The sequence below is a fragment of the Mongoliimonas terrestris genome (genome assembly GCF_001927285.1).
In the GTDB taxonomy this organism is placed as follows: domain Bacteria; phylum Pseudomonadota; class Alphaproteobacteria; order Rhizobiales; family Pleomorphomonadaceae; genus Chthonobacter; species Chthonobacter terrestris.
The window spans coordinates 1-47,108 of sequence record NZ_MSIG01000022.1 but is presented as its reverse complement, the minus strand read 5'-3'; the positions used below and the strand labels follow the sequence as shown (position 1 = coordinate 47,108).

Genomic DNA, 47,108 nt, shown 5'->3' with positions numbered 1-47,108 from the left:
CCCGCGCAAGACGTTCCGGTGAGGAGGGATGAGGCGATGAACAAGGTGGTGGTTCGACACAATGTTCCGGCCGCGAGCCTGCCGGTGGAGATCCTGGGCGACATTTCGCGAGACGCGATCGTCACGGTCACTGTCAAGGAGGCCGATCCGACCCCGCGCGCAGCCGACCTGATCGAGGCGCTGGCGCGCTACCGGCGGGTCCGCACGGGAGACGGTCGAACCGCCGAGGCTGCCGTCGAGGACGTTCGGGCGCTGCGGGATGAGTGGGACGATTGATGCCGGCCGGCCGGATATACCTGGATACCAACGTGCTGATCCACGCCCTGGAACGGGAGGACGACCTTGCATTCGCGCTCGTCGACCTGATGGTGGCGGTCGATTTCGACGGACAGCCGCTTTGCGTCACCAGCGCGCTCGCCTTCAGCGAAGCCCTCGTCCGACCTGCCGCCGAGGGCAACAGGCCGGCAATCGACCTCTACACCGGGTGCTTGCGTAACGGGACGACGACACTGGACATCCGCCCAATTACGGCCGATGTCCTGGTGACGGCGGCCTTCCTGCGCGGCGACCGCAAAGGCCTGAAGCTGCCGGACGCCATCCATCTGGCGACGGGTCTTGCCACCGGCTGCGGATCCTTTCTGACGTCCGACCGTGGCCTCACAGGATCCTTCACCTGGAACGCCTCGTATGGCGGGACGGGTATGAACGACGCGGTCATGATCATCGCCCGACCGTCCCTGGACGAGATTGCTCAGCTTCGGAAGGCTGCCGCCGAATGACCGCCCCCCTCCTCTCCGTCCGCGACCTCTCCGTGGCGTTCACCCAGGCCGGGCGCACCACGCTCGCGGTGGACCGGGTGTCGTTCGATCTGAAAAAGGGCGAGACGCTCGCCATCGTGGGGGAGTCCGGCTCCGGCAAGTCGGTGACGGCGCTCTCGGTCGTGCGGCTCCTCGCCTATCCGGCCGCCTCCCATCCGTCGGGGCAGATCCTCTTCGACGGCGCGGACATGCTGACGGCCTCCGACGAGGCGCTCCGCAAGGTGCGCGGCAACCGGATCACCATGGTGTTCCAGGAGCCGATGTCGTCGCTCAACCCGCTCCATACCATCGAGCGGCAGGTCGGCGAGATCCTCGCCATCCACAAGGGCCTCAGGGAACAGGCCGCGCGCGCCCGCACGATCGAGCTTCTCACCGAGGTCGGCATCCAGGACCCGGAGAGCCGCCTCTCGGCCTATCCGCACCAGCTCTCCGGCGGCCAGCGCCAGCGGGTGATGATCGCCATGGCGCTCGCCAACGAGCCGGACCTCCTGATCGCCGACGAGCCCACCACGGCGCTCGACGTCACCGTCCAGGCGCAGATCCTGAAGCTCCTGAAGGAGCTTCAAGGCCGGCTCGGCATGGCCATCCTCTTCATCACCCACGACCTCGGCATCGTGGAGCGCTTCGCCGACACGGTCTGCGTGATGACCAAGGGGCGGATCGTGGAGCAGGGCCCGACGCGCGCCGTGTTCGCCGACCCGCAGCACGCCTACACCCGCCACCTGCTCGCCGCCGCCCCGCGCGGCGAGCCGCCGGCGGCGGACGCCTCGGCGCCGGTGGTCATGGAGGCGGAGGACCTGAAGGTGTGGTTCCCGATCCGCCGCGGCTTCCTGAAGCGCACGGTCGGCCACATCAAGGCGGTGGACGGCGTCTCGGTCACCGTGCGGGCCGGCCAGACCCTCGGCATCGTGGGCGAATCCGGCTCCGGCAAGACCACCCTCGGGCTGGCGCTTCTCCGCCTCATCGGCAGCGAGGGGCGGATCGCCTTCACGGGCCGCGTCATCCAGGGTCTGAAGTCCAACGCCATGCGGCCGCTCCGGCGCGACATCCAGGTGGTGTTCCAGGACCCGTTCGGCTCGCTCAGCCCGCGCATGTCGGTGTCCGACATCATCGGCGAGGGCCTCCTCGTCCATGCCCGCGACCTGACGGCGGGCGAGCGCGAGCGGCGGGTGATCCATGCGCTGGAAGAGGTCGGCCTCGATCCCGAGACCCGCCACCGCTATCCGCACGAATTCTCCGGCGGCCAGCGCCAGCGTATCGCCATCGCCCGGGCGATGGCGCTCAACCCGAAGTTCGTGATGCTGGACGAGCCCACCTCCGCCCTCGACATGAGCGTCCAGGCCCAGGTGGTGGACCTCCTCCGCGACCTGCAGCGCCGGCACGGGCTCGCCTACCTGTTCATCTCGCACGACCTGAAGGTGGTGAAGGCCCTCGCCAACGACCTCGTGGTCATGCGCCACGGCAAGGTGGTGGAGGCCGGCCCGGCCGCGACGGTGTTCGCCAACCCGCAGGCCCCCTACACCCAAGCCCTTCTCGCCGCCGCCTTCAACCTGGAGGCCGCGCCGGTGGGGGTGGTGCGGGATTGATGCCCCCTCGACAGCCGGAACGCGCCATGGCACCAAGCCCGCCATGACACGTCCGCTCATCACTCCGCCTCGCGCCAAGATCTGCGGCCTTTCCACGCCGGAGAGCATCGACTGGTCCGTCGGTGCCGGCGCGGATGCGGTCGGGTTCGTGCATTTCCCGAAGAGCCCGCGCCATGTGGCGCTGGAGGCGCTGCCGGCGCTGGCCGGGCACGCGCGGGGGCGGGCGGCGATCGTGGTGCTGACGGTGGACGCGGACGACGCGCTGCTTGACGCTCTCGTGGGGGCGGCGGATCCGGAGGTGATCCAGCTGCACGGGCGCGAGACGCCGGAGCGCGTCGCCGCGGTGCGGGCTCGGTTCGGCCGGCCGGTGATGAAGGCGGTCGGCATCGGGTCGGCGGCGGACCTCGTCGCGGCCGGCCGGTTCGACGGGGTGGCGGACCTTCTTCTCCTCGACGCCAAGCCGCCGAAGGACGCCACCCGGCCCGGCGGGCTCGGCACCCCGTTCGACTGGTCTCTGCTGGCCGACCATCGGCCGGCGACGCCCTTCTTGCTTTCCGGCGGCCTGACGCCTACCAACGTCGCCGACGCGATCGCGGCCGTCCGGCCGGCGGGCGTCGACCTCTCGTCCGGGGTGGAGAGCGCGCCGGGCGTCAAGGACCAAGCGCTGATCCGCGCCTTCATGGCCGCCGTAGAGGCGGGCCGGCGCGCGGCCGGCGGCGAAGGAGAGACCCGATGACCGTGAAGCCCAATTCCTTCCGCACCGGACCGGACGAGCGCGGTCATTTCGGCATCTTCGGCGGCCGCTACGTGGCCGAGACCCTGATGCCGCTGATCCTGGAGCTCGACGCCGCCTACGAGACCGCCAAGAAGGACCCGAGCTTCCAGGCGGAGCTCGACGGCCTTCACGCCACCTATACCGGCCGGCCGAGCCCGCTCTATTTCGCCGAGCGGCTGACCGCCCATCTGGGCGGCGCCAAGATCTACTTCAAGCGCGACGAGCTGAACCACACCGGCAGCCACAAGATCAACAACTGCCTGGGCCAGATCCTGCTCGCCCGGCGCATGGGCAAGACGCGCATCATCGCCGAGACGGGCGCCGGCCAGCACGGCGTGGCGTCGGCCACCGTGTGCGCCCGCTTCGGTTTTCCGTGCGAGGTGTACATGGGGGCGACCGACGTGCAGCGTCAGGCGCCGAACGTGTTCCGCATGAAGCTCCTGGGCGCCACGGTGCACCCGGTGACCGCCGGCCACGGCACCTTGAAGGACGCCATGAACGAGGCGCTCCGCGACTGGGTGACCAACGTGGAGACCACCTACTACCTGATCGGCACCGCCGCCGGGCCGCACCCCTATCCGGCCATGGTGCGCGACTTCCAGTCGGTGATCGGCAAGGAGACCCGCGAGCAGATCTTGGCGGCGGAAGGCCGGCTGCCGGACATGCTGGTCGCGGCCGTCGGCGGCGGTTCCAACGCCATCGGGCTCTTCCACCCCTTCCTCGACGACGAGGACGTGGCGATCGTCGGCGTGGAGGCGGGCGGGCACGGGATCGACGTCCACAACGGTCATGCGGCCTCGCTGACCGGCGGCCGGCCGGGCGTGCTGCACGGCAACCGCACCTATCTCCTGCAGGACGACGACGGCCAGATCCTGGAGGGGCATTCCATCTCGGCCGGCCTCGACTATCCGGGCATCGGGCCGGAGCATTCCTTCCTGAAGGACACCGGCCGGGTCTCCTACGTGCCGATCACGGACGAGGAGACCATGGAGGCCTTCCAGCTCCTCACCCGGGTGGAGGGCATCATCCCGGCGCTCGAACCCGCCCACGCGCTCGCCGAGGTGATGAAGCGCGCACCCGCCATGGACAAGGACCAGATCATCGTCATGAACCTCTGCGGGCGCGGCGACAAGGACGTGTTCACCGTCGGCAAGATGCTCGGCTACGCTCTGTGAGGTCCGCGATGTCCCCTTCCGAAACACGCCCCGTCACCCGGATCGACACGCGCCTTGCCGCCGTCCGGGCCGAGGGCCGGCCGGCGCTCGTCACCTTCGTCACCGCCGGCGATCCCGACCCGGAGACCTCTCTCGCCATCCTGAAGGCGCTGCCCAAGGCCGGGGCGGACATCGTGGAGTTCGGCATGCCGTTCTCCGACCCGATGGCCGAGGGTCCGCCGATCCAGGCGGCGACGCTCCGGGCGCTGAAGGCCGGCCAGACCATGGCGAAGACGCTCCAGATGGTGCGGGCCTTCCGGGCGGAGGACGACGGCACGCCGATCGTCCTCATGGGCTACTACAACCCGATCTACTCCTATGGGGTGGAGCGCTTCCTCGCCGACGCCAAGGCGGCCGGGGTGGACGGGCTCATCATCGTCGACCTGCCGCCGGAGGAGGACGACGAGCTCTGCGTGCCGGCGCTGGCCGCCGGCATCTCCTTCATCCGCCTCGCCACGCCGACCACCGACGACCGGCGCCTGCCGGCGGTGCTCGCCAACACCTCGGGCTTCGTCTACTACGTGTCCATCACCGGCATCACCGGCGCCGGCTCGGCCGATCCGACCCGGGTGGCGGCGGCCGTGGCGCGGATCAAGGGCCACACGGACCTGCCCGTGATGGTGGGCTTCGGCGTGCGCACCCCCGCCCAGGCGGCCGCCATCGGGGCGAACGCGGACGGCGTGGTGGTGGGCTCGGCCCTCGTCGACGCGGTGCGCGACAGCCTGGACGGGGAAGGCCGGGCGACGGTGAAGACCGTCGCCGCCGTCGCCGACCTCGTCGGCGCGCTCTCGGCGGGCGTGCGCGCCGTCCGCCTGCAGCCGACGGGTTAGGCGGGCCGGACAGGCGGCGGGAGCCGACCGGGTCGACGGCGCGGGGGCTGATGCCGGGACCTGCCGGCCCCGAGCCTTGATTTCGCCGTGCCCTTGTGGAATTCCGATCGAAGACGCATCTGCGCGGAAGCGCGGCGGCCCGAAAGCGTGGCGCGCCGGCGCGCCGAGACCGAAGACGCGACGCTTGTCGGCGCGTCGAAACCGAAGGGCGCTGACGCGGCGCACCGGACCAGGGACCCGCCCCCCATGAACTGGATCAACAACGTCGTCCGCCCGAAGATCCGCTCCCTCATCTATCCGAAGAAGGAGGTGCCGGAGAACCTTTGGGTGAAATGCCCCGAGACCGGCGAGATGGTGTTCCACCGGGACCTGGAGGCGAACCAGTGGGTGGTGCCGAATTCCGGCTACCACATGCGGATCGCGCCGGACAAGCGGCTGGAACTCCTGTTCGACGACGGGGCCGTGGAGACCATCGCGCTGCCCGGCGTGCCGCAGGATCCGCTGAAGTTCCGCGACGAGAAGCGCTACACCGACCGGCTGAAGGACGCCAAGGCCAAGACGGCCCGCGAGGACGCGGTGCTGGTAGGCGCCGGGCGGATCGAGACGACGCCGGTGGTCGCCGCCGTGCAGGACTTCGACTTCATGGGCGGCTCGCTCGGCATGGCGGCCGGCGAGGCCATCATCACCGGCGTGGAGGCGGCGGTGGCCCGCGCGACGCCCTTCATCCTCTTCACCGCCTCCGGCGGCGCCCGCATGCAGGAGGGCATCCTGTCGCTGATGCAGATGCCGCGCACTACGGTGGCGGTGGAGATGCTGCGCGAGGCGGGCCTTCCCTACATCGTGGTGCTGACCAACCCGACCATGGGCGGCGTCACCGCCTCCTACGCCATGCTGGGCGACATCCAGATCGCCGAGCCGGGCGCCCTCATCGGCTTCGCCGGGCCGCGGGTTATCGAGCAGACCATCCGCGAGAAGCTGCCGGAAGGCTTCCAGCGGGCCGAATACCTGCTCGACCACGGCATGGTGGACATGGTGGTGCACCGGCACCAGTTGCGGTCGACCCTCGGCCGGCTGGTGCGCCTGCTCGGCCCGAAGACGGCCGCGATCCCGCGCGAGGCGGCCGATCCGGCCCCGGCGGCGCCCGCCTTCGCGGCGGAGTGACGCGCCCCGGTGCGAAAGCGGGGCCGACGCGGCCCCGATCGGGCCGGCCGCGCGTATGAAACCGGACTGGACGCCGTTCCCGCACCCCCCGCGGGAGCGGCGTTTTCTCCGGTGGCGTCTGCCGGTGAACCGCTGTATCGGTCCGCCGGCGCCACGGACCAAACCGGGTGCGCCTCCTCTGTCGTCGGAAACCGCCTGATGTCCAGAAGCCTTGCCATCATCGACCGGCTCGCGGCCCTGCACCCCAAGGGCTACGACCTGACGCTGACGCGCATCCTCCGGCTGCTCGACGCCCTCGGCAACCCGCAGCGGCGGCTGCCGCCCGTGTTCCACGTGGCCGGCACCAACGGCAAGGGCTCCACCGTGGCCTTCCTGCGCGCCATCCTGGAGGCGGCTGGTCTTCGGGTGCACACGGATACCTCCCCGCATCTCGTCTCCTACAACGAGCGCTACCGGCTCGCCACCGGGCCCGGCGCCAGCGCCTTCGTGGACGACGCGCGCTTCGCCGACGCTCTCGCCCGGGCCGAGGTGGCGAACGGCGCCGAACCCATCACCCTCTTCGAGCTTCTGACGGCGGCGGGCTTCCTCCTCTTCGCCGAGACGCCGGCGGACGTGGTGCTGCTGGAGGTGGGCCTCGGTGGGCGGTTCGACAGCACCAACGTGATCGACGATCCGCTCGTCTCGGTGATCACCTCCATCTCGCTCGACCACCAGGCCTTCCTGGGCGACACGGTGGAGAAGATCGCGTTCGAGAAGGCCGGCATCGTCAAGGCCGGCCGGCCGGTGGTGCTCAGCCCCAACCTCGACAGCGTGCGCGCGGTGTTCGAGGCGGTGGCGCGGGACGTGAAGGCGGGGCCGCTCAAGGTCGGGGGCCAGGACTTCACCGCCTACGAGGAACAGGGCCGCCTGGTGTTCCAGGACGAGGACGGGCTCCTGGACCTGCCGCTGCCGCGGCTGCCGGGCCGGCACCAGATCCAGAACGCCGGCACCGCCATCGCGGCGGTGCGGGCAAGCGGCCTCGACGTTTCGACGGCCGCCATCGAGACGGGGCTGGAGACGGTGGACTGGCCGGCCCGGCTGCAGCGGCTGACCCACGGGGCCGTGGTGGCCGCCGCCCCGCAGGGCGCCGAGGTCTGGCTCGACGGCGGCCACAATCCGGGTGCCGGCGAGGTGGTGGCGAGCGCCATGGCGGACCTCGAAGAGCGGCTCGCCCGGCCCCTCTTCCTCGTCACCGGCATGCTCTCCACCAAGGATCCGGCCGGCTTCTTCACGCCCTTCAAGGGCCTCGTCCGCCACGTCTTCACCGTGCCCATTCCGCAGTCGGAAGCCGCCTGGGCGCCGGAGGCGCTGGCCGAGGCGGCCCGGGCCGCCGGCCTCTCGGCGCAGGCGGTCGACGGCCCGATGGAGGCCATGCGGCTCCTCGGCGAGGGCTGGCAGTACGAGCGGGCGCCGCGGGTGCTGATCTGCGGCTCGCTCTATCTTGCCGGCGACGTGCTTGCCCTCAACGGCACCCCGCCGCGCTGAGCCGGTCGCGCCGGACTGACGCCCGGCGCCGGAAAGTCGGACACGGCGGGACTTCCAGAGCCCGATATCAGGAGCCTGGATCAGCCGGCGCGCCGCACGGTCGCGACCGTCTCCTCGATCACCGCGTGCAGCCGGTCGCGGGCCGCCCGCGGCGTCAGGTTGTGGTCGGCGTCCGGCACGAGTGTGATGGTCGCCAGGGGATGGCGCTTCAGGCCGCGCCCGCCCTTGCGGAAATGGATGGCGAGTTCGTCGAGGCCGCCGTCGTCGGCGCTGTAGACGAGGCGCACCGGGATGCGGCGCGCCGATAGGGTGTCGAACAGCGCCCGGGCGCGGCGGAACCGGCTCTCCTTCGGGGCGAGCGGCCCGGCGAGACGCTCCAGGCTGCTGCCGGCGCGCTCCAGCACACGGCGCGACAGGTCGCGGGCAAGCCGCGCCCAGGGCACCGGCTGGCGGCGGCGGCCGAGGATCAGGTCGAGGAGCTGGCGCGGGTAGGTGGACGCGGACCGGAAGGAGTGACGGATCGCGTCCTCCACCCGCTCCTTCGGATCCCAGACGAGGCGCAGCGGATTGACCGCCACCACGGCCCCGACACGGGCGGCTTCGCCTTCGAAAGCGCCGGCGTGGAGCGCAGCAAAGGCACCGCTGCACCGTCCGACGAGCACGGCCGGTCCGTGGCCGGCGGCGGCGAGGTGGGCGAGCGCGGCGGACACGTCGCCCTGGTGGGCGTCGGAGTAGAGCGGCTCGGCCGGCGCCGCCGGGTCCGACGACGCCTCGCCGATGCCGGAGAGATCGAGCCGGAAGGACGGGGTGCCGGCGCGGGCGAGCCGGCGGGCGTGCTCGACCGCCGAACGGCCCCAGCCCACGTGCGGGTCGCGGCCGGAGTTGAGGAAGACCACCACCGGGTCCGCCCGCCCGGCGGACGGGTCCGCGCGCCCGGCGGACGGGTCCGCCGGCAGGCAACGCACGCCGTAGAGCCGGCCGTCGGGTCCGAAGCGCTCGGCCACTTCCACGAAGCCGTCGCCGGCAAGTCGGGCGTCCGGCGCCCCGTCGTTGCGCCCGCCCCGGACGGGACCGGGCGGCACGACGGCCATGAGGCGGAGCGCGAGCGCGGCCAGCGCCGCCTCCGGCACGAGGGCGGAGGTCGGGTCGCTGACCCAGCCGTCGAAGCCTTGAAGCGGCATCGTCTCCACCGGAACGCCGAGCGCCCGGTAGCGCTCCACCAGCGGCTTCTCGCGCGCGCCGTCGCCGCGCTCGGCAATGATCACGTGCGGCACCGGCGTGGCGGCGGCCACGGTGGACAGGCTCTTCAGGTCGGCCAGGAGGTCGGGGGCCATGCGGTGCCCGCCGACGACGAGGCCCTCGTCCGCGGGCGCGGCCCTGCCGGAGGCCTGCATCATGCCGGCCCAGGCGGCGAGTTCGCGCGCATAGACCCGCCCGGCCATCACGGGCGCGGCCAATACGAGGCCGGCGATGCCCGGCAGCGGCCCGGCGCCCGGCGCGGCCGTGAGGGTGGCGGCCTCCACCGCTAGGTCGGCGCCGAGGCCGAGGCCGAGCACCAGGGCCTGATCGACCAGGCCGAGCACGCCGAGCGTGCCGAGGCCGTCGCGGAGCGCGCGCCGCCAGGCGGCGAGGGTGCGGGCGTCGGCCGGCGGGTCCAGGCTGTCGCCCGTGCCCGGCAGATCGAAGCGAAGAACCGGGTAGCCGCGCGCCGCCAGGGTTTCGGCGAGACGGCGCCAGCCGATCCGGGTGCAGGCGTCCTCGAACCCCCACGGCCCCAGCATCAGCACGCCGGTGCGTCCGCCCGCCGGATGGAACAGGCCGGCGCAGCCGCCGAAGGCCACCGGCAGGCCGGGCGCGCCGTCCGCCAGCGGAGAAGTCTTCGACGCTTCGGGCAACTCAAGGGTGAGAGACATGCACGATTCCAAGATCACGTTTGCTCGATCGGACGTCGACGTCCCGTGTTTCGCCCGTCCTATCAACCAACTTTTCGTATATATGCAGGCTATATCTTACCAAACCGGCAGCGTCACTTGCCGGCGCCGGGGGGCTCGACCAGGATGGATCGTCGGCAAGGCTGCCGATCCATCCTGGTCGACGCGCCCGCGGGCCGCGGTCTCCGTCCGACGGAAAGCGGTGCCGAACTAAAAATCCGTGCATCACGGTCGGACTCGTCCGGCCGTGATGCACGCCACGGCCGGACCGGCCGGCGCCCGTTCGGGCTTGCCTGCGCACGACAAGCCCCGACCTGTCGGGACGTGTCGTGCTTGGTGTCTTTTACCCCGCCCGATCGCCCGGGACTGAACCCCGGCGCGTCGGCCATGGTTGTGCGGAGCGGAACGCGTGGTCGCCAGCATACTTGCCGCCGCCGAGCGCGTCGGCCTTCATCCGGCCATGCTCGGAGCCCTGTTCTCCCTCTCCATCAAGGTGCTCGGCTCCGTCCTGGCGCTCTTCGTGTTCGCCGTGGCGGCGCGCTCCATGTCCATGGAGGCGTTCGGCTATCTGGCGGTGACCTTCAACATCGTGGCCTTCCTGGCGGTCATCGGCGTCCTTGGCCAGGACACGCTGATCATCCGCAACTGGGCCGAGACGCAGGGCAACGACGATCCGGCGGGAAGCTGGGGCGCCTATCTGTTCGGCTGGCGGGTCGCGGCGGTGTCGGGGCTCGTCACGGCGCTCGCCTTCGCGCTCTTCTGCGTGGTGCACGCCCCGTTCGACGAGACGCACCTCTTGCCGGTGCCCACCACGGCGGGGCCGATCGCGGCCGCCTCCGCCTTCCTGTTCGCCCAGGTTCTCCTGCACTACGCCTCCCATTCGGCGCGCGCCATCTCGGGCGTGGCGGTGGCCGAGCCGAACCGGGAGCTGACCTGGCGCATCATCCTGGTGGTGGTGTTCGTGGTGGTGATCGCGGTCGACCCGGAGGACGCCGTCACGGCCTTCTTCGCCAGCGCCACCCTCGGCGCCTTCATCGCCGCCGCGGTGCAGACCACCCTGGTGCTGCGCGGCATGGCGCCGGAGGTCCGCCGCGCCCGCCCGGTGATGCAGGCGCGGGCCTGGGGCCGGCGCACCATCGGCATGGTGTCGTCGGCGGCCGGCGAGGCGGCGAGCCAGTACGCGGAGGTGATCATCATCGGCGCGGTGACGTCGCCGGCGGTGTCGGCGGCCTATTTCGTGGTGGCGCGGCTCGCCAACGTGTTCCCGATGATCGCCACGGGCCTTCACGGCTATTCGTCGTCGCGCTTCGCCAACCTCTACTATGCGGGCCGGATGCGCGAGGTGCAGAACCTCCTCGCCAAGGTCATGCTGGTGGCGCTCGCCCTCGTGGGCGCGCTCGCCTTCGTGGTGGTGGTGGCCGGCGAGCCGCTGCTCGGCCTCTTCGGCGAGAGCTACCGCTCCGCCTATCCGACGCTGCTGATCCTTTCCATCGGCACCGCCTTCGCGGCCCTGATGGGCCCCGGCGGCGGCATCATGCTGATGACCGGCTACGAGAACGTCTATTCGCGGGTGCTGATCTTCTCCGTGCTCGCCCGCGCCGCCGCGCTGGTGCTGCTCGCCCCCGCCTACGGCACGGTCGGGGCGGCGGTCGCCGTGGTGGCGGTCTCGGTGCCGCTGTCGGTGGGCTTCTGGCTGTTCTGCCGGGTGAAGGTCGGCATCGACCCGTCGGTCATCGGCATCTTCCTGCCGCCGCGCGACCCGGTGCCGGCGCCGGGGCCGGCCGCCTGACGTCGGGTTCGTGACATCGGGCAGCCTGATCGGGCAGCGCCATCAAGACCCGCGCCCGGGTCGGCCGCGCGTCACTTCATCCCGAGCGCGTCCATGACGGCGGGTTCGGGCGCGCCGGTGCGCGGGTCGACGAGGCCGAAGCCGTCGCGGAACTCCCAGTGCGTCCAGCCGATGCAGGCGGCCTCGGCCGCCTCGCGCACGGCGCGGATCCAGGCGGCCCGGTCGGCGGGCGGCGCGGCGAAGCGCAGGACGCCGAACTCGCCCACCACCACCGGCAGGCCCGTCCGGGCGCTCCAGACGGACACGTCCCGGAACACGGCGGCGATGCGGGCGGCGTCCCACGGGGCCTCGTAGGAGCGGGCGAGGAGGTCGGCGGCGTCCGGCCGGCCGATCAGGCGCATGCCGGCGAGGGCCTGGCGGAGGGCGGGATCGCCGGGGGCCGCCGGGAAGGGCACCTCGGCAAGGGCGGCGTGCGGATCGTCGCCCATCCAGGTGGCGCCCTGGTGGGTGAAGGCCATCGGGTCGTAGAAGTGGATCGCCTGGACGGTGTTGGCGTCCTCCACCGGCGGCCGCCCCATGAGGGGCTCCACCCGCTGGGGTCCGGCGGGACCGATCACCAGCGTGTGGTCCGGCAAGGCGGCGCGCAGGTGCGCGGCGATCCGCCGGGCGTCGCCGTCCCAGCGCTCCGGCGTGGTCGGCGGCTCGTTGAGGAGTTCGGGGAAGACGAGGCCGGCGGGCCGGGCGGCCACGAGCGGGATCAGCCGGTCCCAGGCGGCAAGGATCTCGCCGAGCGCGGCGTCCGGCGCCTCGGCGTAGAGCCGCGCCAGATCGCCCCCCGGGTGGAGGTCGAGCACCACCGCGGTGTCGAGGGCGATCATGCGGTCGAGAACGGCCGCGATCGCGCGGAGGCGCGCGGCGGTGCGTTCGGCCGTCGCGAAGGCCGGCATCAGGTCCTCCGCCGGCACCGGCAGGCGCACGTGGGTCATGCCGGCGCGGCGCAGCGCCTGAAGGAGTTCGGCGTCCGGCTCGCGCTCGTCGCGCACGTCGATCCAGCCGGTGAGGTTGTAGCCGCGGGCGAGGCGGGCGAGCCGGTCGGCCGGCACCTGGAACCGGGCCGCGCAGGCGGCGCCGGGTGTCGTGGCGGGCGCCGTCTCGCCGGCCGGTTGGGCAGCCGCGCCGATCGGGTGGGCCGCCGCCATCAGGGCGGCGAGGAGCGGTGCGGCAAGCCCCCGGCGCACCTGTCAGCGGTTCCTGGTGATGATGAGGAGAAGGGCGGCCGGGTTGGTGTCCAGATAGCGCCAGCCGAGCCGGCGCGGCTCCAGGAGCGCGCGCCACAGCCATTCCAGCCCGAGGGTCTGCATCCAGCCGGGCGCCCGCGGCTTGCGGCCGGACAGGAAGTCGAACAGGCCGCCGGCGGTCTTGATGACGCCGACGCCGGCCAGGCGCGAAAGGTTGCGGCTGATGAAGTCCTGCTCGCGCGGGACCCCCATGCCGATCCACAGGAAGTCGGGCTTGAGGGCGGCCACCTCGGCGCAGACCTCGGCCTCGGCCTCCGGGCTGATGTAGCCGTGCCGGGCGCCGACGATCTCCACGTCCGGGTAGAGCGCGCGGAGGTTGGCGGCGGCGGCCGCGATCACGTCGGCGGTGGCGCCGAGCAGATAGTGCCGGACCGCGTGGGGTCCGGACCGGCTGAACACGTCGTGGACGAAGTCCGTGGTGGCGACCCGCTCCGGCAGGGCGCGGCGGCAGAAGAGGCGCGACAGGAGGACCATGGGCATGCCGTCCGCGTGGATGGCGTCGGCCATCAGAAGCCGGCTCCGGAACTGCGCGTCGCGGTCGGCGAGCACCACCACCTGTCCGTTGGCGGAGGTGACGTAGAGCGGCAGACGGCCGCTGTCCCGACGGTCCACCGCCAAGGCGATCAGATCGTCGGCGGACCGGGCCCGGTCCACCGCGGCGATCGGCAGTCCGCCGACCACGGACACGGGCCAAACGCCGGCGAGATCGCCGGAGCCGTGAGGCCGGTCGAGGGCGAAGTCCGTTCCCGTGGGGGCGATCTGCCCGCGTTCCGCAATACTCATGAACGCATCCATCCTGCTACGGCACGACTTATGGGCGCCATGCATATAATAAACGTTATATTTCGGCCATGACTTTCGTGTCAGGTAAAGAGCGGGATAAGGGGATTCGACCAAATGCCGCCTTGCCCTCAAACTTTGTAATACACACGCCAGATCATAGGCTTTCCTTCTGTTGTCCTGCGGCGCAGCAAAACCGGAGGTTTACCGGCGGCGCGAAGTCGAACCTCAGGCGGCAGACGCCGGCCGGCGTCAACCCGGTCATGGCAGGCCGTGCAGCACCGCCATGATGGGCTGTCCGCCAGAGGGCCTGAGGTGACCGGCGGCGGTCTGCAGGTCCGCCGGCTTGGTCCGGTCGAAGGCGACGACCAGCACCACGGCGTCGAACAGGTCGCCGTCGAGATCGTCCTCCACGTCCGGCGCCACCACGAAGACGAGGTCGTAGCGGCGGCGCCCGACGCCGGAGAGGCGGGAGAAGTCCGGGTGCCGCACCAGCTCGGCAAGGCGCACCCCCGCCGGGCAGCCGGCGTTCATCACCTGCACGAGGCCGGTGCCGGTGCCGGTGTCGTCGCGCACGGCGCGGTCGAGCGGCGCGTCGCCGGAAAGGACGTCGAAGAGCGTCGGGTCGATGGAGGTCTTGCGGCCCCGGATACGTTTCTTCGGCGGATCCGGCAGCACCACCAGGGCGGAGAGGCGCGCCTGCTCGGCCTGGCGGGCGAGCGAGGTCGCCACCGCGGTCGCCGCGCCGGTGTCGCCGAGGCCGCAGACGAGCACGTGGGCGCCCGGCCGCAGCCCCGCCATCTTGCGGAAGATCTCGGCCATCTTGCGCAGCTGCCGCCGGAGGTCGGTGCCGGCGTTGACGGCGATCGGCTTGCCGCCGACACCCCGGGCGGGCACCTCGGCCACCACGGGCACGCCCGTCAGCGCCTCCACCTCCTCGGGGCTGCGCACGCCGCGGGTGACCGTGTCGATGAGGATGGCGCCCATCAGGCCGGCGAGCAGCGCGGCGAACAGGCCGACCGGCGCGGCGAGCACGGGGCTCGGCCGGCTGGACCGGGTCGGCGGCGTGGCGTTGGAGACGATGCGGGTGTCGCTCGGCAAGAGGCTGCGCTGGGCGCTCGTCTCCTTGTAGCGGGTCAGCACCTGCTCGTAGAGGGCGCGGTTGGCGGCCGCCTCGCGCTCCAGGTCGCGCAGGCGCACGCCCGCCTCCGCGGTGGTGGTGGCGCGGGTCTCGGCGCGGGCGAGTTCGGCCTCGAGCGCCTGGTACTGGGCCTCGGCGGCGTCGAAGCTGGCCTTGCTATCGGCCACCAGCCGGCGGATCTCCTGGCCGATCTGCTCCTCCAGGGTGGCGAGCCGCGAATTGGCCTGGGCGAAGCGGGGATGCCGATCGCCGTAGATGCGGGCGATCTGCGCCGCCTGCTGCCGCTCGGCGGCATACTGGCCGCGCAGGCTGGCGAGGAGGCCGGTCTCCGCCGGGTTGGCGTTCATGTCGGTGGGCCGCTCGGTGCGCAGCTGTTCGTAGCGCGCGCGGGCCTGCTCGGCGTTGGACTTGGCAAGGGCGATCTGCTGGCTGAGGTCGGTCAGCCGGCGGCCGTCCACGGTGGTGTCCTGGCCGGTGTCGACGATCCGGTTGGCGGTGCGATACTCGGCGACCGCCTGCTCGGACGCCACCACGGCCGCCCGCAAGGTCTCCAGCCGCCGCTCCAGCCAGCCGGCGGCGTCGTCGGTCGCCTCCTGGCGCGGCTCGGCGAGGCGCGTGACGAAGGCCTCCGCGGCGGTGTTGGCCACCTTCGCGGCCTTGTCCGGATCCGCGGAGGTGAAGTTGACGGAGACGAGGTAGGTGAGCCCGCGCCGCTCCACCCAGAGCCGCTTGCGGAAAGCGCCGAGCACGTCGCGCTCGGTCGGCACCCGGCCGAGGAGGCCGGGCTTGTTGAACTCGGGGTCGTCGAGGATGCCGAGCCCGCGGGCGACCGGGGCGAGGAAGTCCTCCGTGGCGGCCACCGCCACATAGCTCTCCAGCGCGGCGGTGTCGCTGCCGATGCCCGGGATCACCTCTTCGGAAAGGAGCACCCGCTGGCTGCGCGGATCGACGAGGACGAGCGCGGTCGCCGTGTAGGTGGCGGGCAGCGCCATGTAGGCGGCGGCCAGAAGGCCGAAGGTCAGCGTGGCGATCCCGAGCATCCGCAGGAGGTTGCGACGCAGAAACGCCATCGCGGCCGCGGGATCGATGAGTCCCGGCAGCCCCGCGCCAAGCGGCGCGTCCGCCCCTTGCGAGATGAGCGGGCTTTCCCAGTCGGCTTTCGTACTCGCCGTCATCTGATGAAAGGCCTCCCTGACGCGACTGACTTCCAGAAGCCGCTTTTCTATGTATCATATCTTTTATATTTATTTGTCGGCGCCTGCGAAACTCGGAGAGTTGCCGAGGTCGGCATAGAAAACGTGGACGCATGGTAAAAAAGGTCTTCTGGCGAAACCCATGAGCGTCACCGCCTCCACCACCACTGAACGGACCGGACCGCCGCGCCTCCTGCGTGTCTCGCGGGGCGCCGCCGACGCCCGCACGGCCTCGCTGATCGCCGAGACCGCCGGGATGCTGGCGGTCGCCGCGCTCGTCACCGTGGTGCCGCTTTCGCTGCACCTCGTCTCCAAGCCCCTCGCCATCCTGATGGCCTTCGTGCTCGCCGTGGGGCTGGCCGTCGCCTGGCCGCGGGTGCTGCCGTCGGCCATCCTGTTCAACGCCTTCTTCCAGACGCTGATCGTCTCCATCCTGTCGCCGGGGCTGACCTCGCCGGACGACCTCTCCTTCATCCGCGGCTACGGCTTCATGCTGACGGTCGGCTTCTGGCTGGTGGTGTTCTGCCGCTTCGTGCTGGAGGCAAACCACTACACCCCGTCGATCCGCCGGCTGGTGTTCGGCTCCGTGGCGGTGCTGGTGGTGATCGGGCTCTACATGGTGGCCGGGGTGGCGGCGAACGGGCAGGCGGCCATCATCTACACCCGCAACTTCGCCCTGCCGATCCTCCTCTTCCAGATCTGCCTCCTGACGGCCGCCCGCGAGCGGGTGGACTTCGGCCGCACCCTGATGCTGCTCGCCATCCCCTATGTGGCGCTCGGCTACCTGGAGTTCCTGTCGCGCGACGCCTGGCTGGCGCTCACCAACGGTCGCTCGTTCTGGACTCTCTCGGTGGAGCCGCTCCGCCAGACCGGCGCCTTCATCCACACGCTGGAGACCACCGGCAAGGTCTACAAGGACATCACCGACAGCTTCTCGGTGGACCTCTTCAACACCGCCTACCTTTCCGAGTTCGGCATCACCATCGACCGGCTGTTCGGGCCGAACATCCACGCCATCAGCTACGGCTACTGCCTGGCCTTCCTGTTCCTCTATCTGCTGGCGGCACGCCGCTTCGTGGTGGCGCTGCTGCTCCTGCCGCTCCTCGTGTTCGCCAGCGCCAAGGGCGCCATCGTGGTCATCCTGATGGTGTTGGGCGGCTGGACCGCGACGCGGCTCTTCGGCGCCGTCGCGGGCCTCGGCGCGGTCCTCGGGGTGCTCGTGCTCTATGCGTCGCTGAACACGCTCACCGGCCTTTCAAGCGGCGACTTCCACGTGCTCGGCCTGATGGGCGGCCTCAACGGCTTCCTGGAGCAGCCGATCGGCTGGGGCATCGGCAGCGGCGGCAATCTCGATGCCCAGATGACCCCCGAACAATGGCAGGATGCCCAGCGAAACGGCTATACACCCTATGCGATTGAAAGCTCTATCGGCGTGTTGATCTATCAGATGGGTGTCGCCAGCGTCTTCGTGCTCGTATTCTACGCGGCGCTGTCATTTATGACATGGCGACTTTACATCAAAACTATGAACGGACACTTCGGGTTGGCGGCGTTTGGTCTGTTAACCGTGCTCGTCAATGGATTATTTCAAGAAGAGGCATTATTTTCCGTCCTCGCGATGGGGCTGATGGCGTCGTTCGCCGGAGTTGCGCTGGGGTCCGCCTGGAGAGGCGATCCCCGCGCCCGGTGACGCGCGACACCCCTCGGCCGATCGGGATCAGCCCAGGGACAAGCGATGACCTTGAACACTGTCGAGCCGTCCGCGGCCGGCCCCGCCGACGCCGCCCTGACGGCGGCCGACGCGACGTCCCGCACCGTCGCGGCCGCCCGTCCGCTGCGCGTCCTCCTGGTGCAGACCCAGGCGGAGGGCGCCGGCGCCCAGGAGATCACCCGCCTGCTCGCGGCCGGTCTCGACCGGCGCGGCCTCGAGGTGCACACGCTCTTCTTCTACCGGCGCACCGCCGCCTACGACGGCCAGCCGCGCACCACCTATGTGGAGCCGGTGCGGCCGAACGGCCCGATCGGCATGCTGCGCTTCTTCGGCCGGCTGATGAAGGCGATCCGGCGGATCGACCCGGACGTGGTGGTCACCTACCAGCATTTCGGCAACGCGGTCGGCGCCGCCGCCACCCGGCTCGTCAGCCGCGCCCCGGTGATCGCCAACCAGGTCTCCACCCAGGCGGTGACGCCGAAGCCGATCCGGGTGCTCGACCGGCTGTTCGGCCAGGTCGGCGTCTACGACGCCATCACGGTGAACTCGGCCGCCACCCTGGCCGACTACAGCCGCCATCCGGCCTCCTATCGCCGGCGGATCATCTCCATCCCGCACGGCTTCGAGAACAAGACGCTCGCCATCGGCAAGGATGACGCCCGCGCGGCGCTCGGCCTGCCGGCGGGCGTCACGCTGCTCGGCTCCACCGGGCGGCTGCACCCGACCAAGCATTTCGACGCCGCCATCCGCCTCCTGCCCGAGCGGCCCGGCTGGCATCTCGCCGTCGCCGGCCAGGGCGCCGAGCGGGAGGCGCTCGGCGCGCTCGCCGCCGCGCTCGGCGTCGCCGATCGGGTCACCTTCCTCGGCGAGCTGTCGCCGGCGGACGTCGGCGTGCTCCTCGCCGGCCTCGACGTGTTCGTCTTCCCCTCCCTCGGCGAGACCTTCGGGCTTGCGGTGGTGGAGGCGGCCCAGACCGGCGTGCCGGTGATCGCCAACGACCTCTCCGTGCTCCGCGAGGTGCTGGCGAGCGACGGCGAGCCCGCCGCCGTCTTCGTCGACGTCGACGACACCGCCGCCTTCCGCAAGGCCGTCGACGACGTTCTCGGCGATCCGGTCCTCGCCGGCCGGATCAGCGCCGCGGGCCGCCGCCTGGAGCGCCGCTACTCGGTGGACGCCATGGTGGACGCCTATGTGGAGACCATGCGCGCCGTGCTGCCCACGGGGTCGCGCCCATGATGGTGGCCCTCGCGGTCGACCCGTCCCGGCGGCGGCGCTGGATCGCCGATCTCGCCCGGCGGCTGCTCGACGCCGGCTTCGCCGTCCGCCTGATCGACGCCGACCGCAGGCCGCCGGTGCGGTCGGTCGGCCTGCTGCTCGACCTGGAACGCATGCTCCTCCGCCGGCACCGGCCGCTCGGCGCGGACCCGGACGCGCTCGACGCCCTGCCGCCCGTCGGCAGCCTGGACCGGCCGAACATCGTCATCGACCTTTCCGCGGCGCCGGCGGCCCGGCCGGGCGCGCGCACGCTGGCGGTCGCCTTCGACGGCCTCTTCGGCGAGGACGCGCTGATCGGCCCGCTGCTTGCCGGCCACATGCCGGCCTTCGAGATCCGCGACCTCGACGGGGGTTTCGACGGGGGCCTCACCCTGGAACGCGGCCGGCCCTCGCGGGAGACCGCCGTCGGCATCGGCGGCGGCATGGACGCCGCCACCACGCGCCTCGCCGCCCTCCTGGTGGCGCGCCTGCGCGATCCGGACCGGCCGCTGCCGCCCCCGGAGGCCGCGACGGCCCGCGCCGGCCGTGCCCTGCCCTATGCGGCGCGCACCCTCGCGGCGACCGCCGCGCTCACGCTCTACCGGCTCTGCTGCCACGCACCCCACTGGAGGGTCGGCTGGCGCCACGTGACCGGCCCCGGCGTGATGGAGCGCGGCGACACCGACGGCGTTCCGTTCCGCGTGCTGCCGGACCCGGGCAAGTGCTTCTACGCCGATCCCTTCGCCGCCACCTGGCAGGGCCGCACGGCGGTGTTCGTGGAAGGGCTGGACCACCGGGTCGGGCGCGGCTTCATCGCCGCCGTGCCGTTCGACGGCAATGGACCCACCGGCCCGGCCGTGCCGGTGATCGAGGCGCCCTTCCACCTGTCCTATCCCTTCCTCTTCGAGGACGGCGGCGCGCTCTACATGCTGCCGGAGAGTTCGCTCGCCGACCGGCTCGACGTCTACCGCTGCGTGGACTTCCCGCACCGCTGGGAGAAGGTGGCGACCCTTCTGGAGGGCCGGCAGCTCGGCGACGCCACCATCGTCCGTCACGGCGGCCGGCTCTACATGCTGGCGGCCGAGCGCGACGGCACCGGCGGCTATTCGGACACGCTCGCCATCTACAGCGCCGACACCCTGTTCGGCCCCTGGGCGCCGCATCCGGGCAACCCCATCCTGGTCGACGTGGCGACTGCCCGCCCCGCCGGCGCCATGGTGCGGCGGGACGGCCGCCTGTTCCGCCCGGTGCAGGACTGCACCGACGGCTACGGGGCCGCCATCACGCTCGCCGAGATCACCCGGCTCGACGAGACGGGCTTCGCCCAGACGGTGATCGGCCGGGTCCGCCCGTCGGCGAGCTGGCCCGGGCGCAAGCTCCACACGCTGAACCGGGCCGGCGACCTGGAGGTGATCGACGGCGCGGTGATCCGGCCGAAGCTCGCCGGCCTGATGGGGTTCGCCGACCGCCTGCAGGCGCCGAAGCCCGCGCCCCACCCCGGCGCGGAGGCCCCGGCGCCCTATCCGGGCCCGGCCGCCCGCTCCGCCCCGCCCACCTGAGCCTTTCGCCTGTCCGGGCGCCGACCGCCGCAAGGCCCGCCGACGCTCTTGCCTCTCTTTGGTCCTTTCGTTCGTGACGCCTGGGAATACAACGCATGAGTGCAGACATTCGCACCCTCCTCGCCAGCCACGGCGGCCTGCCGGTGGACGTGGCCACCCTTGCCGACGACGCCGACCTCTACGGCGCCGGCCTCTCCTCCTTCGCGTCGGTGCAGCTGATGCTCGCCCTTGAGGACACGTTCGAGATCGAGTTCCCCGACCGCATGCTGAACCGCCGCACCTTCGCCAGCATCCGCTCCATCACCGACGCGGTGACCGAGCTGGTGGCCGAGCGCGAGGCGGCCGCATGAACGCGGTCGGCGACTTCACGCCGAGCCGCCTGCGCGAACGGGCCCGCCGGGTCGCCGCCGTGGCGGCCCGCCACGCCGACGCGGTGGACCGGGACGGGCGCTTTCCCCGCGAGGCGGTGGAGGCCATGAAGGCGGAACGCCTGCTCGGCGCCATGATCCCGGAGGACCTCGGCGGCGAGGGCGCCGGTCTGGCGGCAGTGGCCGACACCTGCACGGTGCTCGGCCAGGCCTGCTCGGCCTCCGCGATGGTGTTCGCCATGCACCAGATCAAGGTGTCGTCCCTGGTGGAGCACGGCCTCGACAGCCCCTGGCACCGAGGCGCCCTGGAGCGGATCGCCGCCGACCAGCTGTTGATCGCCTCCGCCACCACCGAGGGCGGCATCGGCGGCAACATGCGCAACTCCATCTGCGCGGTGGAGCGCACCGGCGACCGCTTCACGCTTGAAAAGCAGGCGACCGTCATCTCCTATGGCGACGACGCGGACGGCATCATGGTGACGGCCCGCGCCAACGGCGAGGCGCCGACCACCGACCAGGTGATGGCGGTCTTCTTCAAGGGCGACTACACGCTGGAGCGCACCTCCACCTGGGACACGCTCGGCATGCGGGGCACCTGCTCCAACGGCTACGTGTTCCGCGGCGCGGCGCCGGTGGCGCAGATCATCCCGAAGCCCTTCGCCGAGATCGCCGCCCAGTCCATGCTCGCCTACGCGCACATCCTCTGGAGCGCGCTCTGGTTCGGCATCGCGACGGACGCCGTCAACCGGGCCCGCGCCTTCGTGCGCGCCGAGGCCCGCAAGACGCCCCAGACCACCCCGCCCGGCGCCCTCCGGCTCGCCGAGGCGACCGCCACCTTGAACTCCATCCGCTCCACGGTGCTTGCCGCCATGGAGCGCTTCGAGGCCGCCAAGGCCGACCCGGACGCGCTCTCGTCGGTGTCCTTCGCGGTCGACATCAACATGGTCAAGGTGGAGACGTCGGAGCGCATCCTCGACGTGATCGACCGGTGCCTCCTGGTCTGCGGCATCCTCGGCTACAAGAACGGCACGCCCTACAGCCTCGGCCGGCACCTGCGCGACGCCCATTCGGCGCGCCTGATGGTCAGCAACGAGCGCATCCTCGGCAACACCGCCAACCTGCTGCTCGTGCAGCGGCAGGACGTCGGGCTTTTCGGATGATCCCCATGAAAGAGACCACGAGCCTTCTCAACCGCCTGTTCGACAGCGGCATCCTGTTCTCCACCGGCATCGACGGCCTCTACGGGCGCTCCGGCGTGTTCGAGGACGTGATCGCGCGCTTCGACGCCCTCGTCACCGCCTTCGGCGGCGAGGACAAGGCCGAGGTGGTGCGCTTCCCGCCGGCCATGAACCGCGCCCATTTCGAGCGCTCGGGCTACCTGAAGAGCTTCCCCCAACTCGCCGGCACCGTGCACAGCTTCTGCGGCGACGACCACGGCCACGCCCAGCTGATGGAGTGCCTGGCCGCCGGCGAGGACTGGACCGGCCAGCAGAAGGCCACCGACGTGGTGCTGACGCCGGCCGCCTGCTACCCGCTCTACCCGCTGATCGCCAACCGCGGCGTCCTGAAGCCGGAGGGCGCGCTGTTCGACCTGCAGTCCTACTGCTTCCGCCACGAGCCCTCGGTGGAGCCGACCCGCATGCAGCTCTTCCGCATGCGCGAATATGTGCGCGCCGGCACCCCCGACCAGGTGGTGGCCTTCCGCGCCGACTGGCTGGAGCGCGGGGGTAAGCTCATTGAGATGCTGGAGCTGCCCTTCCACGTGGACGTGGCCAACGACCCCTTCTTCGGCCGCGCCGGGCGGATGATGAAGAACAACCAGCGCGACCAGGGCCTGAAGTTCGAGCTCCTGGTGCCGGTCAACAGCACCGAGGCGCCCACCGCCTGCCTCTCCTTCAACTACCACCAGGACCATTTCGGCCGCACCTGGGGCATCGAGACCGCCGACGGCGCGGTGGCGCACACGGCCTGCGTGGGCTTCGGCCTGGAGCGGGTGGCGATCGCCCTCTTCCGTCACCACGGCACCGACGTGCAGTCCTGGCCGTCGGCCGTGCGCAAGGTGCTGTGGGGATGAACCGGCCGCTGCTCCAGGCCGCGGCCGGGCCGGCCCCCGCGGTCTTCCCCGGGCTCGATCCGGCGGCCCACCGGCCGCACCGGCTGCACGCGGCCGACCGCATCTGGCCGGAGACCAACTGCTACGTGGACCTCTGGATCGAGGTGCTGGCCGCCATGGACCTGCCGCCGGAGGCCGCCCTCGGCTTCACCGTGGCGGAGGACTTCGAGGGCGACCAGTTCACCTTCTTCAAGATCCCGACGGAGGATCTCGCCGCCCTCTTCGGCCTCCGCGTCCAGGAGCTCGCCATCTTCGACGCCCCGGAAGGCCACATCGCCGTCCAGGCGGCGCGCGGCCGGCTGGTGCTGATGGAGCTCGACGGCTTCCACCTGCCCGACACCCGCGGCGTCGGCTACCGGACCGAGCACGGCAAGACCACCGTGGCGGTGAACCGGATCGACCTCGCCGCCCGGTCGATGGACTATTTCCACAACGGCGGGGTCTTCACGCTTTCCGGCGAGGACTTCGAGGGCCTGTTCCGCACCGCCGACCGGTCCGAGGCGGCGCCCTTCCTGCCTTACGCGGAGTTCGTTAAGCGGCCGGACCGGCCGGTGGCCCTCGCGGGCCTCAAGGACACCGCGACCGGCCTCCTTCGCCGGCACATCGGCCTGCGGCCGGCCGCGAACCCGGTCCGCGCCTTCGCGGCGACCTTCGAGGCGGACGTGGCGGCGCTCGCCGACCGGCCGTTCGGGGCCTTCCACAAGTATGCCTTCAACACGCTCCGCCAGCTGGGCGCAAACTTCGAGCTGCTGGCCGACCACCTCGCCTGGCTCGGCGGCCCGGACGACGGGATCGCGGCGGCGCGGGCGATCGCGGACGGCGCCAAGGCGGTGCAGTTCCAGGTGGCCCGCGCGGTCGCCCGGCGGCGCGTGGCGGGACTTGCCGCCGGGCTGGCGCCGATCGCCGATCACCACGACGCCCTGATGACGACGCTTACCCGCCGATACGGCTGACGGCGCGCATGGCCCGGGTCGTCTCCGTCTCCACCGACGCGCGGATCGCGCTCACCGACGGCTGGACGCTGGCGCTGTCGCCGCCGGGCGCCGCAGCCGGGCCGGCGGAGGCTGCGGCCCTCGACGACTGGATCCCGGCGATCGTGCCCGGCACGGTGGCGGCGGCCCTGGAGGCCGCCGGCCGCTTCTCCCGGACGGCGCCGATGCCGCTCACCGGCGTCGACGCCTGGTACCGGGTGCGGCCCGGGGTGGAGGGACGGTTCAGCCTCGCCTTCGACGGGCTCGCCACGCTCGCCGAGGTGTTCGTCGACGCCGTGCCGGTGCTTTTGAGCCGGTCCATGTTCGTGCCCGCGGCGGTGGACGTGGACCTTCAGGCAACGAGTGAGATCGCGATCGTCTTCCGCGCCCTCGGCCCGGCGCTCGCGGCCAAAGGCCCGCGCGCCCGCTGGCGGCCGCAGATGATCCCCGCCCAGGGGCTGCGCCTCGTCCGCACCAGCCTCCTCGGCCACATGCCCGGCTGGTGCCCGGAGATCCACCCGGTCGGCCCCTACCGGCCGGTGACCCTCACCCGCCGGGGGCCGGTGGCGATCCGCGACCTTGCGGTCGCCACCCGGCTGGAGGGCTCGGCCGGGATCCTCGACTTTGCCTGCACGCTGGACGGCGCGGACGACGCCACGCTCTCCTGCGGCGACGGCACGGCAACCGGCACCGTCGGCCCGGACGGCCGGCTGGCGCTGAGCCTCCGGCTTGACCCGGTCCGGCTCTGGTGGCCGCATACCCACGGCACGCCGCATCTCTACACGCTTGCGCTCGACGCCGGCCCCGCCCGCATCGATCTCGGGACGGTCGGCTTCCGCACGCTTGCCGTGGACCGGGGCGCCGACGGCGAGGGCTTCGCACTCCGCGTCAACGGCGAGCCGGTGTTCTGCCGGGGGGCGGTCTGGACCACGCCGGACATCGTGCGCCTTTCCGGCGACCGGGACGCCTACGCAGCCTTCGTGGACCTTGCCGCCGAGGCCGGCATGACCATGCTGCGCATCCCCGGCGTCGGCACCTATGAGACGGCGGCCTTCTTCGACCTCTGCGACGAGCGCGGCCTCCTGGTCTGGCAGGACTTCATGTTCGCCAACTTCGACTATCCGGCCGCCGACCCGGCCTTCGTCGCCGCCGCGGTGGCGGAGGCGGAGGCGCTCCTCGGCGCGGTGCAGGCCGCGCCCTCGCTCGCGGTCCTTTGCGGCGGCAGCGAGGTCTACCAGCAGGCCGCCATGTTCGGCCTGCCGCCGGCCGCCGCCCTGTCGCCGCTCTACGAGACGGTGCTGAAGGGCGTTGCCGCCGACCGCCGGCCGGACGTGCCTTACGTGCCGAACGCTCCGTGCGGCGGCGCGCTCCCCTTCGTGCCGGGGCGCGGCATCGCCCACTATTACGGCGTCGGCGCCTACGGCCGGGGCCTCGACGACCTCCGCCGGGCCAACGTGCGCTTCGCCGCGGAATGCCTCGCCTTTTCCAACGTGCCGGCGGCGGCAACGCTGGAGGCGCACCTGCCCCAGCCGGCCGTGCACCATCCGGCCTGGAAGGCGGCGGTGCCGCGGGACCTCGCGGCCTCCTGGGACTTCGAGGACGTGCGCGACACCTACCTCGGCCTCCTTCACGGCCTCGACCCGGCGCGGCTGAGACGGGAGGACCCGGCGCGCTACCTGGACCTCTCCCGCCGGGTCACCGGCGCCGTCATGGAGGTAGCGTTCGCCGAGTGGCGGCGGCCGGGGTCCGGCTGCGGCGGCGCGCTGGTGTTCACCCTGATGGACCTGGTGCCGGGCGCCGGCTGGGGCGTGATCGACGCCACCGGCCGGCCGAAGCCCGCCTGGTATGCCCTGAAGCGCGCCTTCCGTCCGGTGCAGGTGGCGCTGACCGACGAGGGCACCAACGGGCTCGCCATCCATCTCGTCAACGAGACCGCCGCGGCCCTCGACACGGTGGTGGAAATCGCGTGCCTGCGCGACGGCGCCGTGCCGGTGGTGGCCCGCAGGGCCCCGGCGCCGCTCGCGGCGCGGGAGAGCCGCACGCTCGACGCCTACGCGCTGATCGGCGCCTTCTTCGACGTGACCTACGCCTACCGGTTCGGCCCGCCGGCCCACGACGTGACGGTGGTGCGCCTCCGCGACGCCGCCACCGGAGCGGTGCTCGCCGACGCCCATCACCGGCCCGGCGGGATCGCCCCCGTGCGGACAGGGCCCGTCAGCGGTACGGCACGGCTCGACCTCGACGGCGCGCACCCCCGCCTCGTGCTCTCGGTCGACCGGTACGCGGAGGGGCTGACTGTGGACGCGCCCGGCTGGCGTCCGTCCGACGACGCCTTCGCGCTTGCGCCCGGCGCCGACAAGACGATCGATCTGACGCCGGTCGGACCCGGCGCGCCGCCACCGCCGCAGGGCGCCGTCCGGGTCGGCACGGGCGCGACGGTCGTCAGCTTCTGATCCCCTCAAGCGTTTTCCGACCTGCCGGATTCGTCACGTCGGAAAACGCTCCAGAGTCAAATGCCTGGAGCATTCTCCCATCGATCAAGTCTTTCAACTTGATCGGAGACTGCTCTAAGGCGCGAGGGGTCTCGGCGGGACGTGAGGTCGGGCGGCAGGAAGGCCCGGACGCGGCGCGCGCCTCGTATCGGACGCGGCGCGTGCTTTCGATCAGACGCGGCGCGTGAGGCCCGGCGGATGCACGGCAATCCGCCGGGCCGCCGAACGCTTCGGCGTGTCGTTCATGGCGAGGAGGGCGGCCGCGAGCGTCACCGGCCAGACGGCCGCGACCGGCAGGGCGATCAGAACCGCGACGGGCAGGCTGCGGCCCTTGGCGGTGAGTTCGGCGACGGTGCTCGCCAGGAAGACGGCGGCAACAGTGCCGTAGCAGACGGTCAGGAGGGAGAGGAAGGCGGTCCAGACCATGGGTCTACTCCGTGAGAATGCTCCAGGCTCTTCAAGCTGGAGCGATGTCTTTTCGATCCGACGTGTCCGTCCGATCGAAAAGGCGCTCTGGCCGGCGAGGGTCCGGGCCAGGACCGGGCCGGTTTCGGGGCGGGTCCGCCCCGCCCGAGCACCGGTCCGGCCGTCGTGCCGTTAACGAGCCTTAAGGTTGAAGCTGGTCCCAATTGGTTAAGGAAACGTGAAACGGGCGCGGTTCGGCTGCGCCTCTTCGGATCGGTCCGATCTCAGATCGGCGGGGGATCGGGCAGCACCTCGTCGATGCGCACCCAGTCGCCGCCCCGCTGGGTGGAGAGGATGCTCGCCTGCATGAGCGCCAGGCTGCGGATGTTGTCGGCCCCGGAGGAAAAGCCCGGCGGCGTGCGCCCGGTGGCGACCGCCTCGGCGGCCGCCGCCAGGGTGCCGGCCCGGTCGAAGTGCGGCACGTCCGGCAGCGCCAGCCGCTCGGCGGGCTTGTCGCGCGGGCGGAGCACCACGCTGTCGCGCGCGAACCGCTCGTGGCCGTGGCCGCGCGAGGTGAACCAGATCTCGCCGCCGTCGCAGTCGATCGTCCACTCGCCCGCCCAGGCGGTGGAGGCGCCGCCGCTCATCCAGGAGCCGCGGTAGCTGACGATGGTGCCGCCGGAGAACTCCACCGTGGCGACGCCCACCGGATGGTTGGCGAACGGGCTGCCGGGGAGGTTCCAGGTCCGGCAGGAGACCGCCCGCGGCTCGTCCTTCAGCACCATGCGCATCAGGTCGAAGTGGTGGATCGACATGTCGGCGAGGAGCGGATCGGGGAAGTCCCAGTAGCGGTAGCCGATGGTCGGCGCGTGCTGGCGGAACTCGATGCCGACGAGGCTCACATGGCCGAGCGCCTGGCGGGCGATGAGATCGGCGGCCATGAGCGGCGCCGGATAGTGCCGGTAGTTCTGGCTGACCATCAGCACGAGGCCGCGTTCGGCGGCAAGGTCGACGAGTTCGCGCGCCTCCGCGATGGTGGTCGTGAAGGGCTTCTCCACGATCACGTGCTTGCCGGCGAGAAGCGCCTGGCGGACCACCGGATGGTGCGCCTCGGTGCGCAGGGTGGCGAGCACCAGGTCGGCGTCGGTCGCCTCGAGCGCCGCGTCGAGGGAGGCGTAGAGCCGGCCCTCCTCCACCCCCAGCATGGTGGCGACCCGGTCGCGCGCCTCGGCGGCGCCGTCCACGTAGGCCACCATGTCGACGCTCTCCACGGTCGGGATCACGCTCTGCGCCCAGTCGAAGCCCCAGTGGCCGAGCCCGACCTGGATCACCTTCACCATGACCGCAGTCCTTTCTCTTTCGAGGGTGTCGTCGTCATCGCTCAGCCGCAGCTCACCGCCGCCACCCGGCCGCGCCCGTCGAGTTCGAGCGTCAGCCGGTCCGAGCGGTAGTCGCGGGTGACGAAGTCGCCCGGCCGGACGATCCGCACCTCGCTGGCTCGCGAGCGCCGCCCGGCGGCATCGATCACCCGGCCAGACGCCCGCTCGCCGAGGGCGAAGCGCGCCCGCTCGGCCACGCAGCCGGGTCCGACCGGCGGACGCCCGCCGTAGATCGGGCTGTCGATCGGACCGGGGCCGGGCCCGAGCGGCGGCCCCGGCGGGCCGGCGACCGGCACCGCGACGCAGCCGGCAAGCCCCGCCGCCGCAAGGACAATGGCCGCGGCTGCCCGCCGGGCCGTGCTCCGGGCCGCGGGTATCCGGGCTGCCGCCGAACCGATCCATCCCTGTGCCATGGGTCTTCTCCTTGCCGATGAGGGCGGCGTCATGGCGCATGGCCATGCGCCGCCCCGTGGCGTCCGCCGTCGTCCGCCTTTCCTGCTGAACGGATGCCGGGACGGGCTTGTTCCCCATGGCAACGACAAAGCCGGCGATCGCGGCCGGGCGCCCCCCGCAAGTGCGGCGCGGCAGCACCCGGCGCCGATGGCGGAACCTATGGCTCGGCCGCGCGTTCGGTTGCAGTCGGCGTGCGCCCATCGCACCCGCCGGCGGGAGGGGGCAGTTGCAGGCAAAGCCGGGCAACGACGGCGTGCGTCGTCGGCCGTGGCCGGACGGAGCCGTCGCGGCTCGTCCTGCGGACGTTCCTTCCTGTCGACCATGAGACCCATCATCCGGCCGCCAAGGTCTGGTCCGGATCCAAGAGAAGAGGCACGCGCCCCATGGCGTCACCCGATCAGGCCCGCTTCGCCGCTCTGTTGGCGGCCGACCGCGACCGCATCCTCGCCGCCTGGATCGGCGCGCTGAAGGCGGCCGGCACCGTCGGCCAGGGCCGCATCACCGCCATGGAGATGGAGACCCAGGCCCGCGAGATGCTCGGCCATCTGGTCGCGGCGATCGGCGAGGCCGGTTTCGACGCCAAGGCGCCCGCCTACGGGCGCCTGCGCGACGGTCTGGCGGAGATCTCCCGTACGCGCGCCATGCAGGGCTTCTCGCCGAGCGAGACGGCCGCCTTCGTGTTCTCGCTGAAGCGGCCGCTCCACGAGGCGATCGCCCGGGCCGAGGGGCTGGATCCGGCGGCGGCCGCCGAGATCGGCGTGGAGGCCTCCGTCCTCGTCGACCAGTTCGGCCTCCTCACGGTGGAGGCCTACCAGAAGCGCCGCGAGGAGGTGATCATCCGCCAGCAGCGCGAGATCGCCGAGCTCTCCACCCCGGTGGTGAAGCTCTGGGACGGGGTGCTGGCGCTGCCGCTGATCGGCACGCTCGACAGCGAGCGCACCCAGGTGGTGATGGAGAACCTTCTCCAGTCCATCGTCGACCACTCGGCCGAGATCGCCATCATCGACATCACCGGCGTGCCGACCGTCGACACCCTGGTGGCCCAGCACCTCCTGAAGACCGTGGCCGCGGCCCGGCTGATGGGCGCCGACTGCATCATCTCGGGCATCCGGCCGCAGATCGCCCAGACCATGGTGCACCTCGGCGTGGAGCTCAACGTGGTGTCCAAGGCGACCCTCGCCGACGCCTTCGCGGTGGCGCTCCGGCGCATCGGCCGTACGGTGGTGCCGGCCCGCCCGGCCGCCTCGGCACAAGGCTGAGGCGCGCCGATGGACCGCATCCCGATCCTGAAGATGGGCAGCGCGCTCCTGGTCACCATCCAGGTGGACATGCAGGACCGCCTCGCCATGGCCCTCGAAGAGGACCTCACCACCCGCATCGCCCAGACCGGCGCGCGCGGCGTCCTCATCGACATCTCGTCCCTGGAGATCGTCGACAGCTTCATCGGCCGCATGCTGGACAGCATCGCGGCGGTGTCCCGCCTGCTCGATGCCCGCACCGTCGTGGTCGGCATGCGCCCCGCCGTCGCCATCACCCTGGTGGAGCTCGGCCTGACCCTCACGGGGGTCGCCACGGCGCTCGACGTGGAGCGCGGCATGGCGCTTCTTGGCGAGCGGATCGCCGGCGCGGAGGGCTTCGATGCCGGTGACATCCTCTGACACGATGGAGATCCGCACCTCGGACGACATCGTGAGGGTTCGCCAGAAGGTCCGCGACCTTGCCGTCGGGATCGGCCTTGGGCTCGTCGACCAGACCAAGATCGTCACGGCCGCGAGCGAGATCGCCCGCAACACGCTCGACTACGGCGGCGGCGGCACGGCCCGGGTCGAGGTGATCGAGGAGGGGTTTCGACGCGGCGTCCGGGTCACCTTCGAGGACGAGGGGCCGGGCATTGCGGACGTCACCCGCGCCATGCAGGACGGCTTCACCACCGGCGGCGGCCTCGGCCTCGGTCTCAGTGGAGCAAAACGCCTGTCGAACGAGTTCTCCATCCAATCCGCAGTCGGCGTCGGCACGCGGATCATGATCGCGCGCTGGAAATCCGGATGATGCAGACCTTGCCCGTCGAGGCCGAAGGCCACGTGGCGGACGCCCGACGGCGCGCGGTGGCGCTTGCCGAAAGCGGCGGCTTCTCCGAGACGGATGCCGGCCGCGTGGCCATCGTGACGACCGAGCTCGCCACCAACCTGAAGAAGCACGGCGGCGGCGGGGAGATCCTCGCCGCGCTCTTTGCCGACGAGACCGGCGCCGGCCTGGAGCTGATCGCCCTCGACCGCGGCCCCGGCATGGCCGACGTGGCGGCCTGCCAAGAGGACGGCTATTCGTCCGCCGGCAGCGCCGGCCAGGGCTTCGGCGCCATCCGCCGCCTCTCCGACGCCATGGCGGTTGCCTCCTGGCCGGGCCTCGGCACGGCGGTGGCGGTGCGCCTCGTCCGCAGCCCGCGCCCGCGCCGCCTCGCCTGGCCGGCCATCGGCGCCGTGTCGGTGGCGCTGGCCGGCGAGGAGGTCTGCGGCGACGCCTGGGCGGCCCGCCAGGGTAGCGGCGGGTGCGCCGAGGTTCTGGTCGCGGACGGGCTCGGCCACGGTCCCGGCGCCGCCACCGCGGCGGTCGAGGCGGTGCGGGTGTTCCGCGCCGCCGAGGAGGGCACCGCGCCGCGCCGCCTCCTGGAGATCGCCCATCAGGCCCTGAAGGCGACCCGCGGGGCGGCGGTCGCCACCGCGCGCATCGAGCGGGAGGCGAGACGCGTGGTCTTCTGCGGGCTCGGCAACGTGGCCGGCGTCATCGTGCGGCCGGCCGGCGTGCGCCGCCTCGTCTCGCACAATGGCACCGCCGGGCTCGCCCTCCACCGGCTCGCCGAATTCGCCGAGCCGTTCGGCGCCGCCGACCGGCTGGTGCTCCATTCCGACGGCCTCACCACCTCCTGGAGCCTCGACCGCTACCCGGGCCTTGCCGAGGCGCCGCCGATCGTCGCCGCCGCCCTCCTCTACCGCGACCACGCGCGCGGCCGCGACGACGTGACGGTGCTGGTCGCCGGGCCGTTCGCGGACCGGACCGACGGCACGCCCGAAGGCGCAGCCTCATGACCCGGCCGCTCCTTGCCCTTTCGCTCGACAGCGAGACCGACCTGGTGCTGGTGCGCCAGCAGGCCCGGCGGATCGCCGAACTGGTGGGCTTCGACCGCCAGGACCAGACGCGCATCGCCGCCGCCACGTCCGAACTCGCCCGGGCGGCGCTCGGCGGCGGCGGCGGGTCGGTCGACTTCCGCATCGACGGCGGCGAGACCGACCAGGCGCTCGCCATCGCGATCCGCGGCCGGCTCCGCCCGGAGATCGCCGAGGCCTCCGCGGCCGAACCCGCCGGCCGGGGCGGTCCGTCCGGCATCGCGGCCGCCCGCCGGCTGATGGACCACTACGACCTGACGGCCGAGCCGGGGGGCGGTCACGCCATCCTGGTGCAGAAGCGCCTGCCGCGGAACCGCCGCGTCGGCGCCGACCGGATGCGGGAGATCGGCGAGACGGTGCGCCGCGAGCCGGGCGGCGACGCGCTGGAGCTCCTGCGCGAGCAGAACCACGAGCTCGTCCTCTCCTTCGCGGAGCTGCGCAGCCGCCAGGAGGAGCTGCAGCGGCTGAACCGGGAGCTGGAGGACACCAACCGGGGCATCGTGGCGCTCTATTCCGAGCTGGACCAGAAGGCCGAGCAGCTGCGCGAGGCGAGCGAGCTGAAGTCCCGCTTCCTCAGCTACGTCAGCCACGAGTTCCGCACGCCGCTGAACTCCATCCTCGGGCTCACCCGCATTCTCCTCGACCGGCTGGACGGCGACCTCAGCGCCGAGCAGGAGCGGCAGGTCGTCTACATCCGCCAGTCCGCCGACAGCCTGACCGAGCTCGTCAACGACCTCCTGGACCTTGCCAAGGTGGAGGCCGGCCGGCTGGAGCTGAAGCCGACGGTGTTCGCCGTGGCGGACCTCTTCGCGGCCCTTCGCGGCGCCCTGAAGCCGCTTCTGACCACGAGCGCGGTCGACCTCGTGCTGGAGATCGCGCCGGGCATGCCCCGCCTTCGCACCGACGAGGGCAAGGTCGGCCAGATCCTGCGCAACCTGATCTCCAACGCCCTGAAGTTCACCGAGGCGGGCGGCGTGCGCGTGGAGGCCTCGGTCGGCCCGACCGGGACGGTGGTCTTCTCGGTCGCCGACACCGGCATCGGCATCGCGCCGGAGCATCTGGACAAGATCTTCGAGGAATTCAGCCAGGTGGACGGGCCGCTGCAGCGGCGCCAGAAGGGCACGGGCCTCGGCCTGCCGTTGTCGCGCAAGCTCGCCCAGCTGATGGGCGGCAGCCTGGACGTGGAGAGCGCCGTCGGCGAGGGCTCCCTCTTCCGCCTCACCCTGCCGGCCGCCGTGGCCGTCGGCGACGACCCGATCGCCCCGCCTAAGAACCGGCCGCCGTCCGCCGCGGCGGTCCGGCGCCGGGTCCTGGTGGTCGACGACGAACCCGCCTTCCGCTACCTCGTCCGCCAAGCGCTCCGCGACGTGGCGGATATCGACATCCTGGAGGCCGCGGACGGCGGGGCGGCGGTCTCGGCTCTGGCCGACGTGGTGCCGGACCTTGTCCTCCTCGACCTGGAGATGCCCATGCTGGACGGATTCGGCGTGCTGGCGGCGGTCCGCCGCGACCCGCGCCTTCGAGCCGTGCCGGTGGTGGTGGCCACGTCGCACCCCATCACGGCCGACCTCAAGGCCCGGCTGCCGGGCGTCGACGCCCTGTTGCCGAAGAGCGCGCTCGACCGCGCCGCCATCCTGGAGGCCCTCGGCCTCGCGGAGGCCATCGGCCGGAGGGAAACCCTCGGCCTCGCGGAGGCCCTCGGCTGGACGGAAACCAGCCCATGACCGGCATCCTCCTCAACGTCGACGACACGGAGACGAACCGCTACGCCAAGGCGCGGGTGCTCCGGCACGCCGGCTTCACCGTGCTCGACGCGGCGAGCGGCAGCGAGGCGCTGGCGCTGGTGGCGAGCCGGCGGCCCGATCTGGTGCTTCTCGACGTGAACCTGCCGGACATGACCGGCCTCGTGGTGTGCGAGCGCATCAAGGAGACCTGGCCGGACATCCTGGTGCTGCAGACCTCGGCGCTCTACGTGAGCGCCGGCCACCGGGTGCGCGGCCTTGAAGGCGGCGCCGACGCCTACCTGTCCCAGCCGGTGGAGCCGGACGAGCTGATCGCCACGGTGCGGGCGCTCCTGCGCATGCGCCAGGCGGAGGAGCGGCTCCGCGCCAGCGAGGCGCGCATGCGCTTCGCCCAGGAGGTGGGCGGCGTCGGCACCTGGGAATGGGACCCGGAGACCGACACCCACACCTGGTCGGAGAGCAACTACCGCCTCGTGGGCGTGCCGCTGGACACGCCGCTTGACGCCGCCGTGGCCAATTCGACCGTGCATCCGGACGACCGCGACCGGGTCGAGCGCACCGCCCGCGAGTCGGTCGCCGCCGGGACCCCGTTCACCATGGAATACCGGGTGATCCATGCGGACGGCAGCCAGCGCTGGCTGCTCGCCCGCGCCGACATCCTCGACCAGCGGCCCGGCGGGGGCCGGCTCGTCGGCATCAACATCGACCTCACCCGCCAGAAGCAGGCGGCGATCCGCCAGAAGGTGCTGATCCAGGAGCTGCACCACCGGGTGAAGAACACGCTCACCATCGTGCAGGCGATCGCCCGCCAGACCCTGCGCGGGCCCGGCATGGACACGGTGGCGCTCGCCGCCTTCGAGAGCCGGCTCGCCAACCTTGCCAACACCCACGACCTCTTGATGCGCGACGACCTGATCGGCGGCACCCTGCAGGCCATCGTCACCGAGGCGGTGGCGCCCTACGCGGGCGGCAACCGGGCCCGCTTCACCTTTTCCGGCCCGAGCGTGGACATCGCGCCGCGCGTCGCGGTGCCGATCGCCATGGCGCTCCACGAGCTTGCCACCAACGCGGCCAAGTACGGGGCGCTCTCCAACGAGAGCGGGTCGGTGGCGGTCGCCTGGGCGGTGCTGCCGCACGACCGCCTGTCGCTCTCCTGGACCGAGAGCGGCGGCCCGGCCGTGACGCCGCCGACCCGCCAGGGCTTCGGCTCGCGGCTGATCGAGCGGGTGCTCGCCCACGAGCTGGAAGGCTCCGCCCGGCTCGACTACCGGCCGGACGGCATCGTCTGCCAGTTCGACGTGGCGAGCCGCTGACCGGCGGTCGCCGGTCTGGCCCTCCAGTGACCGGCGGTCGCCGGTCTGACCTTCCCAGTGACCGGCGGTCGCCGGTCTGGCCCTCCAGTGACCGGCGGTCGCCGGTCTAGCCCTCCAGCGCCGCCTCGCCCGTCCGCCGGCTGGTGAACCAGCGGCGGATCAGCGGCGGCAGGACCAGGAGCAGCAGGGCGGCGACGAGCAGGCCGGCGGCGAGCGGCCGGGTGGCGAACACGGTGAGGTCGCCTTGCGAGGTGATCATCGCGCGCCGGAACTCCTGCTCGGCGAGCGGGCCGAGGATCAGGCCGATGATCACCGGCGCGGTCGGGAAGTCGTAGAGCCGCATCAGGAGCCCGAGGACGCCGACGCCCAGCAGGAGGCCGAGGTCGAACACCGAGCGGCTGACCCCGTAGGTGCCCACCATGGCGAACACCAGGATGCCGGCGAACAGATAGGGCTTGGGCACCTTCAGCACCTTCACCCAGAGGCCGATCAGCGGCAGGTTGAGGACCAGCAGCATGACGTTGGCCACATAGAGGCTGGCGATCAGCGTCCAGACGAGGTCGCCGTGGGTCTTCAGGAGCATGGGGCCGGGGTTGATGTTGTAGCTCTGCAGCGCCGACAGCATGATGGCGGCGGTCGCCGAGGTGGGCAGGCCGAGCGTCAGCATGGGCACGAGCACGCCCGCCGCCGCCGCATTGTTGGCCGCCTCCGGCCCGGCGACGCCCTCAATGGCGCCGTGGCCGAACTCCTCGGGCTTCTTGGAGAGGCGCCGCTCCATGTAGTAGGAGAGAAGCGTCGGCACCTCGGCGCCGCCGGCCGGCATGGCGCCGATCGGAAAGCCGATGAGGGTGCCGCGGATCCAGCCCTTCCAGGACCGGCTCCAGTCCTCCTTCGACATCCAGAGCGAGCCCGCCACCGGCACGATCTCGTCGCGGCCCATCCAGTGGCGGCCGGCGAGGTAGAAGGTCTCGCCGACGGCGAAGAGGCCGACGGTGATGACGATCACGTCGATGCCGTCGAGGAGCTCCGGCTGGCCGAAGGTGAAGCGCGCCTGGCCGGTCTGCAGGTCGATGCCGACGAGGCCGAACAGGAGCCCGAGGAAGAGGCTGGTGAGGCCGCGCACGCGGCTGTCGCCGAGCACCGCCGAGACGGCCACGAAGGCCACCACCATCAGGGCGAAATACTCCGGCGGGCCGAACTTCAGCGCGAAGTCGACGATCACCGGGGCGAGGAAGGTGATGCCGAGGACCCCGAAGGTGCCGGCCACGAAGGAGCCGATCGCCGCGGTGGCGAGCGCCGGCCCGCCGCGGCCGCGCCGGGCCATCTTGTGCCCCTCGAGCGCCGTCACGATGGTGGCGCTCTCGCCCGGCGTGTTGATCAGGATGGACGTGGTGGAGCCGCCGAACATGGCGCCGAAATAGATGCCGGCGAACAGGATGAGGGCGTTGGCGGCCTCCACCTTGAAGGTGATCGGCAACAGGAGCGCGATGGTGAGCGCCGGCCCGAGGCCCGGCAGCACGCCGACCGCGGTACCGAGGGTGACGCCGACCATGCACCAAAGAAGGGTGATCGGGGTGAGCGCCTGGGCGAAGCCGTTGGCGAGATCGGCGAACGCGTCCATCAGAGCAACCTCTCGATCAGGCCGTCGCCCATGCGAAGGCCGAGCAGCTTGGCGAACACCGTGTAGGCCGAGAGCGCGATCAGGAAACCGAGCGGCGCCGACAGCCACACCCGCCGCTCGCCGAAGGCGAGGGTCGCCAGGGTGAAGAGGGCGGTGGCGGCGAGGATGAAGCCCGCCTGACCGACGAGCGCCATGGCGGCGAGGAAGCCGGCGACGACGAGGCCGACCGCCTTCATGTCCAGCCGCTCGTCCGGCCGCTCGGTCGCTTCCGCCTGCCAGCGTCCGCGCCAGGCGTCGAGGAAGAGGAGGACGCCGAGCCCGCAGAGGCAGGCGCCGATCGCATAGGGAAAGGCGGTGGGGCCGACCTTGGCGTACATGGGCGAGGTCGGGGCCGCCATCGTGGTGACGATGACGCCGATGCCGGTGCAAAGGACGGCAAGCGACACCGCGACGGTGCCGGGGCGAAGCTGGCTGGCCATGGCGCTCGGAGATCTCCCGCGATGCTTGAGGAGGAGGCGCGCGGCCCCGCGGCGCCGGCGCGCACGGAGGCGCGCCGGGCCGCGGTCCCGCGGTCGTCGGAAAGGGCCGGCGACACGCGCGGGGAGCGGCCTTCAGCCGCCGCCCGCGCGCGCCCGTTCAGGCGAGGCCGAGCGTCTGCAGGATGCCGGTGATCCGGGTCATCTCCTCGTCGATGGTGGCCGCGAAGGCGTCCGCCGGCTGGTAGACGTCCAGCCACTCGCGCTTCTTCACCTCGGCCTGCCACTCGGGCGACTTCACCATGGCGTCCACCAGGGCGGCGAGCTTGGCCTTGTCCTCGTCGGTGATGTCCGGCGGGGCGAACACGCCGCGCCAGTTGGTGAAGGTCACGTCGACGCCCTGCTCCTTGAAGGTCGGTACGTCGATGCCGGCGATCCGCTCCTCGGCCGAAATGCCGAGCGCCCGGATGGCGCCCGCGGCCACCTGCTCGGAGAACTCGCCCCAGCCGGAGATGCCGCAGGAGACCTGGTTGCCGAGGATGGCCGCCTGGGCCTCGCCACCGCCCGAATAGGCCACGTAGGCGAGCTTGGTGACGTCCGCGCCCACCGCCTTGGCGACGAGGCCGGCGGTGATGTGGTCGGTGCCGCCCGCGGATCCGCCGGCCCAGGTGACGGCGGCCGTGTCGGCCTTCAGCGCCGCCACCAGGTCCTGCAGGGTCTGGAACGGGCTCTCCTTCGGCACGACGATCACCTCGGTCTCGCCGATCAGGCGGGCGATCGGGGTGACCATGGACAGGTTGACCGGGCTCTTGTTGGCGATGATGGCGCCGATCATCACGAGGCCGCTGACCATCAGGCCGTCGCCCTGGCCGCCCCACTGGTTGATGAACTGCGGCAGGCCGACGGTGCCGCCGGCCCCGCCGACGTTCGTCACCTGGGCCGAGCCGACGAGGCCGGCGGTGCGCATCACCTGCTCCATGGTGCGGGCGGTCTGGTCCCAGCCGCCGCCCGGATTGGCCGGCACGAAGAAGCGCACCTGCTCCAGGATCTGCTCCGCATGGGCGAAGCGGGCGGTCATCGGCAGCGCCGCGGCGGCCGCGAGCACGGCCAGCGCCTGACGTCGATCGAACTTCATGGTCTCTCCTCCCAAGGGTTCGGCCATCCTGTCGGACGGCCCGGCGATCGCCGGGCACGCGCGCCGCCGGTCCCGGTCGGGGAGCCGTCGGCCGCGGGGGCGGGATCGCTCTTCTCCACATCGGCCTCCCGATCGAACCGCCTCCACGGTCGATCAGCCGATCCTCCCTACCTATCGCCGCAACCTGTCAGGATCCTGTCATGGACGGTTCGGCGGGCGGCTCTTGCGGACGGGCTACCCGGTCTGCCACGGTCGGCGCCGGCGGAAACGGCACTCCGGGGAGGCAGCGCGATGGACGGGCGAAGGGACGGGCGCATGCGCCAGGGCCGCCGGCGTCCGTTCGCCTTCGCGGGGTGCCTGACTGCCCTTGTGGCGGGGCTCGCCCTCGCGGCGGGGTTCGTCCTTACCGCGGCTGCGGACGCGCGGGCGGCGGACCTGGTGGTCGCCGGATCCACCGACCGCTCCGCCATGGACCCGCTGCTCGCCGGCTTTGCGGCCGCCCACCCGGACGTGCGCGTGACCTATCTGGAGCGCGACACGGTGGACCTCTACGAGGCGGTGGTCGGCGGGGCCCTCGACCCGGCGCCCGACGTGGTGATCTCCTCGGCCGCCGACCTGCAGATCCGCCTCGTCAACGACGGCCACAGCCGGCCCTACCGGTCCGCCGCCACGGCGCGCCTGCCGGACTGGGCGCGCTGGCGCGACGAGGCCTTCGGCTTCACCTTCGAGCCGCTCGTCTTCGTCACCAACCGCACCCTCCTGCCGAAGGCGGCGGCGCCGCGCACCCGGTCCGCCCTCGCCGCCCTCATCCAAGGCCGCCCGGATCTTGCCGGCCGGGTCGCCACCTACGACGTGGAGACGAGCGGCGTCGGCTATCTCACCTCCAGCCTCGACGCCCTCCTGATGAGCGACTACTGGCCCTTCGTCGACGCGGTGAGCGACGGCGGGCTCCTCACCTTCTGCTGCACGTCCGACGTGATCGACGCGGTGGCGGACGGGCGGGCCGCCGTCGGCTACAACGTGCTCGGCTCCTACGCGCTCGCCCGCCAGGCCGCCGGCACGCCGATCGACATCGTCTACCCGGAGGACTTCATGGCGGTGGTGAGCCGCGTCGCCCTCCTGATGCGGCAGAGCCCGAACCCGGACGCCGCCGAGCGCTTCCTCGACTATCTGCTCTCCGTGGAGGCGCAGCGGGTGCTCGCCCGCGAGGCGCTGCTCTCGGCCATCGACCCGGCGGTCACCGACGGCTTCGGGCAGGCGAGCATCCGGGCCGACGCCCGCGGCCCGATCCGGCCGATCGCCCTCAACGCCCAGCTCCTCGCCCTCACCGACCCGCTCCGCCGCGCCCGCTTCATCGCGCTCTGGCTGTCCGTCGTCCGCGCCCCGTGACACGAGCGTGCGCCACCCGGCGGCGCGCGACACGACCCATTCACGGCTCCGAAGGGATTGCGAAGGTATAAATCCGCACGCGATGGAGGCTTTTTGCAGCGGCGGGGTGCGGAGTTGAAGCTGATCGTCCAGATCCCCTGCCACAACGAGGCGGCCACGCTTTCGGCCGTGGTGGCCGGCATTCCGCGGACGATCGCCGGCGTGGACCGGGTGGAGGTCCTGGTGATCGACGACGGGTCCACGGACGGCACCGCCGAGATCGCCCGGGCGGCCGGGGCCGACCACGTGGTGCAGAACGTCGGCCGGCTCGGCCTGGCGCGCAGCTTCCGCCGCGGGCTCGACACCGCGCTCCGGCTCGGCGCCGACATCATCGTCAACACGGACGGCGACCACCAGTATGACGGCGCCTCGATCCCGGCGCTGATCCGGCCGATCCTGGACCGGAGCGCCGACGTGGTCGTGGGCGACCGCAACCCGGGCGACGCGGCGGCCTTCTCGCCGATGAAGCGCCGGCTGCAGCGGATGGGCTCGGCGGTCGTCAGCACCCTCTCCGGCCTCAAGATCGGCGACGCGGTGTCGGGCTTCCGGGCCTACAGCCGCGAGGCCGCCATGGGGACCATCGTCCACAGCCCGTTCAGCTACACGACGGAGACGCTGGTCCAGGCCGGCCATCGCGGGCTCGTGGTGGCGTCGGTCCCGATCCGCACCAACGCGGTGACCCGGCCGTCCCGGCTGGCGCGGTCGATGACCGTCTTCCTGCGCAAGCAGGCGATCACCATCCTCAGAAGCTATCTGCTCTATCGCCCGCTCCGGGTGTTCGGCACCCTCGGGCTGGTGGTGTCGGCGATCGGCGCCATTCCGATCGCGCGCTTCCTCTTCTTCTGGGCGACCGGCGACGGGGACGGGCACGTGCAGTCCCTGGTGCTCGGCTCCACGCTGATCATGCTCGGCTACGGCACCCTCCTGATCGCGCTCCTGAGCGACACGGTCGCGACCAACCGGCGCCTGCTCGAGGCGACCCTGGAGCGGATCCGCCACGTGGAGTACGCCCTCTCGGCCCGGGACGCGCCCGCCGCGACCCCGTCCGCCGATGCGGGCGACGCTCCGCCGGCCGGAAGGGCCGACGCGTCGCATGCCGCCTGAGCGCGCCGCCCTCCTGGTCGCCGCCTGCGGCATGGCGGCCGCCGCCCTCCTGGTGCTCGACGTGGCCGGCTGGTCGACCGGCGAGCCGAGCGGCAGCCAGATCTACAACCATTATGCCCTGGCGCTCATGGACGGGCGGTTCGACGTGCCGATCCGGGCGATCGGCGGCGAGGGGCACTACGACCCGTCGGGCCGCGCCTTCGTCTACTACGGCCTCGCGCCGCTGGTGCCCCGCTTCCTCGCCGTGCCCTTCCTGGACATCCGGACCGCGGCGCTGCCGGCCTTCACAATCTGGCTCGGGGCGGCGGTCGGATCGGCGGCCTACCAGTGGGCCTTCCTCCGCCTGCTCCGACGGTCGGCGGGCCCGGCCGGCGCGCCGATGCTCGCGGTGGTTCTCGTGTCCGTGCTGGCGTGGTTCGTCTCGCCCGGGCTGCTTCTTGCCGCCAACACCGCCGTCTACCACGAGCCGATCGCGGTCGCCTACGCGGCGAGCGGCCTCTTCTTCGCCCTCATGGTGTGGGCCGCCCATCTCGGCGCGGCGCCGGCCGCGATCCTCCTTCCCGCCGCGCTTCTCGCCGCCCTTTCCCTATTCGCCCGGCCGCACGTGGCGGTCGGTCTCTATGCGGGCGTCGCCATCCTGGCGCTCGTCGACCTCAGAACCCACGGGCGGATCGCCGTCGGCCGCGCGGTCGGCGCTGGGCTGGTGCTGGCGGCGGCCGGTGGCGCCCTCCTTCTCTTCAATCAGGCGCGCTTTTCCGACCCCTTCCTGATGCACGGCAGCTTCGAACCGGGTCCGCTCCAGTACGGCACGGTCTTCTGGTCCTTCGAGGACGCGGCGTCGAGCCGCGCGCGCGTCTTCACCGAACAGGGCCGCTTCCACCCGCTCCGCATCCCCGCGAACCTCTTCATGCACCTCATCATGTCGCCGTCCGCCGTGGTGGAGCGGGTCTATGCGGCGCTGAGCGCGCCGGTCGGCGCCGGCCGGCTGGAAGGCCCGTTCGCCGGGGTCGTCAGGCTGTGGCTGCCGTGGCTCGCGATCGCCGTTGTGGGCTTCGCCACGCGGATGCGGCCGGCAGGCGCCTGGGCGGCCGGCGCCTGGACGGCGGCGGTCGCGAGCGCCGCCATCCCGGTTCTCATCCTCCTCAGCTATCCGACCGTGACGCTCCGCTACCGGCTGGAGATCTTCCCGCTCCTGGCCGTCGTCGCCGCCATGGGCCTGACGGGCCTTGCCGCCCGGACCGGCGCGTCCTGGCGCGGGGCGACCGGGGGGCTGGCCGTCGGCCTCGTCCTCTTCGGCACGGTTGGCACCGCCGTCACCGCCCGCCACTACGCAACCTATTTCACCGATATTCCGGAGTTCGTGACCTGGAGCCGGCCCTTCTGCGAGACCATGGTGCGCGCCAAGGGCCTGCCGAACGCCGACCTCGACCAGCTCTGCCGGCTCTGAACGGAAGGTTTCCCCGATGTCCGCCACCGCCTCCGCCGTCCTGAAGTCCGCCTATGTGAAGGCCGTGCGCGTGGCGGCCGGCACGGTGGCAAGAAGCGGCCTCGGCCGGGTGCTGGAGCGGCGGACGGGCCGCCGGTCCGTGCGCTGGCTCGGCAGCCTCGGGGCGATCCACGACATCGACGCCATGGTGGCCCTCGACGTGCCCTGGTGGACCTATCGGGCCATCGAGACGGTGGAGCGCTTTCTCGCGGACCGTCCCGGCGCCGCCGTGTTCGAATACGGCAGCGGTGCCAGCACGGCCTGGCTCGCCCGCCGGGCCGGCACGGTGACGAGCATCGAGCACGACGCCGCCTGGTATGGCGAGACCGGCCGGGTGGTCGCCGGGGCCGCCCATGTCGACCTCCGGCTCTGCCCGCCGGATCCGCCCGGGGCCTACGACCCGGCCTTCCGCTCCGGCAAGCCGGGGGCGGCCCACGCGAGCTTCCGGCGCTATGTGGAGGCGATCGGGTCCGAGGGACCGGGCTACGACCTCATCGTGATCGACGGGCGGGCGCGCGCCGCCTGCCTTGCGGCGGCGGTGGACCGGCTGGCGACGGGCGGCCTCATCGTCCTCGACAACTCCGAGCGGCGTCGCTACCGGGCCGCCGTCGCGGCGGCCGTGGCGCGCGGCTTCGTGGCGGAGCGGCTTCGCGGGCTCGTGCCGGCGCTGCCCTACCCCGGCGAAACCACGCTGCTCCGGCGTGCGGACAGCCGTCCATGACACCCGGTCCGGCCGGATGGGTGCGGCGCGCCGGGCGGTCGGCGGCGGCGCTCCTCACCGTCCTGGCGCTCGGCTACATGGCCGTCGCCCTTGTCGACGCCTGGCCGTCGCTCACCGAGCGCGGCGTCGGCGCGGACGAGATTGGCGCGCTCGCCGGCCTCGCGCTCGTCCACGCCCTGGCGCTGCTCCTCCTGGCGGAGAACTGGCGGGCCGGGATCGACCTTGTCGGCGGCGGCGCCGTGGCGCCGCCGGTCGCCCGGCGGGCGTTCACCGACACCCAGGTGGCCAAGTATCTCCCCGGCAACGTCCTCCATCTGGCGGCCCGCCACGGCGTGCTGGCCCGCGCCGGGATGAGCCACGGCGCGCTCGTCGCCGCGCTCGTCCTTGAGTCGCTCGTGCTGGTGCTCGCCGCGGTCCTCGTCGGCGCCCTGGCGCTTTCCGTCGCCGTATCCGCCGGCGACCTCCACCCGGCGGGACGAGCGGACGGAATTCTGGCGACGCTGCCGGCCTTTCTCGATCCGGTACCGGGGGACGGCCACGCGGTCGTCGGCGGCGGCCTGATGGTCCTCTTGATCGCTCTAACCGTCGGGGCGCTCGCCCTCGCCGGCCGCCTGCCCGCGATCCCTTGGCCGCCGGTTCCGGCCCGCCGCCTGCTCGCGACCGGCCTACCCTGCCTTCTGCGGGCGATGATCTTCTTTGCCGTCCAGGGCACCCTCTTTGCCGCCGTCCTGTCGGGTCTCGACACGTCCGTCCCGGCGAGCCTTGCCGTGGCGGCCAGCGCCGTCGCGTGGGTCGCGGGCTATCTGACGGTCGGCGCGCCCGGCGGTCTCGGACCGCGCGAGGTCGTGCTGGTGGCGCTTGTCGTCGGGCTCGGCGGCGGCGCGGACACCGCCGCGGCCGTCGCCGCCGCGCTCTTCCGACTGGTGACCATGCTCGGCGACGGGTTCGTGCTGGCGATCGGCCGTCTGGCGTTCCGGTCCGGCGACGGCGGTCTGGCGGCGGCGCCCCGTTGAGGCCGCGCCCTCCGCCTTTCGGCATTCGGCGGCGCGCTTGGAATCAGTGGTAGCCGGGGATCAGTGGTAGCCGGAGGATTGCACGTCCTCGGCCACCTTGCCGCGAAACACCCAGTAGGCGTAGGCGGTGTAGACGAAGGTCAGCGGCATCACCACCGCATAACCGATCAGCGCGAAGGCCTGCGATTCCGGCGCGCTCGCCGCCTGCCAGATCGTCATCGACGGCGGAATGAGGAAGGGAAAGAGGCTGACCGCAAGGCCGAGGAAGCCGAAGAGAAAAAGGGTGATGGAGAGGAAGAAGGGCGCCCGCTGGCCGCTGCCGCGTAGGCTCCGCCAGATGGCGAAGGCCGTCAGCCCGGTGAGGATGGGCACGGGGGCGAGCACGACCACGTTCGGATAGGAGAACCAGCGCCGCTCGATGTCGAGCCCGAGGAAGGGCACCCACAGGCTGACGACGGCCATCATCACGATGGTGGCGATCAGGAAGTGCTCCGCCTTCCGCCGGGCCCAGAGCTCCAGGTCGCCGGTGGTCTTCATCACGCACCAGGTGGCGCCGAGGAGGCCGTAGCCGGCGACGAGGCCGAGGCCGGTGGTCAGGCTGAAGAGGCTCAGCCAGTCGAAGGTGCCGCCGCCGAACTGGGTGCCGTCCACCTCGAATCCCTGCACGAAGGCCCCGAGCACCACCCCTTGCGAGAAGGTCGCCAGCAGCGAGCCGTAGTGGAAGGCATAGTCCCACACCCGCTTGGAGGCGTCCGCCTTGAAGCGGAACTCGAAGGCGACGCCCCGGAAGACGAGGGCGATCAGCATGACGAGGAGCGGGATGTAGAGCGCCGGCAGGAGGATCGCGTAGGCGAGATAGAACACCGCCAGGAGCCCGCCGCCGCCGAGGATGAGCCAGGTCTCGTTGCCGTCCCAGATCGGCGCCACCGAGAGCATCATCCGGTCGCGCCAGGTCTCGCTGCGCGCCGCGGTGAAGAGGATGCCGACCCCGAGGTCGAAGCCGTCCGCCACCACATACATGGCGACCGCGACGGCAAGGAGCGCGGCCCAGACAAGCGGCAGCCAGAGGCCGGGGCCGGTCAGCCCCTCGGGCGCGAACAGGGTGAGGATGTCCATCATCGGGTCGGCTCCTCGTCAGGGGTCCCGTCGGGCCGCCAGCCAGGGCGACGCGGCCGCTTCGGGCGTGCGGATGTCATTCCGCCGGGTGGCTGCGGTGGCCCGGCCGGCCCTCCAGGCTCTCGTCCGGATAGGAGAGGGGCCGTTTCGGCTTGCGGTCGAGCCGGTCCTCGAAGTCGCCGCCGCGCAGCGCCTCCTCGATCGGCTCCGGACCCTTGCGCAGGAGCTTCGTCAGGTAGTAGCTGCCGAAGCCGAACACGACCGCGTAGGCGAGGATGAAGCTGACGAGCGAGAAGGCCACTGCCCCGCCGCTCACCGGCGACAGGGCGTCGGCGGTGCGCAGTTGGCCGTAGACCACCCACGGCTGGCGGCCGATCTCGGCGGTGAACCAGCCGGCGAGCACGGCGCCGAAGCCCGACGGCGTCATCAGCATAGTGGCGGTGAGGAAGGCCCGGTTGGTGAAGAGCGTGCCCTTCCAGCGGAGAATGAGGCTCCAGGCGCCGAGGCCCAGCATCAGGAAGCCGATGCCGACCATCACCCGGAAGGCGAAGAACACCGGCAGCACCGGCGGCCGCTCGTCGCGCGGCACGTCCTTGAGGCCCGGCACCACCCCGTCATAGGCGTGGGTCAGCACCCAGGACCCGAGGTTCGGGATGCCGATCTCGTAGTGGTTTGTCTCCGCCGCCTCGTCCGGGATGGCGAAGAGCCGGAGCGGCATGTTGGCCTGCCGCTCCCAATTGCCCTCCATGGCGGCAAGCTTGGTGGGCTGCTCGGCCAGCACGCCGAGCCCGTGCAGGTCGCCGAGGACGATCTGGATGGGGGCGCAGATCGCCGCGAACCAGAGCGCCATGGAGAGGGATCGCCGCGCGCCGACCACCTTCTCGGCCGGCATCTCCCGGGCCCGGAGGATCATCCAGGCCGACATGCCGGCGACCGCGAAGGCGGTGGTGAGATAGCAGCCCATCACCATGTGGGCGTAGCGGTAGGGGAAGGAGGGGTTGAAGATGATCTGCAACCAGTCCACCGGCAGCGCGATCCCGTTCTCCACCCGGAAGCCGGCGGGCGTCTGCATCCAGGAGTTCGCCGAGAGGATCCAGAAGGCCGACACCAGGGTGCCGAACGCCACCATGCAGGTGGCGAAGAAGTGCAGACGGTTGCCGACCCTGTCCCAGCCGAACAGCATGATGCCGAGAAAGCCCGCCTCCAGGAAGAAGGCGGTGATCACCTCGTACTGGATGATCGGCCCGAGGATGTTGCCGACGAATTCCGCGTAGCGCGACCAGTTGGTGCCGAACTGGAAGCTCATCACGATGCCGGATACGACCCCGAGTCCGAACGAGACGGCGAAGATCTTCACCCAGAACCGGAACAGGCTGCGGTAGAGCTCGTTGCCCGTCCGCAGCCAGTTGAACTCCAGCGCCACAAGGAAGCTGGCGAGGCCGATGGTGAAGGCCGGAAAGATGATGTGGAAGGAGATGGTGAAGGCGAACTGGATGCGCGACAGCATCAGGACGTCGAGTTCCATCACGTCTCCTCCGGTTCACCGTGACCCTAACCGCCGGGCCGCTCCCGAAGTTCGCAACGCGAACATGTTTTTTGCCCTTGATCGGCCGACCGTGAGCCGCCCACCCGTCCGCCACCCGCGGGACACAACCCGGTCCGCCCGCACGGCTCCCGGTCCAACCCGCATCGCCCGCCACGCCCTCCCCTCCTCCTCGCTCGTCATGGTCCGCGCAGGCGGACCACCCACGCATTTCACAGCGCATGCGGTCGGAGCGCGCGCGTTCGGCGATCTGCTGTGTGCCCGCATCGCGGCGATCCTCCGCTCGCCCCAACCCTCCACCGCCCACCCTGCCGGCGCGCTTTCCCCGCGCCGCCGCTTTTGGGCGTCCCCAGAACGCACGAAAGCCCCGGCGAGGGGTCTCGCGCGGGGCTTTGGTGTTTGGGTCTGGTCGTCGTGGAGAAGACGTGTGGGCCGGGCATCCTTGTGTGCCGGTCCGGTCGGAACAGGCTGATGCTCGGGGTTGTCTCGTGAGGGCGCCTTTCG

Annotated in this window: 40 protein-coding genes; 28 read left to right on the top strand and 12 right to left on the bottom strand. The window is 72.0% G+C overall.

Going from position 1 to position 47,108, the window contains the following annotated elements:
• The 8 genes from BUQ68_RS20670 to BUQ68_RS20635 all read left to right on the top strand — a co-directional run.
• A partial coding sequence (locus tag BUQ68_RS20670; RefSeq protein ID WP_210215666.1) for a hypothetical protein occupies positions 1 to 276 on the top strand: 276 nt, incomplete at its 5' end.
• Positions 276 to 779 carry a type II toxin-antitoxin system VapC family toxin gene (locus tag BUQ68_RS20665; protein WP_075217923.1) on the top strand — a complete coding sequence of 168 codons (504 nt, stop codon included), beginning with the start codon at positions 276 to 278 and terminating at the stop codon, positions 777 to 779. The genes BUQ68_RS20670 and BUQ68_RS20665, both read left to right, overlap by 1 nt.
• Entirely contained in the window at positions 776 to 2,404 is a 1,629-nt protein-coding gene (locus BUQ68_RS20660; RefSeq protein ID WP_075217922.1) for an ABC transporter ATP-binding protein, read from the top strand. Before BUQ68_RS20665 ends, BUQ68_RS20660 begins: the two co-directional genes overlap by 4 nt.
• A 43-nt stretch (positions 2,405 to 2,447) precedes the next feature.
• Positions 2,448 to 3,140 carry a phosphoribosylanthranilate isomerase gene (locus BUQ68_RS20655; protein WP_075217921.1) on the top strand — a complete coding sequence of 231 codons (693 nt, stop codon included), beginning with the start codon at positions 2,448 to 2,450 and terminating at the stop codon, positions 3,138 to 3,140.
• Positions 3,137 to 4,354: a tryptophan synthase subunit beta gene (trpB, locus tag BUQ68_RS20650; RefSeq protein WP_075217920.1), complete on the top strand. Its 1,218-nt coding sequence runs from the start codon at positions 3,137 to 3,139 to the stop codon at positions 4,352 to 4,354. The genes BUQ68_RS20655 and trpB overlap by 4 nt, the downstream gene beginning before the upstream one ends.
• An 8-nt stretch (positions 4,355 to 4,362) precedes the next feature.
• Complete coding sequence (gene trpA, locus BUQ68_RS20645; protein ID WP_075217919.1) at positions 4,363 to 5,223, top strand: tryptophan synthase subunit alpha; 861 nt, start codon at positions 4,363 to 4,365, stop codon at positions 5,221 to 5,223.
• Positions 5,224 to 5,469: 246 nt separating this feature from the next.
• Entirely contained in the window at positions 5,470 to 6,384 is a 915-nt protein-coding gene (gene accD / locus BUQ68_RS20640) for an acetyl-CoA carboxylase, carboxyltransferase subunit beta (RefSeq protein WP_075217918.1), read from the top strand.
• A 195-nt stretch (positions 6,385 to 6,579) separates the two neighbouring features.
• Positions 6,580 to 7,908 carry a bifunctional folylpolyglutamate synthase/dihydrofolate synthase gene (locus BUQ68_RS20635; RefSeq protein WP_095407399.1) on the top strand — a complete coding sequence of 443 codons (1,329 nt, stop codon included), beginning with the start codon at positions 6,580 to 6,582 and terminating at the stop codon, positions 7,906 to 7,908.
• A gap of 80 nt (positions 7,909 to 7,988) precedes the next feature.
• Here BUQ68_RS20635 and BUQ68_RS20630 read toward each other — a convergent pair whose 3' ends face one another.
• A complete protein-coding gene (locus BUQ68_RS20630; RefSeq protein ID WP_075217916.1) occupies positions 7,989 to 9,821 on the bottom strand; it encodes an alpha/beta fold hydrolase in 1,833 nt (610 codons plus the stop codon).
• 427 nt (positions 9,822 to 10,248) lie between these two features.
• On the opposite strand from BUQ68_RS20630, the gene BUQ68_RS20625 reads away from it, so the two are divergent.
• Entirely contained in the window at positions 10,249 to 11,628 is a 1,380-nt protein-coding gene (locus BUQ68_RS20625) for a lipopolysaccharide biosynthesis protein (RefSeq protein ID WP_075217915.1), read from the top strand.
• A 71-nt stretch (positions 11,629 to 11,699) separates the two neighbouring features.
• On the opposite strand, the gene BUQ68_RS20620 is transcribed toward BUQ68_RS20625, so the two are convergent.
• The 3 genes from BUQ68_RS20620 to BUQ68_RS20610 all read right to left on the bottom strand — a co-directional run bounded on the left by BUQ68_RS20620 (position 11,700) and on the right by BUQ68_RS20610 (position 16,022).
• Positions 11,700 to 12,866, bottom strand: a complete 1,167-nt coding sequence (locus tag BUQ68_RS20620) for a glycoside hydrolase family 5 protein (protein WP_083656771.1) — start codon at positions 12,864 to 12,866, stop codon at positions 11,700 to 11,702.
• Positions 12,867 to 12,869: 3 nt separating this feature from the next.
• Positions 12,870 to 13,709, bottom strand: coding sequence for a WecB/TagA/CpsF family glycosyltransferase (locus BUQ68_RS20615; RefSeq protein ID WP_083656770.1), 840 nt, complete (start codon positions 13,707 to 13,709; stop codon positions 12,870 to 12,872).
• 258 nt (positions 13,710 to 13,967) lie between these two features.
• Entirely contained in the window at positions 13,968 to 16,022 is a 2,055-nt protein-coding gene (locus BUQ68_RS20610; protein WP_075217914.1) for a GumC family protein, read from the bottom strand.
• 160 nt (positions 16,023 to 16,182) lie between these two features.
• Here BUQ68_RS20610 and BUQ68_RS20605 point away from each other — a divergent pair, with 160 nt between their 5' ends.
• The 8 genes from BUQ68_RS20605 (at position 16,183) to BUQ68_RS20570 (ending at position 26,469) form a co-directional block, all read left to right on the top strand.
• Positions 16,183 to 17,730: a hypothetical protein gene (locus tag BUQ68_RS20605; RefSeq protein ID WP_075217913.1), complete on the top strand. Its 1,548-nt coding sequence runs from the start codon at positions 16,183 to 16,185 to the stop codon at positions 17,728 to 17,730.
• Positions 17,731 to 17,775: 45 nt separating this feature from the next.
• Entirely contained in the window at positions 17,776 to 18,987 is a 1,212-nt protein-coding gene (locus BUQ68_RS20600) for a glycosyltransferase family 4 protein (RefSeq protein WP_075217912.1), read from the top strand.
• On the top strand, positions 18,984 to 20,564 hold the full coding sequence (locus tag BUQ68_RS20595; RefSeq protein WP_075217911.1) for a glucosamine inositolphosphorylceramide transferase family protein: 1,581 nt from the start codon (positions 18,984 to 18,986) through the stop codon (positions 20,562 to 20,564). Before BUQ68_RS20600 ends, BUQ68_RS20595 begins: the two co-directional genes overlap by 4 nt.
• Positions 20,565 to 20,659: 95 nt before the next feature.
• The gene (locus BUQ68_RS20590) at positions 20,660 to 20,914 is read left to right on the top strand and encodes an acyl carrier protein (protein ID WP_075217910.1); all 255 of its coding nucleotides are present in this window, start codon (positions 20,660 to 20,662) and stop codon (positions 20,912 to 20,914) included.
• Positions 20,911 to 22,092: an acyl-CoA dehydrogenase family protein gene (locus BUQ68_RS20585; protein ID WP_075217909.1), complete on the top strand. Its 1,182-nt coding sequence runs from the start codon at positions 20,911 to 20,913 to the stop codon at positions 22,090 to 22,092. Before BUQ68_RS20590 ends, BUQ68_RS20585 begins: the two co-directional genes overlap by 4 nt.
• 5 nt (positions 22,093 to 22,097) lie before the next feature.
• Positions 22,098 to 23,006, top strand: a complete 909-nt coding sequence (locus BUQ68_RS20580; RefSeq protein ID WP_075217908.1) for an amino acid--[acyl-carrier-protein] ligase — start codon at positions 22,098 to 22,100, stop codon at positions 23,004 to 23,006.
• On the top strand, positions 23,003 to 23,998 hold the full coding sequence (locus BUQ68_RS20575) for a DUF1839 family protein (protein WP_075217907.1): 996 nt from the start codon (positions 23,003 to 23,005) through the stop codon (positions 23,996 to 23,998). The genes BUQ68_RS20580 and BUQ68_RS20575 overlap by 4 nt, the downstream gene beginning before the upstream one ends.
• 8 nt (positions 23,999 to 24,006) lie before the next feature.
• Positions 24,007 to 26,469 (top strand): glycosyl hydrolase 2 galactose-binding domain-containing protein, encoded by a 2,463-nt coding sequence (locus tag BUQ68_RS20570; protein ID WP_075217906.1) that lies wholly within the window; start codon positions 24,007 to 24,009, stop codon positions 26,467 to 26,469.
• Positions 26,470 to 26,679: 210 nt separating this feature from the next.
• On the opposite strand, the gene BUQ68_RS20565 is transcribed toward BUQ68_RS20570, so the two are convergent.
• From BUQ68_RS20565 to BUQ68_RS23915, 3 genes are all read right to left on the bottom strand, one after another.
• A complete protein-coding gene (locus BUQ68_RS20565) occupies positions 26,680 to 26,934 on the bottom strand; it encodes a hypothetical protein (protein WP_075217905.1) in 255 nt (84 codons plus the stop codon).
• 263 nt (positions 26,935 to 27,197) lie between these two features.
• The gene (locus BUQ68_RS20560) at positions 27,198 to 28,253 is read right to left on the bottom strand and encodes a Gfo/Idh/MocA family protein (protein ID WP_083656769.1); all 1,056 of its coding nucleotides are present in this window, start codon (positions 28,251 to 28,253) and stop codon (positions 27,198 to 27,200) included.
• A 41-nt stretch (positions 28,254 to 28,294) separates the two neighbouring features.
• Complete coding sequence (locus tag BUQ68_RS23915; RefSeq protein WP_175577874.1) at positions 28,295 to 28,705, bottom strand: I78 family peptidase inhibitor; 411 nt, start codon at positions 28,703 to 28,705, stop codon at positions 28,295 to 28,297.
• Positions 28,706 to 29,128: 423 nt separating this feature from the next.
• Here BUQ68_RS23915 and BUQ68_RS20550 point away from each other — a divergent pair, with 423 nt between their 5' ends.
• The 6 genes from BUQ68_RS20550 to BUQ68_RS20525 are packed head-to-tail and all read left to right on the top strand — an operon-like array spanning position 29,129 to position 34,961.
• Positions 29,129 to 30,004 carry an STAS domain-containing protein gene (locus BUQ68_RS20550; RefSeq protein WP_075217904.1) on the top strand — a complete coding sequence of 292 codons (876 nt, stop codon included), beginning with the start codon at positions 29,129 to 29,131 and terminating at the stop codon, positions 30,002 to 30,004.
• 9 nt (positions 30,005 to 30,013) lie between these two features.
• Positions 30,014 to 30,403, top strand: a complete 390-nt coding sequence (locus BUQ68_RS20545) for an STAS domain-containing protein (RefSeq protein WP_075217903.1) — start codon at positions 30,014 to 30,016, stop codon at positions 30,401 to 30,403.
• Positions 30,384 to 30,794, top strand: coding sequence for an anti-sigma regulatory factor (locus BUQ68_RS20540; RefSeq protein ID WP_075217902.1), 411 nt, complete (start codon positions 30,384 to 30,386; stop codon positions 30,792 to 30,794). The genes BUQ68_RS20545 and BUQ68_RS20540 overlap by 20 nt, the downstream gene beginning before the upstream one ends.
• Positions 30,791 to 31,828, top strand: a complete 1,038-nt coding sequence (locus tag BUQ68_RS20535; RefSeq protein WP_075217901.1) for a SpoIIE family protein phosphatase — start codon at positions 30,791 to 30,793, stop codon at positions 31,826 to 31,828. Before BUQ68_RS20540 ends, BUQ68_RS20535 begins: the two co-directional genes overlap by 4 nt.
• The gene (locus BUQ68_RS20530; RefSeq protein WP_075217900.1) at positions 31,825 to 33,630 is read left to right on the top strand and encodes an ATP-binding response regulator; all 1,806 of its coding nucleotides are present in this window, start codon (positions 31,825 to 31,827) and stop codon (positions 33,628 to 33,630) included. The genes BUQ68_RS20535 and BUQ68_RS20530 overlap by 4 nt, the downstream gene beginning before the upstream one ends.
• Positions 33,627 to 34,961, top strand: a complete 1,335-nt coding sequence (locus BUQ68_RS20525; protein WP_075217899.1) for an HWE histidine kinase domain-containing protein — start codon at positions 33,627 to 33,629, stop codon at positions 34,959 to 34,961. Before BUQ68_RS20530 ends, BUQ68_RS20525 begins: the two co-directional genes overlap by 4 nt.
• A gap of 106 nt (positions 34,962 to 35,067) precedes the next feature.
• On the opposite strand, the gene BUQ68_RS20520 is transcribed toward BUQ68_RS20525, so the two are convergent.
• The 3 genes from BUQ68_RS20520 to BUQ68_RS20510 form a co-directional block, all read right to left on the bottom strand.
• Complete coding sequence (locus BUQ68_RS20520; RefSeq protein ID WP_075217898.1) at positions 35,068 to 36,582, bottom strand: tripartite tricarboxylate transporter permease; 1,515 nt, start codon at positions 36,580 to 36,582, stop codon at positions 35,068 to 35,070.
• Positions 36,582 to 37,061 carry a tripartite tricarboxylate transporter TctB family protein gene (locus BUQ68_RS20515; RefSeq protein WP_075217897.1) on the bottom strand — a complete coding sequence of 160 codons (480 nt, stop codon included), beginning with the start codon at positions 37,059 to 37,061 and terminating at the stop codon, positions 36,582 to 36,584. Before BUQ68_RS20515 ends, BUQ68_RS20520 begins: the two co-directional genes overlap by 1 nt.
• A 157-nt stretch (positions 37,062 to 37,218) precedes the next feature.
• A complete protein-coding gene (locus tag BUQ68_RS20510; RefSeq protein ID WP_075217896.1) occupies positions 37,219 to 38,193 on the bottom strand; it encodes a Bug family tripartite tricarboxylate transporter substrate binding protein in 975 nt (324 codons plus the stop codon).
• Positions 38,194 to 38,484: 291 nt separating this feature from the next.
• Between BUQ68_RS20510 and BUQ68_RS20505 the strand changes: the two genes are divergently transcribed.
• From BUQ68_RS20505 to BUQ68_RS20485, 5 genes are all read left to right on the top strand, one after another.
• Positions 38,485 to 39,582, top strand: a complete 1,098-nt coding sequence (locus tag BUQ68_RS20505; RefSeq protein ID WP_175577873.1) for an ABC transporter substrate-binding protein — start codon at positions 38,485 to 38,487, stop codon at positions 39,580 to 39,582.
• Positions 39,583 to 39,696: 114 nt separating this feature from the next.
• A complete protein-coding gene (locus BUQ68_RS20500) occupies positions 39,697 to 40,725 on the top strand; it encodes a glycosyltransferase family 2 protein (RefSeq protein WP_075217894.1) in 1,029 nt (342 codons plus the stop codon).
• Positions 40,715 to 42,172, top strand: coding sequence for a hypothetical protein (locus BUQ68_RS20495; RefSeq protein WP_139315287.1), 1,458 nt, complete (start codon positions 40,715 to 40,717; stop codon positions 42,170 to 42,172). The genes BUQ68_RS20500 and BUQ68_RS20495 overlap by 11 nt, the downstream gene beginning before the upstream one ends.
• A gap of 16 nt (positions 42,173 to 42,188) precedes the next feature.
• Complete coding sequence (locus tag BUQ68_RS20490; protein WP_075217892.1) at positions 42,189 to 42,932, top strand: O-methyltransferase; 744 nt, start codon at positions 42,189 to 42,191, stop codon at positions 42,930 to 42,932.
• Complete coding sequence (locus BUQ68_RS20485; protein WP_075217891.1) at positions 42,929 to 43,945, top strand: hypothetical protein; 1,017 nt, start codon at positions 42,929 to 42,931, stop codon at positions 43,943 to 43,945. Before BUQ68_RS20490 ends, BUQ68_RS20485 begins: the two co-directional genes overlap by 4 nt.
• A 60-nt stretch (positions 43,946 to 44,005) precedes the next feature.
• Here BUQ68_RS20485 and cydB read toward each other — a convergent pair whose 3' ends face one another.
• Positions 44,006 to 45,064, bottom strand: a complete 1,059-nt coding sequence (gene cydB, locus BUQ68_RS20480; RefSeq protein ID WP_245293333.1) for a cytochrome d ubiquinol oxidase subunit II — start codon at positions 45,062 to 45,064, stop codon at positions 44,006 to 44,008.
• A gap of 73 nt (positions 45,065 to 45,137) precedes the next feature.
• Positions 45,138 to 46,586 (bottom strand): cytochrome ubiquinol oxidase subunit I, encoded by a 1,449-nt coding sequence (locus BUQ68_RS20475; protein WP_075217890.1) that lies wholly within the window; start codon positions 46,584 to 46,586, stop codon positions 45,138 to 45,140.
• Between the last annotated feature and the right edge of the window lie 522 nt (positions 46,587 to 47,108).

What these genes read in the sequence shown, in the direction of transcription:
- BUQ68_RS20565 (WP_075217905.1), bottom strand. Translation starts at nt 26,934, where the DNA reads ATGGTCTGGACCGCCTTCCTCTCCCTCCTGACCGTCTGCTACGGCACT.
- BUQ68_RS20595 (WP_075217911.1), top strand. Translation starts at nt 18,984, where the DNA reads ATGATGGTGGCCCTCGCGGTCGACCCGTCCCGGCGGCGGCGCTGGATC.
- BUQ68_RS20520 (WP_075217898.1), bottom strand. Translation starts at nt 36,582, where the DNA reads ATGGACGCGTTCGCCGATCTCGCCAACGGCTTCGCCCAGGCGCTCACC.
- trpB (WP_075217920.1), top strand. Translation starts at nt 3,137, where the DNA reads ATGACCGTGAAGCCCAATTCCTTCCGCACCGGACCGGACGAGCGCGGT.
- BUQ68_RS20495 (WP_139315287.1), top strand. Translation starts at nt 40,715, where the DNA reads ATGCCGCCTGAGCGCGCCGCCCTCCTGGTCGCCGCCTGCGGCATGGCG.
- BUQ68_RS20475 (WP_075217890.1), bottom strand. Translation starts at nt 46,586, where the DNA reads ATGGAACTCGACGTCCTGATGCTGTCGCGCATCCAGTTCGCCTTCACC.
- BUQ68_RS20660 (WP_075217922.1), top strand. Translation starts at nt 776, where the DNA reads ATGACCGCCCCCCTCCTCTCCGTCCGCGACCTCTCCGTGGCGTTCACC.
- BUQ68_RS20585 (WP_075217909.1), top strand. Translation starts at nt 20,911, where the DNA reads ATGAACGCGGTCGGCGACTTCACGCCGAGCCGCCTGCGCGAACGGGCC.
- BUQ68_RS20600 (WP_075217912.1), top strand. Translation starts at nt 17,776, where the DNA reads ATGACCTTGAACACTGTCGAGCCGTCCGCGGCCGGCCCCGCCGACGCC.
- BUQ68_RS20580 (WP_075217908.1), top strand. Translation starts at nt 22,098, where the DNA reads ATGAAAGAGACCACGAGCCTTCTCAACCGCCTGTTCGACAGCGGCATC.
- BUQ68_RS20665 (WP_075217923.1), top strand. Translation starts at nt 276, where the DNA reads ATGCCGGCCGGCCGGATATACCTGGATACCAACGTGCTGATCCACGCC.
- BUQ68_RS20545 (WP_075217903.1), top strand. Translation starts at nt 30,014, where the DNA reads ATGGACCGCATCCCGATCCTGAAGATGGGCAGCGCGCTCCTGGTCACC.
- BUQ68_RS20560 (WP_083656769.1), bottom strand. Translation starts at nt 28,253, where the DNA reads ATGGTGAAGGTGATCCAGGTCGGGCTCGGCCACTGGGGCTTCGACTGG.
- BUQ68_RS20485 (WP_075217891.1), top strand. Translation starts at nt 42,929, where the DNA reads ATGACACCCGGTCCGGCCGGATGGGTGCGGCGCGCCGGGCGGTCGGCG.
- BUQ68_RS23915 (WP_175577874.1), bottom strand. Translation starts at nt 28,705, where the DNA reads ATGGCACAGGGATGGATCGGTTCGGCGGCAGCCCGGATACCCGCGGCC.
- BUQ68_RS20505 (WP_175577873.1), top strand. Translation starts at nt 38,485, where the DNA reads ATGGACGGGCGAAGGGACGGGCGCATGCGCCAGGGCCGCCGGCGTCCG.
- BUQ68_RS20575 (WP_075217907.1), top strand. Translation starts at nt 23,003, where the DNA reads ATGAACCGGCCGCTGCTCCAGGCCGCGGCCGGGCCGGCCCCCGCGGTC.
- accD (WP_075217918.1), top strand. Translation starts at nt 5,470, where the DNA reads ATGAACTGGATCAACAACGTCGTCCGCCCGAAGATCCGCTCCCTCATC.
- BUQ68_RS20535 (WP_075217901.1), top strand. Translation starts at nt 30,791, where the DNA reads ATGATGCAGACCTTGCCCGTCGAGGCCGAAGGCCACGTGGCGGACGCC.
- BUQ68_RS20590 (WP_075217910.1), top strand. Translation starts at nt 20,660, where the DNA reads ATGAGTGCAGACATTCGCACCCTCCTCGCCAGCCACGGCGGCCTGCCG.
- BUQ68_RS20530 (WP_075217900.1), top strand. Translation starts at nt 31,825, where the DNA reads ATGACCCGGCCGCTCCTTGCCCTTTCGCTCGACAGCGAGACCGACCTG.
- BUQ68_RS20570 (WP_075217906.1), top strand. Translation starts at nt 24,007, where the DNA reads ATGGCCCGGGTCGTCTCCGTCTCCACCGACGCGCGGATCGCGCTCACC.
- BUQ68_RS20550 (WP_075217904.1), top strand. Translation starts at nt 29,129, where the DNA reads ATGGCGTCACCCGATCAGGCCCGCTTCGCCGCTCTGTTGGCGGCCGAC.
- BUQ68_RS20490 (WP_075217892.1), top strand. Translation starts at nt 42,189, where the DNA reads ATGTCCGCCACCGCCTCCGCCGTCCTGAAGTCCGCCTATGTGAAGGCC.
- BUQ68_RS20615 (WP_083656770.1), bottom strand. Translation starts at nt 13,709, where the DNA reads ATGAGTATTGCGGAACGCGGGCAGATCGCCCCCACGGGAACGGACTTC.
- BUQ68_RS20515 (WP_075217897.1), bottom strand. Translation starts at nt 37,061, where the DNA reads ATGGCCAGCCAGCTTCGCCCCGGCACCGTCGCGGTGTCGCTTGCCGTC.
- BUQ68_RS20540 (WP_075217902.1), top strand. Translation starts at nt 30,384, where the DNA reads ATGCCGGTGACATCCTCTGACACGATGGAGATCCGCACCTCGGACGAC.
- BUQ68_RS20510 (WP_075217896.1), bottom strand. Translation starts at nt 38,193, where the DNA reads ATGAAGTTCGATCGACGTCAGGCGCTGGCCGTGCTCGCGGCCGCCGCG.
- BUQ68_RS20605 (WP_075217913.1), top strand. Translation starts at nt 16,183, where the DNA reads ATGAGCGTCACCGCCTCCACCACCACTGAACGGACCGGACCGCCGCGC.
- cydB (WP_245293333.1), bottom strand. Translation starts at nt 45,064, where the DNA reads ATGATGGACATCCTCACCCTGTTCGCGCCCGAGGGGCTGACCGGCCCC.
- BUQ68_RS20610 (WP_075217914.1), bottom strand. Translation starts at nt 16,022, where the DNA reads ATGACGGCGAGTACGAAAGCCGACTGGGAAAGCCCGCTCATCTCGCAA.
- BUQ68_RS20525 (WP_075217899.1), top strand. Translation starts at nt 33,627, where the DNA reads ATGACCGGCATCCTCCTCAACGTCGACGACACGGAGACGAACCGCTAC.
- BUQ68_RS20630 (WP_075217916.1), bottom strand. Translation starts at nt 9,821, where the DNA reads ATGTCTCTCACCCTTGAGTTGCCCGAAGCGTCGAAGACTTCTCCGCTG.
- trpA (WP_075217919.1), top strand. Translation starts at nt 4,363, where the DNA reads ATGTCCCCTTCCGAAACACGCCCCGTCACCCGGATCGACACGCGCCTT.
- BUQ68_RS20655 (WP_075217921.1), top strand. Translation starts at nt 2,448, where the DNA reads ATGACACGTCCGCTCATCACTCCGCCTCGCGCCAAGATCTGCGGCCTT.